Source organism: Mucilaginibacter sediminis (genome assembly GCF_051903035.1).
Lineage (GTDB): Bacteria > Bacteroidota > Bacteroidia > Sphingobacteriales > Sphingobacteriaceae > Mucilaginibacter.
Window position 1 is genome coordinate 3,630,383 of the sequence record NZ_CP170602.1, and the last position, 57,671, is coordinate 3,688,053.

The window sequence follows — 57,671 nt, forward strand, 5'->3', positions numbered from 1 at the left end:
GTTTGCGGCGCCGCCTTTAACCTGCAGCTTTACCATTGCACCGATCTCTTTTGCCATTTTAATTTACTTTAATTATAACTCAATGTTAGTAAGTGGAAGCTAAGTAACATTTAAGGACGTTTTGATTTCGGATTTGGGATTTTCCATTTCGGATTTATTCCCTTACTCTTCTATCTTATATTTTAAAATTCAAAAATTCCGAAATCGAAAATCCGACACCCGAAATTTTTGAAAACTATTCTTTCTCTACCTGCATGTAATTCAATTCAAGCGGCGTACGGCGCCCAAATATCTTTACCATAACTTTTAATTTCTTTTTCTCTTCGTTAACTTCTTCGATAACACCGCTGAAGCCATTGAAAGGTCCGTCCATTACTTTTACGTTTTCGCCTATGTAGTAAGGTACGTTCATTGTTTCGCCTTGGGCACTCATTTCATCAACCTTACCTAAAATACGGTTAACTTCGGCTTGGCGCAGTGGGATAGCATTACCGGCTTTATCGCCTAAAAATCCTATAACACTGTTTATATTTTTGATGATGTGTTCGGTTTCGCCATCTAATACAGCTTCCATCAATACATAGCCCGGAAAGTAGTTACGCTCTTTAGCAATCTTTTTTCCATCGCGCATTTGGTAATACTTTTCTGTCGGTATTAATACCTGTGGTACCAAATGGGTAATGCCCAAACGACTAATTTCGGCATCTATATATTGTTTAACCTTTTTTTCTTTACCACTTATGGCCCTAACTACATACCACTTCAATTGATCACTCATCGCTATCTCCTAAATATTATGTAAGTGAACTATAAAATGCTTTAAGCAAATAAGCTATGATCTGGTCCATACCTAAAATAACCAAGGCAATGATAATTGCAGCAACCAATACCAATATGGCACTGCTTTGCAACTCACGCCAGGTTGGCCAGGTTACCTTCTCAGTTAACTCGATGTATGATTCTTTAATATATTCAGTTACGTTAGCCATTTTTAAACTTTGCTTATGCACGGGAACAAGGATTCGAACCCTGATCAAAGGTTTTGGAGACCTCTATTCTACCGTTGAACTATTCCCGTGTATATTTTATAATAAGAAAACATAAGTTTACTTTTTACAGTAAACTTATGTTTCCAATTAACCTTTTTGAAATTCTTATTTCAAAATTTCAGTTACCTGGCCAGCACCTACTGTTCTGCCACCTTCACGGATAGCGAAACGTAAGCCTTTTTCCATAGCGATAGCGTTGATCAATTTTACAGTGATGGTAACGTTATCACCTGGCATAACCATTTCTACACCTTCGGCCAATGAAATTTCACCGGTTACGTCAGTTGTACGGAAATAGAATTGCGGGCGGTATTTGTTGAAGAATGGAGTGTGACGGCCACCTTCTGCTTTTGATAATACGTATACTTCTGCTTTAAAGTCGGTGTGTGGAGTTACTGAACCTGGTTTGCAAATAACCATACCACGACGGATATCAGTTTTTTCAATACCACGTAACAATAAACCTACGTTGTCACCAGCTTCGCCGCGATCAAGGATCTTACGGAACATCTCAACACCAGTTACAGTTGATTTCAAGTTTTCGGCACCCATACCAAGGATGTCAACTTGCTCACCTGAGTTGATTACACCACGCTCAATACGACCGGTAGCAACAGTACCACGACCAGTGATTGAGAATACGTCTTCAACAGGCATTAAGAAAGGAAGATCTGTCAAACGTGGAGGGATAGGGATAAAGTTATCAACAGCATCCATCAACTCCATGATTTTACCAACCCAGGTAGGATCGCCGTTAAGACCACCTAATGCAGAACCCTGGATTACTGGGATATCATCACCTGGATATTCGTAGAATGATAATAATTCACGAATTTCCATTTCTACTAATTCTAATAATTCCGGATCATCAACCATGTCAACCTTGTTCATGAAAACAACAAGTGCAGGTACACCTACCTGACGTGCCAACAGGATGTGTTCGCGGGTTTGTGGCATCGGACCATCAGTTGCAGCAACTACAATGATTGCACCGTCCATCTGAGCAGCACCTGTAACCATGTTTTTCACGTAATCCGCGTGACCTGGACAGTCAACGTGAGCGTAGTGACGGTTAGCAGTTGAGTACTCAACGTGCGCGGTGTTAATTGTAATACCACGTTCTTTTTCTTCAGGAGCTGAGTCAATTGAATCAAATGAACGAGCTTCTGATAAACCTGCATCAGCTAAAACTTTAGTGATAGCTGCAGTAAGGGTTGTTTTGCCGTGGTCAACGTGACCGATTGTACCGATGTTTAAATGCGGTTTACTGCGGTCAAACTTTTCTTTTGCCATGATTTATAATTATTTGTAGGTTAATTTATACTTAAAAATGTACTCTTTATTATGTTTTATTCTGTTGAGCCAACAATGGGATTTGAACCCATGACCTCTTCCTTACCAAGGAAGTGCTCTACCCCTGAGCTACGTCGGCTTATTTTTTTAGTTTGCAGTTATCAGTTGTTAGTTTGCAGTTGCTAGTTAATAATAACTGTAAACTGCCCACGGCCAACTGCCTACTGTAACCGAGCGGAAGACGAGGTTCGAACTCGCGACCTATAGCTTGGAAGGCTATCGCTCTACCAACTGAGCTACTTCCGCTTGTTTTTAATTAGTGAATGAGCGATTTAGTGAATTGGTGATTTTAGCATTCACTAAATCACTAACTCAATAAATCACTCATTCAAAAAAAAGTGGGGAGAGAAGGATTCGAACCTTCGTAGCCGAAGCAGCGGATTTACAGTCCGCCCCATTTGACCGCTCTGGTATCTCCCCAGTTGTTGTTTTCGGATTTGTGCTGTCCAAGATTGAAGCTAAACATCACACCTCCGAAAAAAACAGAGCCTCCTATCGGGATCGAACCAATGACCTACTGATTACAAGTCAGTCGCTCTACCAGCTGAGCTAAGGAGGCTTATCTTTTATTTTACTCTTTCAATTACCGTAACCCAGGGGTTCCGTTTATCGAGCGGCAAAACTAATAAGTTTTTTATATTTTAAAGAACATTCTTTACAAAAATTTACAAGGTATTTTACTACGCTGGCACCTCTCTGAAAGGGATTGCAAATCTACAAAAAAATACCCCGCTGCAAAATTTTTTATCAAAAAAAATCGACGGGCTATAAACCCGTCGATTTTAACCATAAAATGGCCTTTTTTATATTAAAATCCTTCTTCTACCTCGGTTAGTATTACCTTTTTGGCAGCAGCATCGGCTATTGCTTTCTTCTGTTTATGCTTCTCAATCTGCTTGCGCAGGCTCTCAACCGCCAAATCCGTTGCTTCTTCAAAACTTTTGCACTTCTCTTTGGCAAAAATCTGGTTACCCGGCAATAATAATTTAATCTCGGCAATTTTATTTGCCTCATCTTCCACATTCTCAAGCTTTAAGTAAACCTCGCCACTTATAATATGGTCATAAAACGTATCCAGCTTATCAGCTTTCTTCTGAATAAAATCTAATAATTTCCTGTCTGCGGTAAAATGAATTGATTGCACTGTAATTTTCATGTTTCCTCCTTTAATTACGCCTTTGGATGGGCTTGTTTGTAAATAGACTTTAATCGTTCAACTGAATTGTGTGTATAAATCTGGGTAGCGCTAAGGTTAGCGTGCCCCAAAAGTTCTTTAATGGAGTTCAGGTCGGCCCCATTGTTGAGTAAGCTTGTAGCAAATGTGTGCCGCAGCACGTGCGGGCTTCTTTTTGTTTGGGTTGATATGTTAGAGAGGTATTTTTGCACTATCAAATAAATTAGTTGCCGATAAGCGTCGGTACCTTTACTTGTAACGATTAACATTACCGAAATGTTATGAAAATTTTGATTTTTCTTTAACTCCAGGTACCGCCCAAGTAATATCCGCAGTTCGGTATTGATAGGTATAATGCGTTCTTTATTACGTTTGCCCAATACTTTTAAAGTGCCTTCATAATCGTTAATGTCGCTATCTTTCAGGCCCAACAACTCGGCAAGGCGTATACCGGTGCCAAACAATAATTCAACTACAAGTTTGTTGCGCATGCCTTCAAAGTCATCGTCGGCAACAATATCGTTATCCAGCATTTGAGTAAGGCTTGTGCCCTCAACTACTACCGGCAAGTGCTTAGGTATTTTTTGCGAACGAATTTTTGATGCGGGGTTTTGCGTAATAACGCCCTCCTGCAATAAAAATTTAAAATACTTGCGCAGGGTGGCCATCTTGCGGTTAACCGACCGGCCGGTTAATTTATGGTCAATCATGCTCACCATCCAGTTGCGGATGTCATGATACGTAATTTGGTTGGGATGGGTAATTATGGGTTCGGGAACAACGATGGCATCACCAGGGTTGTTGAGGAAGAGCATAAACTGATCCAGGTCTGATTGATAGGCCGATACGGTATGTGAAGAGTACCGTTTTTCGAACTTAATATATTGGATAAAACGCTCTAAAAACATAAAAACTATTTGAACATCCAGAGATTGAATGTACAAATAGTTTTAATATAGTGTTAAGAAAACTGAAAAATTCTTTTGACAGAATTAAACAGTGGTTTCTAAGTTCATATTTTGCTTGTAGATGGCATGTTTAACAACATGACGACGGGTTACAGATTTTTTTTCAAAAGCCTGACGACTGCGAAGCTCTCTTAAAACACCTGTTTTTTCAAATTTCTTTTTGAAGCGTTTCAATGCTTTGTCTAATGATTCGCCGTCTTTTACGTTAATAATGATCATAATTTCCTAAATACCTCCTTTCAAGGGAGGGCAAAGTTAACTATTTGGTTTTGAATATCAAATAGGGAAGGTAAAATAGTTGATTGGGTTGATTAAGTGAGTGGTTAAGATTGTCGCCGGCTTTATTTTGACAGTGCTTTTTAATGTTAAATGTAAATTTGTCTGAATCAGAATTTTCAGAATTGCCTACCTTGTTGCGCCAATTTCTCACAACTCACAACTCACAACTCACAACTCACAACTCACAACTCACAACAACACAACTCACAACTCACAACTCACAACTACCTCAACACCTCCCTGCTTATTACAATCTTTTGGATCTCGCTCGTCCCCTCGCCTATGGTGCATAGTTTTGCATCACGGTAATATTTTTCAACAGGGAAATCTTTGGTATAACCATAGCCGCCGAAAATCTGTACCGCCTCGGTGGCTGCGCGTACGGCTGTTTCTGATGCAAAGTATTTGGCCATGGCCGATTGTTTGGTAACCGGCTGGTGACGGTTCTTCAGGTCGGCGGCTTGCATAATCAACAGTTCAGATGCTTCAATTTCGGTAGCCATATCGGCCAGTTTAAAGGCAATTCCCTGGAAATTGCTTATCGGCTGCCCAAACTGCCTGCGTTCTTTAGAGTAAGCTACGGCTGCCTCGAAGGCGCCTTTGGCTATGCCTAATGATAAAGCTGCTATAGAAATTCGGCCACCATCCAAAACCTTCATGGCTTGTTTAAAGCCTTCGCCTTCGGCGCCCAGCAGGTTTTCTTTAGGTACGCGGCAATTGTCAAATATCAGTTCGGTAGTTTCAGATGCGCGCATGCCCAGTTTGTTTTCTTTTTTGCCGTGGGTAAAACCGGGCGTACCTTTTTCAATAACCAGCGCCGAAATGCCATGCGAATCGCCTTTTGCCCCGGTGCGCACCATTACCACAGCCACATTGCTGCTTTTGCCATGGGTAATCCAGTTTTTTGATCCGTTTACTATGTAGTGGTCGCCATCTAAAACGGCGGTAGTATTCATTCCCAAGGCATCGCTGCCGGTGTTGGCTTCTGTTAAACCCCAGGCACCTAACCACTCGCAGGTGGCCAGTTTGGGCAGCCATTTCATTTTTTGCTCTTCGCTACCAAAGGCCAGGATATGACCGGTGCAAAGCGAATTGTGCGCGGCCACTGATAACCCGATAGAACCGCAAACTTTGGCAATTTCAGCAATAACGGTTACATATTCAAAATAGCCAAAGCCAGAACCGCCGTATTGTTCAGGAACCAACACACCCATCATGCCCAATTCGCCTAATTGCTTAAACAATTCAATGGGGAAATGTTGCGCTTCGTCCCATTCCATTACATGGGGTTTAATGTGGCGCTCGGCAAAATCTTTGGCCATCTGGCCCACCATACGTTGATTTTCACTGGTAGAGAAGTCGAATCCATGCATTGCCGGATCGTCTGTAAATAAGGTTTCCATACTAATTTATATAACTGGTTATACAAATAAACGATTAAAGTATGGGTAAAGTTTCATCCAAAACACCGGGTAATCATAGTACAAAATGGTATACGGTATGAATAATAGGTTTAGTTTGAATAGGATAGTTTTTAGGTAAGAAAAGGCGGCGAAAATATTTTTCAGAAAAATTCAATTCCGTCCTTGCGGGGGTTCCTATACTATTAAATTAAGAGAAGCAGAAGTGTAAAATAATATCGAACACTGAATTTCGAATATCCAACACTGAAGTTTTTCCTTCATTATCCGAAATTGGATATTCGGTGTTCGATATTAAATCGGCCTTAATTTAATAGCATTAGAGAGACCCTCAGTGGGGACAGCAACCACAAGTCAACCGGGATTGTCATTTTTTATTACTTTCTTACAATTATTTGTAGCTTTCTTTAGGTAAAAAAGTCTTGATACTCGATACTAACTACCTGATACTTAATAAGGGCGTTGCCTGTGGCCGGGCTCTTTGCTCATACTGCACAGGCCTTAATCACGCTGGCCGGTATCCGCGCCGATCCCTAACGCAAGAATTTGTCTGAACCAAAATTCACCGAATTAAAGAATTTTCAGAATTTTAAAATTCGGCTAATTCAATTAATTCTAAAAATTCAGTTCAGGCAAAATCATCTGCACATCTGGAATCTGCACATCAAAAAATCTTGATACTTGATACTAACTACCTGATACTTTAAAGTTAATACCCCGCCAATACCACCAACGTATCGCTTATCGGCGCTATCCGCTCGCGGCCTTTCAGAAAGCCCAGTTCAACTACAAACGAGAAGCCGGCTACTATGCCCCCCATCTCTTCAATAAGCTCGCTGGCTGCAGTTACAGTACCGCCGGTAGCCAGCAGGTCGTCATGAATCAGGATGTGCTGGCCGGGTTCAAAAGCATCGGTATGGCACTCAATTACCGCTTCGCCATACTCCAGTTTATAGGCCTTGCGCTTTATGGTATACGGCAGCTTGCCTGCCTTACGTATTGGCACAAACGGAACGCCCAATTTAGAAGCCAGCGTAAGCCCGAATAAAAACCCGCGACTTTCTATCCCGGCAATCACATCTATTTTGGCACCCTTCAATTGCTCCACAAAAGCATTAATAATACTATCGCACAGGGCGGGGTCTTTTAAAATGGGGGTTATGTCCTTAAATATTATCCCCGGCTTCGGGAAATCAGGAATATCGCGGATGGCTTTCTTTATTTGCTCGGTAATCATTTAAAAACTAAATAAGGCCCAATTTTACGCAAAATTCCGTCATCAAGTATGGCAATATTTTTCATATCAGCTATCGATTCATAATCGCCGTGCTGGTTGTGGTACTCTATTATCGCATTTATCTGCTTAAAGCTCAAGTATGGGAAGCGCCGCAGTTGGTCGAAGGTGGCTTTATTGATATCAAGCATGGTAATATGGCTGTTGTTTACAGCAATGCCGTTTTTAATTTCGGCATACTTGCTATCATCTATACCAAATACTTCTTTCAGCTGTTCTTTGCTGTAAAAACCGCCAAGCCTGTCCCGGTACCTGATAATACGCCTGGCGAATGAAGGCCCAATGCCCCTGATCATCGTCAGCTTAGCCGAGTCGGCACTGTTTATTTCTATAATTTCACCGGGCGCTGCTTTCTTAGTGTAATTATCGGTGGCCGGCAGGTTAATGTAGGGTTCCAGCCGTTGGTAATCAGCATCGGTTATAGCGTATATCTTTTTTACATCGGTTTTGGCATAAAACCGGCCGCCTTTGGCCTCATAGTTTTTTATTACTTTAACCTGATCTGCGCTCAGCCCCAGTTTCTCCCATTCTGCCTCGGGTAAATTGTTGGGATTAAATGCAAATAGCGCAGCTTTCGGGGGCTTCCTGCTGCTTGCCGGGCCACTTGCTGCGGTGCCTGTACTATCTGCTTTGCTTAGCATTGCAGCGGCTTTATCAAACTCTTTAAAATTTATTGTATTATCTTTGCGGATGGTTTGATACGCGTATGGCGCAGCTAAAATCAATGCTATTAAAATAATCAACACTACCATTCCGTTCCATTCTTTTTTGGTTACCGAAAGATAGTTTTTTACAGGTGTTTTCATTTACAGCATTATCAACCGTAAATTAATAAAATTTCAGGATACCTTTTTGACAATTAATTCATCTATCTAAAAAATGAAAGTAATAACCACCGAAGAGTTTGCCAAAGCCACTAAACTTGATAAGCTGAAAATGCCTGGCCTGGCCGCTTTATTGATGGAAATAATGAAAATTAACCAGGTTAATGAACTGTTTGCCCAGGCACAGCCCAAACAAGGCATCGAGTTTATTGACGCTATATTAGCAGGATGCGGCATCGATATTGAATTTGACGAGCGCGACCTGAGGCACATTCCCAAAACCGGCAGCTTTATTGCCATAGCCAATCACCCCTACGGTGGCATTGAGGGCCTGGTGTTGTTAAAAATGTTATTAACGGTAAGGCCGGATGCTAAACTGATGGCCAACTTCCTGCTTAAAAAAATCCCCAACCTGAGCGATTTTTTTATTGCTGTAAATCCGTTTGAAAATGTTGAGCACTCCTCAAGCATCAGCGGCCTGAAAAACACGCTCGAGCTGTTAAACAATGGTACGCCGATAGGCATATTCCCGGCCGGCGAGGTATCTACCTTTAAAGTAGAGCAACAACAGGTAACCGACCGTTTATGGCATCCCGTAGTAGGTAAAATTATCGCGAAGGCAAAAGTGCCTGTTATCCCAATCTACTTCCATGGCAACAACGGCTTATTGTTTAATCTGCTCAGTATGATACACCCAGCCCTGCGCACGGCCAAACTACCGTCGGAGTTATTTAACAAGCAAGGCCATACCATTAAACTACGCATAGGCAAACCCATTAATGTATTGGATGTGCCCGATTATAATAATAGCGCCAAACTGCTGAATTTTTTACGCGCCCGTACCTATGCTTTGGGCACCGGATTGGAGGAAGAAAAGAAGATTTTTAGCCCGCGTAACCTCTTCAAAATAAAACGGCAGCCAAAGGATATAGTGCCCGAAATAAGCGTGGATATACTTGAAAAAGAGGTTGCCCCGCTGCGCGATAACTATAGAATATGGATAGAAAAGAACTATGAAGTATTTATAGTACCAACCTCGGTGATCCCGAATGTAATCCGCGAGATTGGCCGCCTGCGTGAAATAACCTTCCGCGAAATTGGCGAAGGCAGCAACAAAGCTATCGACCTTGACGAATACGACATTTATTACAACCACCTGTTTATATGGGATTTTGAGGCCAAACTTATAGTTGGCGCTTACCGTATTGGTTTGGGCGATGAGATATTTTACAGCGTAGGCAAAACAGGCTTTTACCTTAACGAATTGTTTAAGTTAAAAGCTCAGTTTACCCCGGTGCTGCGTAAAAGTTTGGAGCTTGGGCGTTCATGGATCCGCAAGGAATACCAAACTAAGCCACTGCCCTTGTTTTTACTTTGGAAAGGCATCCTCAAATTCCTGATTGATAACCCCAGGTACCGCTATTTGATAGGGCCGGTAAGCATCAGTAATTCATTTTCTAAATTCTCCAAATCGCTCATCGTAGATTATATCAACCGCAACCATTTTGATCATGAACTGGCGCAATATGTAAAACCGCGCAAAAAATTTAAAGTTGATTTTTCGAGCATCGATACCGACTTGCTGATGGCCGGCGAAGATAGTTTTAAGGGGCTTGATAACCTGATATCGGAAGTAGAAACGCGCAATATGAAAGTGCCGGTATTGCTACGCCAGTACATCGCGCTTAATGCCAAAATCATCAGCTTTAACATCGACCCTAAATTTGCCGATTGCCTTGATGGCTTCCTGGTGCTCGACCTGGAACAGGTACCACAGGATATATTGGAAAAACTGGGTAAAAACCTGTAAGTTAGCATTCATAATACTATCCATCTCAAACACTCCATTGGCCTCCACTGGAGTGTTTTTGTTTTAGTACCTGGTTACCTGCCACAAACTTATGCCCCAAATAACCTGGATGAACCGCTTTGAACTGCCCGAAAGATCATGTAGGAAACAGGCCCCATACTAAAGATGCCTGCCTTCATACAAAAGGTACTTAAATGAAAAACGTCCCTGCCGGATAAACCGGCAGGGACGTTTTAATATTAACTATGTTGTTTGGTTATTAAAATCCGTAACGGATACCAAACTGCATTTGCCAGCGTGAAGCAAACAAATCAACCGAGTAAGGCAATCCAGGATCCTGGAAAGTATATTTAGGATAAGTTGTTGCCGCATTAGCAAACGATGGTGTAGTTTTTGGCGCTAAACCAATGCTTGAAGTTGAGTTAAATGTATTGGCCGAGAAGTAGTACTGACCCCATTTTTTGTTCAGCAAGTTGGTAAGGTTAACAATATCGTAGGTAAAAGTAATAACCTGTTTGTGCTTGCCACCAAATTTAAAGTCTTGCGAAAAACGGAAATCTAACTGATTATTCCATGGCGTAAAGGCTGCATTACGTTGTGTAAAGTTACCACGACGTGACGACAGGTAGCTATTTTTATCGATGAAAGCATCAAAAGCAGCTGCTTGCTGAGCGGCAGTTTGCCCGCCAACTATATCACTAAAGAAATTAACAGTTTCGCCTTGTTTAGGGATGTAAGCTAAGCTAACTTGTTGTCCTGTTCCGTCGATAGCGCTTGGGTAAAAACCGTAAGTGTAAGGGTTACCAGATTGTGCACTAAAGAAGAAGGTAAAGTTTGCAGTATAGTTTTTAGCAGCATCCCAATCGTGCCTTAAGTTAAGGTTTGATACGATACGGTGACGGATATCAAAGTTTGAATTGGCTAAACCCGGGTTGTTAGGGTTTAAAGCCTGGTTTAACTGCCAGTTTGACTCCATTGAGTTACGGATACCATTGGTAACATCTTTTGAATGACCATAAGTATAAGCAACATTACCACTTAAGCCAAACGGAAAGGTTTTACCAACCTGCGCTGTAATGCTGTAACGGTAGCCAAGGCTTGTGTTTGATAACTCATAAGCATTGGTATATGATGAGTTAACTTTTTGATTAACAAATATTGGTTGTTGTTTTTGAGTATCGTAAGTATAATAAGTTACGCTATCCTTGGTATTTACTTGTTGGAATTTCAGGTCATGGATGGTTTTGGTATAAATACCCTCCAAAGTAAATTTCCACTGATCGTCGGTTGTATAATCAAAAGCTAAGCTGCTTCTCCAAACCTGTGGCATTTTAAATTTATTATCAATTAAATCCACCTGGGTTGCACCGGTAGGTGATGTATTAAAGCCCTGTGCATTAACATAATCTAAACGGCCGTTAGCAGACGGAGAAACCGGGTTGGTACCTGCTTTTTGAGCAGCTTTGCTGTCATAAGCGCCATATGTATTACCGTTGTTGTAAAATGCGTAACCAAACCATGCAAATGGTACACGACCTGTAAAGAAGCCGCTACCACCGCGTACGATGAAGCTTTGGTCGCCGTTTACATCATAGTTAAATGATACACGAGGATTAAACTCGACATTATTTAAATAATTTTGTTTAATATCCCGCGGTTTGGTATATGTGAAAGTATTACCATAGTTAGGGTCAACTTTAGCACCTGTTGTTTTATCGCTTAATGGTTGCTTATTAGGCACACCTGCATAATCCAAACGTAAAGCGGCGGTTAATTTAAAATTATCAGTTACCTGAATTTCATCCTGGCCATATAAGCTTAACAGGTTAACGTTAAATTTTGCAGATGGATTAGCAAATATATAATCGCGATTGTTGTTGGTGTAGTTAAAGTTAGCACGTACCCGTGACGGAACATTGTTAATAAAGTTCTCGATGCTGCTGTAAGCAACGCGGCCGTTCCATGAGTTAACAAAGTTATAAGTGATGTTATAAAACTCGTTGTGTGTACCAAATGTAAATGTGTTCCTGCCTTTGGTTAAGGTAAAGTTATCGGTAAACTCGGCAGTTTTTTGGTGCATATCAAATATGGCTGCCTCGCGGTCGGTACCCATAAAAATGGTGGTACCTGGGGTGCGGCCGGTAATTTCTATTTGTGGCAACGATGGATCTGAAGTAGGATCGCGGTAATCATGCACGTTTGAGTAACCAATAACCAGGCTATTGCTCGCGCTGTTTGAAAACCTTGATTTTAACTCGGCAACGGTTGAAGTTGAGTTGTTATGAGATACATAATCAATACCGCCAAAACGGAAGTTTTGCTGATCGCGCTCTAAGTTTGTAGCTGTTGAACTAATGGTATTGTTACGGATTGTTAACTGGTTGTTTTCGTTGATATTCCAATCCAAACGGTTAAAAAATTTATTTGATTTCGAGTAGATAGAGGTATTTTGATAAGTACCGGGGCTTAAGCCTCCTGTAAAGCTTTTGAAAGCAGTAGTAAGGTTCTGAGCGTCTTGCAAGCTCAGAATCTGGCTTGAACCGCTTGCATCGGCACCGCGGATAACCGGATCCTGACGGCGGGCAATTTCTTCGTTGGTAAAGAAGAATAATTTATTTTTGATAATAGGGAAGCCTAAACGGATACCTGTTTGGTAATCATGGAAACTTGTTGGCAGTTTTGAACCATCGCCACCGGCAGCGGCCGATGCATTGTTGGGCCCTACTAAAAAGGAACCGCGGCCGTAACCATAAATTGCGCCGGTAAAATCGTTTGTACCGCTACGGGTTACCGCATTTATACTACCACCCAATACGTTACCAATTTTGATATCATAAGGAGCAACTAATACCTGAACGTCCTGGATAGCATCTAACGATACCGGGCTTGTACGGGTACTGCTACCAACCTGGCCCGAAGCATTGTTTTGGCCTCCTAATGATGGGCTAAAACCAATTGCATCATTATTGATGGCACCATCAAGCGTTACGTTGTTGTAACGATAGTTAGTTCCCTGGAATGAGTTGTTGTTGCTTTGTGGTGTTAACCTGGTTAAATCCTGCAGGCTACGGTTAATTGAAGGCAGGTTTTTAATCTGGTTTTGATTAATGCGGGTACTTGCACCTGTTTTGGTGCCACCTGCCGTGCCCTTAATTTTCACTTCTGATAAGGTTGTTGTTTCATCAGCAAGGGCAAAGTTTAAGGTTGTTGTACCTAAACTTAAGGTAATATCTGTTCTTTCATCTTTTTTAAACCCGATAAAAGAAGCAGTGATGGTGTAGGGGCCACCCGGATTAACGTTGGCAATTGTGTAACGCCCATCAGTGTTAGTTTGTGAGCCGTAACGTGTACCGGTACTTGTGTTAAGCACGGTAATGGTTACACCAGGCAAGGTAACGCCTTTTTGGTCGGTAACTTTTCCGCTTACTAACGAGGTGGTAATTTGCGCATTGGCAACATTAGCAACTCCAATAATGAGCAGTGATAAAAGGATAAAGTATAACTTTTTCATTTGTGTTTATTTTGAACACAAAGGTGCACGCGCAATGTTACCCGAATGTTAACACTGTATTATTATATTAACACCTGTTTAATGTGAGTTTAAGCTTTCCTTCCGTTTATATTAAATTTGGATGAATACAGCCTTATCACACAGTTTTCTACAGATAATTTAATCTTTATTTTATATTCCCATTATTCTTTTGACTGCATCAGTAACTTTTGCCCATTACAAAATATTCCATATATGCGATTAAAAAAAAACGAATTGAGTAATAAATAACTTTCGAGGAAATATATTGACCGCCTACTGACATTCATCAAGCTGCTATCCTCATGATATAATCGTTAAAAATAATCAACCCAATAACTATCCCAACACTATCTTCATCAAGAATTAATACAATATTAACATCAGTCATATACCTTTACTTTTTAACAGTTATTTCCGGTACAATCATGATTAGGGTCAAAATGATCACGAAGGTTTTATCTTTATTAACCGCCGGGTTGTACTTTATTTTTTCGTGCATGTACGTTACCCGCTGCCCTAATGTTAACCATACTTCCGGTTATAACAATAATGCTGGTTTTGGCGCCGGACTGCCTAAACAAAACAGTACAACTCTATCACAGCATAAAAACACAAAATCGATACCGGCTGCATTTTTATCACGCCCAAGGGTTATTTTCAGCAAGAATATAGCTGTATCGCTAAAGGCCCCTTCGATAAGCCTATTTGTCGGCGATGTGGCTAACCTGACCTATAAAGCCAGGTTAAAAAGCAAATACCTTGAAAACGGGGTGGTGTACCCAAATAAAACGCTTTCCGTTTTACGATCTTGGAGAATTTGACTGTAACATTTGTTTAACAACTAAGTGCAAAAGATCAGTAACCTGATTTTTCGCATTCAGCTCCCTCCTGTTTTAACCAAAAATGTGTTGAACAGCGTGTCAAGCCATAGTCAAAAAAAACATGTAAAAATTCAATTTCATCCATTGATCTGATATGCCATTTACCGATTCAAAATTTTCAAATACAGATAACGAACTGGCCAATTTTGCCAAAGCACTTGCCTTACCTGTTCGTATAGCTATCATACGTACCATAATTAAAAACGGTAACGCCATCACAAAAGAAAACTTTTACGAGATCCCGTTTCATCATGAAACCATCAATAAACATATTGCCGAATTAAGAACATTAGGCATAATAAATGCCTCCGGATATAAAGGCAACATAAAGTATGGTATTGACGAGCATTTATTTGAGCAAATGGCTTACAGGTTTGCCAGCTTGTTTCAAGGTGTACACAGTTTTACTATTACATAGCAGGCAAAAGCCGTGCCCGGCAACTTAACTGTTGATACGAAGCTTCTTTAAAAGACGATATACCAGTACCACAGGGGCTACGGGTAACGATTTTATGTTAAGCCCGTATTGTGCAAAAGTTTTTTCGCGGGTGTTGCCAATCAATAACAGGGAGGCCGAAGGGATGAAAATAATAAGGCACACCAGCCACATTGCCGGGCCGCCTGTTGTTTGCCAGCTTAACAACGTCATGATAACATAGCTAAACCCTAACAATACAAACAGCATGGTGTACGAAATAAGCGGCGATATACGCAGGTAATAATAAACCGCTATCGCGATGGCAAATGAGGCCCAGTTAAAATACCCGTTATATGTTCCTAAAAATTTAAAGTAGGGAAAAGGAATAGCCCAAAGCAACCCAAATACGCTAAACATTAACAAGGGCACACATATATAATGTATCACCTGGTTAGCTGGATCCTGGTGACTTAGTGCATACCTGTTAATGTATTGCCGGGCAATACTTTCGTTAGCTTTGGCATCGGCTTGCGCCCCGCCTTTATCGTTTGCTGTTTTTTTGCTGGCCACGGTACAAATATAAAACCCTTCCGGGTATAAGCCGAAAGGGTTTGCATTGATTTTTTTTATTAAAACTATTTAGCAAACGCCACCGAACGGGTTTCCCTGATCACGGTAACTTTTATCTGGCCCGGATAGGTCATTTCGGTTTGGATACGGTTTGAAATATCTGCAGCTAAAACTTCTGATTGTGCATCACTGATCTTTTCGCTTTCCACAACTACACGCAGCTCGCGGCCGGCCTGTATAGCAAATGTTTTTTCGACACCAGGGTATGATAACGCCAGTTCTTCCAGTTCTTTCAGGCGTTTGATGTAGCTTTCAACCACCTCGCGGCGTGCGCCAGGGCGGGCGCCTGAAATAGCATCACAGGCCTGGATAATCGGCGACAGCATCGAGGTCATCTCGATCTCATCGTGGTGAGCTCCAATGGCGTTACAAACTTCCGGATGCTCCTTGTATTTTTCTGCCAATTGCATACCCAAAATAGCGTGCGGCAGCTCGGGGTTATCGTCAGGCACTTTACCAATATCATGTAATAAGCCGGCACGTTTAGCCATCTTCACGTTCAAACCTAATTCGGCGGCCATAGTTGCGCAGAAGTTAGCAACCTCGCGCGAGTGTTGTAACAGGTTTTGCCCGTATGATGAACGATAACGCATCCTACCAACCATACGGATAAGCTCAGGATGTAAACCATGAATACCTAAGTCTATCACGGTGCGCTCGCCTATTTCAACAATTTCTTCTTCAATTTGCTTTTTGGTTTTGGCAACCACCTCCTCGATACGTGCCGGGTGGATACGGCCATCGGTTACCAAACGGTGCATAGCCAACCTTGCAATCTCGCGCCTTACCGGGTCAAAGCCAGATAAGATGATGGCTTCCGGGGTATCGTCAACAATAATTTCGATACCTGTAGCGGCTTCCAAAGCACGGATGTTACGGCCTTCGCGACCGATGATACGGCCCTTGATCTCGTCATTTTCGATATTAAATATCGATACCGTGTTTTCAATAGCACTCTCGGTAGCGGTACGCTGGATGGTTTGGATAACTATCTTTTTGGCTTCTTTAGTAGCAGTAAGCTTAGCTTCGTCCACAATATCCTTAATCTGGATCATGGCCTTGCTGCGGGCCTCCTCGCGCAGGTTATCAACCAACTGGTTTTTAGCCTCCTCGGCCGATAGGCCGGCGATGGTTTCCAACTGTTGCAGGTGGGAGTTTTTCAGGATATCAACCTCTTCTTGTTTTTTTACAACAATTTCGGTTTGTTTCTCCAGGTTTTTGCGGGTATTATCCAGCTCACTTTCCTTGCGGTTCATATTTTCCAGGCGCTGGTTTAATGATTGTTCTTTTTGTTTTACACCATTCTCGCGCTGGTTAATGTTGTTATTTTTATTGGTTACTTCCTGCTCATGTTCTGCTTTCATTTGCAAAAACTTTTCTTTGGCTTCCAGTAACTTGTTTTTCTTCAGGATCTCGGCATTGTTTTCGGCATCTTTTAATATTTTCTTCACCTTATTTTGTGCCGATGTTTCCTGGTCTTTAAAAAGCTTCCGTAACAGGAAGCGCCCGATGACTATCCCGAGGCCGATGCCTACGAGTAGTCCGATAATAACGTATAGTAATATGTCCATTTTAGGTTTATTGGGTATGTATGTATATAAAAAAACCGCAACTAATTTTTAAGTATCATGTATTGAAAAACCTCATTTCGACGTTGGGATCGGGACTACGCTGGTACGTATAGCAACGCATGCCCCACATGATCCGCTCATATTGAAGCGTTAAGTTTTTAATAGTGAAACCTAAAATTTAACTGCGGTTAAATCTTAAATGTGCTCTGTATGTTATGTAAAGAACGTTTATTACTTCGAAAAAAATTCGTTCAGCATGTGGTCTAACTGGTATACCTTTTCGGCAACATCGGTATCTTCGTTGTTCACCTTCTTCTCTGCCTTTAACGATGATGTGGCATAATGCAACACACACATCGAAAGCAAGTCCTGCTTATCCCTCACCGCATAATTTTCCTGATATTCCTTTATCCGATCGTTAATTAGTTTAGCCGCCCTGCGTATTATTTCTTCTTCTTCCATGTTTACCTTTAAGGGGTAAACTCTGTCAGCAATATTTATTTTTATTGAGATTTCTCCCATTTGAGCTTTTCACTTTTTGTACTATTTTTTTAATAATACAATACACTTATCTATTTCTTGCACAAAGTCGTTAATTTTTTGCTTAATGTCAACACTTTTTTCATTTGTTTCTGAAAATGATTTTGCAAGTTTCAATACACGAAGCTTTTCTTCCAGGTCTTTCGTCTTATTTTTACTTGCATCAAGTGCAACAGTAAGCGCCTCACTCTCCAGCTTCAACAGGTCATTCTCCTCCTGTAAAGCAGCACAAAGCTCAATTAACCTTTCGGTTTTATCAACTATTATGTTTAACTGTTCTGCTAATGAAGGCATGTTTTAATTAGTGAATTAGTGAGTTAGCGAAGTTTTAATTGGTGAGTTAGTGAATTAGCGATTTAGTGAATAGCAAAACAAATTTTAAAATCACTAACTCACCCATTCACTAATTACTTCCTTATCTCCGCTCCTGCTTCTTTTCCTAAATTATAAATTAATTTCTGCATTACCGAGTCGATGGCTTTATCGGTAAGGGTTTTTTCAATATCCTGGATAATGAAGCTTAGCGCGTATGATTTTTTACCGGCGGGCAGCTTATCGCCCTGGTAAACGTCAAATACACTTACTTCCTTCAAAAGCTTACGCTCGGTACGCTGGGCAATTTGCTTTAACTGACCAAACGAAACCGACTTATCTATCAGCATTGAAAGGTCGCGCCTTACGGCAGGGAATTTAGAAACCTCCTGGTAAACAATCACATTTTTACGCACTGCACTCAATACCAGGTCGAAGTTAAAGTCGGCATAAAAAACCTCTTTATCTACATCGGTTTTTTTTCGGGCAGCGGCGCCAACAGGGCCAAACTTAACCAGTTGTTTACCATTCAGCATGTATTGTAAGCCGAAGGCCAGTTTGCTGCAGGTAGCATCTTCAACCACAAAATCGGTAATGTTTAAGCGCTGCAAAATACCATCAACAATTGCTTTTAAGTTATAAAACGAAACCGGCTGTTGCTTTTGGTTCCACTGCTCGGCTGCATCGGCGCCGGTGATGAATACCGAGAAGCGTTGTACCTCGCTATATTTATCATCCTTAACGCTGTATACTTTGCCAAATTCATAAAACTTCAAATCGGCTGCACGGCGGTTTTGGTTGTAGGCGATAGCTTCTAATCCTGAAAACAGCAGGCTTTGGCGCATTACATCCAGGTCGCTGCTTAGCGGGTTCAGGATTTTTACAGCCACATCCAGGTTATCTGAGTAGGCCGATTTTGTTAACGAGTTTGAAAGTATTTCATTGAAACCATTAGCTGTCAGCAAATCCGAGATCTGGTTTTGAACCGTATCCTTCTCCTTTTTTTGCGAGTTGTTAAGCGATGCCCTGATCTGGGTTGGGATATGAATATTGTTATATCCGTAAATCCGCAGGATCTCTTCTACAATATCAACCTCGCGGGTTACATCAACACGATATGGAGGAACTTCCAATGATAGCGAGTCCGCAGTTTCACCCACTATCTTAATGTCAAGCGCCTCGATGATCGCCTTGATCTCGCCATGCGTAATTTGCTGGCCGATGAGCCTGTCGATATTTTTATAAGTAACCTCGAACGCAAAAGGCGCGACCGGGGCCGGGTAATGATCAGAGATTTGCGACGATACTTTACCACCCGCAACCTGTTGAATAAGCAAAGCCGCACGTTTTAAAGCAAACACAGGCATATCCGGGTCGGTACCACGCTCAAACCTGAACGATGCATCCGTTTTTAAACCATGACGCTTGGCCGTTTTACGTACCGATACCGAATTGAAATAAGCGCTCTCTAAAAAGATATTTTTGGTAGATTCCTTAACACCAGATTTTGCGCCACCAAAAACACCGGCAATACACATAGGCTCGTCGGCGTTGCCTATCATCAAATCATTTTCTGATAGCTTACGGTCAACATCATCCAGGGTTCTAAAAACTGTTCCTTCGGGATAGTTTTTAACCAGCACTTTGCCGCCGGTTATTTCATCAGCATCAAACGCGTGCAGCGGCTGGCCCAATTCGTGCAACACATAGTTGGTAACATCCACAATATTATTGATAGAGCGGATGCCTATTACAGCCAACCGTTCTTTTAACCATTTTGGCGATTCTTTAATCTCAACCCCGCTAATGGTTAAGCCGGCATAACGCGGGCTTGCCTGCTCATTCTCAACCACAACCTCAATGGTGCGGCTGGTATCGTCAACCTTAAATGCGCTTACATCAGGTTTCCTGATCCCTATTTTCAAAAACGCGGCAATATCGCGGGCTGTACCCAGATGCGATACGGCATCGGCACGGTTAGGCGTAAGGCCTATCTCGTACATATAGTCGTCGTGCAGTTTAAAATAGTTTTTAGCTAACGATCCTACTACGGCGTCATCATCCAGTACCATGATGCCGGCATGGTCGGTACCTAAACCAATCTCGTCTTCGGCACAAATCATCCCTTCGGATACCTCGCCACGGATTTTTGATTTTTTAATAGCGAATGGTTCGCCTACGGTTGGGTATATGGTAGTACCTACAGTGGCTACAACCACTTTTTGTCCTGCGGCCACATTGTGGGCTCCACAAACAATTTGCAGGTCTTCGGGGCCGCCTACATCAACTTTAGTAACATGCAGGTGATCTGAATTGGTATGGGCAATGCTCTCCTTTACAAAACCAATCACAAGGCCTTCCAGGCCACCGGGAATGGGTTGTACTTTCTCCAGGCTCTCCACCTCCAAACCGGTACCGGTAAGGATGATCGAAATTTCCTGCGGAGTTTTATCGGTATCAATAAATTCTTTAAGCCAGTTATACGATATCTTCATTATTCAGAAATGATAATCGGCAAAGATACAATTTAGGGTGAATAGTGATGTGCAGATATGCAGATTTCAGATGTGCAGATTTCAATTGTGCAGATGATGTTAGATGGAAATGTGCCGATAACACAAATATGTAATATAAAAACAAATACATTTGTGTAAAACACATTTGTTTTAATTTATGTCGACTGAAACAGAAGAACGTCCAAGAGTATATTTAGATAGTGTTCACCTTAAGGGGTTTAAATCCATTGAGGATTTGACTATTGACTTTAAGAAAGGGTTAAATATCTTGATTGGGAAAAATGGTGCGGGAAAATCTAATTTTTCAGAATTCATCTATTTGACTATCAACCATAAAATTTATTTCAACGGTCAATATAAATATGCCAAACTTAATTTTGAATCTAATGATGGGCATTTATTTTCACTCGAATTAGAAAGAGAGTTACCTGTATCCTCTAGAAAAGAGGGGCTTAATAAAATTGCTCTTTCTGAAAAATTCAGCATTGATGACATTCTTGTGTACGATGATTCGGAAAACAGAGAAACAATTAAAAGATTTGAATTTAATAATAGAAAAATTAGATATACATCAATAGCAACAGGCCTATTCCACTCATTAGGTTATCAACACATATCTTCGTCCTATCTTAGATATAATTTACCATCAGATTTAGGTAGTATAGAATCACAAGGAACAATAAGCGCTCATATTGATGACGGATATATTTTTTGGACTTTCCCCGAAAGTCTAAGTTTTCTTAATGGAATATTTTGGTCTTTGGATCGACATTACAATGACGGCGATATAGTTTTAACCAACTTGACTGAAATTTCTTCGGAAGATATTCTTACTCATTTAAAGTTACAAGAAGATATTCTTGACAATTTAAGACGTTTCAGCACCATAGAAGACGTAAGATTTAATAACAACATAAATTTATATCATGAAGAAAAATTACTAACGATAGAGAACGTTAAAATTGATTTTCAAATTAATGGTAACTGGTTACCTTGGTCCCAATTATCAGATGGAACCCGACGTTTATTTTACATAATCTCCGAATTAACTTATGCAGATGGATTGGCATTAGTAGAAGAACCCGAATTAGGCATCCACCCCCACCAGTTCACTTTACTAATGGATTTTCTGAAAGAACAATCAGAAGACAAACAAATTATCATTTCAACCCACTCGCCCAAAGCATTAGATCATTTAAGCCCGGATGAATTAGATCATATCCTTATTGCTTACTATGATTTAGACAAAGGCACTCAAATAAGACACCTATCCGACAAAGAAATTAAGAAAGCACAGAAGTATATGAAAGAGGTTGGCTTTTTTAGTGATTACTGGATGCTATCAGATTTGGAATAATGATAAGAGTTGGCTTGGTAGGCGAAGATCCAAACGATACTTCATCAATAAAAAATCTTTTAGAAAAACGATACAAAGACAAAGTTCAATTTCGTCAGTTAGCAAAAAGAGTTCAAGGATATCAATTAGACAATCCGAAGATTAAAAGAAGCTTGCCTATCGAATTCGAAGATCAGGAGTGCCGGTTCATTATCTATGTCCGGGATTTAGATGCCTTTAAATCGCAAAAAGACAAACTGCAAGCTAAAACGCAATGGTTTAAAGACTTAGATGCGTTGGTTAATAACGAGGGAATATTGCTCTTGAATATTTGGGAACTGGAGGCATTGATATTTGGTGATATAACCGCTTTCAATAAGCTTTATACCACAAAGCATAAAGTTACCCATGACCCCATGCTAATAAAAGAGCCAAAAGAGGTGCTTAAAAAACTCACTTTTAAATCAAATAAACAATTTAAAGAATCCCATTGTCCGGAGATTTTCAAACATTTGAATATAAATGAAGTTGAAAAGAACTGTAGTTGCTTTAAAGAGTTTATAGCTGAATTTGAAGCAAAACTAAATTGATCTTCGCCCACATCTGCACATTTGAAATCTGAAATCTGCACATCTAACCATCTGCACATCCGCAGCTACATCATCTCCGAATCTGCCAGACTGACAAACCCGTTATCGGTAATAATGAGATGATCAAATATCTTGATATCCAGCATTAAGCCAGCTGCCGACAATTTTTTGGTAAGCATAATATCTTCATGACTGGGCTTAAGGTTACCCGATGGGTGGTTGTGTACCAATATAATACCACTGGCCTGGTATTGCAGGGCCGCGTGGAAAATTATTTTAGGATCGCACACTGTAGAGGCTAACCCACCTTTACTAATCAGTTCCTTACCCAACACCTTCTGCGAACGGCCTAATAAAATTATCCAGAATTCTTCGTGGTTTAAATCCATCAAATGGCGGCGCATAATATTGTAGCCATCTCTGCTGGAGTTGATATAATCGGGCGCCTGGCTTTCGGTATCGTTGCGGCGGCGGCCAATTTCAAGGGCGGCGATGATGGAAATAGCCTTGGCCTCGCCTATCCCTTTAAACTTAGAAAGTTCTGATATAGAAGCTTTTCCAAGCTTATTCAAATCATTTTCGTAATGGTGCAGGATGCGTTTACTAAGTTCGACAGCCGTTTCGTTGCGGCTGCCCGAGCCAATAAGGATGGCAATCAGTTCGGCATCGGTAAGCGCCCGCCTGCCCTGGCCGCTCAGTTTTTCGCGCGGACGGTCGGCCTCGGCCCATGACTTTATGCCGATTTTGTTTTCGTAGTTTTCCACGGCATTAAAGTATGAAAAAGCATGGAAACTAAAAAAGGATCATACCGCTGGTATGATCCTTTTTTTATATCGTTAAAAGCTAAGATTTAGCTTAAGCCGTTTACAAATTTAGTAAGCTTCGATTTATTGTTTGAAGCTTTGTTTTTGTGAATAACATTCTTTTTAGCTAAACGATCAAGCATAGAAATCACTTTACCTAACAATGCAGCTGCATCAGCTTTAGTAGTAGTGTTTCTTAATTTTTTAATAGCGTTCCTGGTTGTTTTTGCCTGGTACCTGTTGCGCAGACGCTTCGCAGCGTTTGACCTGATTCTTTTTAAAGATGATTTATGATTTGCCATCGTATAGCTTGTTATTCTTTTTTCTACTTATTTTAAGGACTGCAAATATAGGGCGATAATTTGATTATTGCAAATGCTATTTTAAAAAAGTTTATTGGTTGATTAGGTTAGATTTGGTTGATTAAGTTGGGGTTAGATGGCAAGTTAGTTGATTGGTTGATTGGGTTAGATTAGGTTGATTAAGTTGGGGTTATGGCAAATTAGTTGATTGGTTGATTGGGTTAGATTAGGTTAGGGTTAGATGGCAAATTAGTTGATTAGTTGATTGGGTTAGATTAGGTTGATTAAGTTGGGGTTAGATGGCAAATTAGTTGATTGGTTGATTGGGTTAGATTAGGTTGATTAAGTTGGGGTTAGATGGCAAAGTTTTTAAAACATTTCGTACCAATGGCATATTGTTTAGTGTATACAAATCATGGTAATAACTCAAACGAATCAACTTAATCCAACTCAATCAAATTAATCCAACTTAATCCAACCCAATCCAACTTAATCAACTTAATCAACCCATGACCGAAAACAACAGCACAACCAGGTTCAGCAACCGGGTAAACGATTATGTAAAGTACCGGCCTCACTATCCCAAAACAATTGTGGAATTTTTGGAAGACGATTACCAACTATCCACCGGCAAACTCATCGCCGATATTGGCGCTGGTACCGGCATATCCACCGCCCTGTTCCTGGATGCCGGATACAAAGTGATCGCCATTGAACCTAACCAGGAGATGCGCGAAAAATCGGTTGAACTGCTGGGCAACTACCCAGGCTTTAAGGCCATGAATGGCACCGCCGAAAATACGGGACTGGAAACCGGCAGCATCGACTTTATGATAGCCGGCCAGGCCTTCCATTGGTTCGACCGGGAAAAATCAAGGGCAGAGTTTAAACGCGTACTAAAGCTTGGCGGAATTGTGGCACTGATATGGAACGAACGAAAAACAAGTTCGGACTTTGAGATTGAATATGACCAACTCATCGTTGCCCACGGTAACGATTATGTGAAAGTTGATCACCGGAATATCAATAATGAACAGATTGGAGCCTTTTTTGCGCCCGAAACTTTCCGGCTCAAAGTATTTGCAAACAAACAGGTTTTTGATTTGGAAGGATTAACGGGACGCCTGCTGTCGTCATCATATATGCCTACCCGCGAAGAGGCCGGGTATGAGGCTATGATAAATGACCTGGAAATACTTTTCGCCCGGTATCAGCAGGATGGTTTTATTACCATTAATTATGACACTAAGGTTTATGTGGGGAAGTTGTAATTATTTATCGAAATTATAGCTGATCGTTTTCCCGGATTTCAATTGTTCGATAGATTCCCCCAGGCGTTCCCTGTTTGCTGATGTTGATAGTAGGTGATCTGTTTCGCTTAAAGCGTTACTTTTTCTAAAAATCGAGATAATCAATTTTATTTTTTTCAGCAGATAGCTTGATAACAACTTCATGTTTATTTCTATAAAAGGCAATTTAGCTAAAAAACTAAAATCCACCCAAAAAAACCAAAACTTAAACCCATATTTACCCTCATGAAGCGGGCCATCGTTTTAAGCTTATCGGGTATCGGGTTAATATTACTGTGCTCCTCCTGGGGTTTCTTCGCGCATTACCGCATCAACAAACTGGCCGTTTATACGCTACCTAAGGGCATGATTGGGTTTTACAAGGCCAATATCGATTACCTTGTAGAACACGCTGTAAGCGCCGATAAACGCCGCTACGTAGACTCCACCGAAGCCCCCCGCCATTTTTTTGATGCCGACTATTATGGTAAAAAACCATGGGCCGCCATGCCGCAAAAATGGAAAGATGCCGCCGCAAAATATACCGCCGATACGTTAAATAAGTACGGCACCGTTCCCTGGACCATTCAATACCAGTACTATAAACTGGTAAGGGCATTTAAGGCTCACGACACATTGGCCATCCTGAATACTTCGGCCAACCTTGGGCATTACATTGCCGATGCCCATGTACCCTTGCACCTTACCATCAATTACAACGGGCAGTTTACCAACCAAACCGGCATCCACGCGTTATGGGAAAGCCGCATCCCCGAGCTTTTTGCCGATAAGTACAATTTAAAAGCCGGCAAGGCCCGCTATATAGAAAACCCGTTAGCCGAGGCCTTTCGGATTTGCAGGGCATCATTTAAAAGCGCAGATACAGTTTTGCGTTTCGAAAGGATGTTAAACAAAAGCTATCCTCCCGGTAGAAAATACAGCATGGTATTGCATGGCAAAAAAGAGATTAAAGACTACTCGGAAGCCTACAGCCTTGCCTATCAAAAAGCGTTGAAAGGCATGATCGAGCGGCAAATGCGGGCATCCATATTATCGGTAGGCAGCTTTTGGTATTCGGCCTGGGTGGATGCGGGGCAGCCGTAGCCCCCGGCCCCCTGAAGGGGGAGTTAAAATACATATGGGCTCATATCCACAATATCGCAATGGTTTTGTAGTTTTAATGTTCAACAAATCAATTCCATGAAAAAAATAATTCCTGCTATAATTTTTATTACATCTTTCGTTTGCCAGGTATCGGCACAAAACTGCAGTCCATTCATTAGCAATGTAAATGGCAAAAAATTCACATACGTTAACCAGGGCGGCGATAGCAAACCCATGGGATCGATGGTGTGCAATACCAATAAAAAGGATGCCGCCACCGTAAACGCCCGGATAGAACTTTTTGATAAAACCGGCAAATCAATGGGTTCCGGAAATTCTGAAATTATATGTACCGGCCAGGCTATAAAAATTGACATGAAAACATTTATCCCGGCGGCTTCATTAAGGCAATTAGGCAACATGGAAATGACCGGCGATACTAAATACCTGAGCTACCCCATAAACCTAAAAGCCGGGCAAAAGCTTGACGACGGAGCCCTTAACATTAACGTTGGCAGCAACGGCACGCAAATGGGGCAGGTACAATTGAATATAAACAACCGCAAGGTTGAAAAGCAGGAGAAGGTAACCACCAAAGCCGGCAGTTTTGATTGTTTTAAAATAACCAATGATATCATTTTCAGGATTAGCATGATGGGGGCATCCATCCCTTTTCAAATCAAAGTTATCGAATGGTTTGCGCCAAAGCTGGGCCGTTTTGCCAAATCAGAAACCTATGGCAAAGATGGTAAACTGGTGGCAACAACCTTGCTCGATTCGGTGAATTAAATTCGGGTTATTAATCATCCCCGTGGGTGGTAAGATCCACGGATTCTGAAGGGAAACGGCAACGATTTAACCCCCAATGTCATGCTTGTTTCGGCACCCACATGCTAAGTATGTTTCATGCGGGTCACCTGTCCTGTGGGATGCCTTAAAAGTATCGTATTACCCGGCTGTATTCTTAGTCGTTTTAGCCTTTATAGCTGCATAAATGGGAGGCACAATAGATACTAGGATAATTACCATTACCACAATGGTAAAATTTTCTTTAATCACCGGGATATTACCAAAAAAGAAGCCTATCATTAAAAAACTAAGCACCCAGGCAGCCCCGCCTACAATATTATATAGGCTATAACGCAAAAATGGCATATGGCCAACGCCTGCTACAAACGGCGCCACTGTGCGGATAATGGGCAAAAAGCGACTGAATATTACCGCTTTACCGCCATGTTTATCAAAAAAAGCTTTGGTTTTAAGATAATAATCAAGCTTCAGAATCTTATTTTGTTCTTTAAACACCTTGGGGCCAAGGTAACTGCCCAACAGGTAGTTTACCGTATTGCCGGCAAACGCCGCAATTACCAGTATAATGGCCAGCAAGTAAATATCAAGGCCCGATTTGCCGCCGGCTATAAGGGCGCCTGCCGCAAACAGCAGCGAATCGCCGGGCAAAAATGGGGTAACAACAAAACCGGTTTCAGCAAAAATAATGGCAAACAGGATCAGGTATGTCCAACCCTGGTAGGCGCTGGTTATTTGTACCAGGTGCTTATCTATATGCAATATAAAATCGATGATGCTTTTTATTACTTCCACTTTTTTAAATTTTGCCCAAAAATAGGAATATAAACATAAAAGCCCCATTGCAATTGCTTTTAAACTTTTGCTGGTGACGCAAATGGTTGTTATAGGGTAACAGGGTAAATTTATTTCGCGCAAAGAGAATTAGCAGAATGGTATTGAATAAATACGTTGGCCGACTCCTTCGGCTTCACAGCAAAGCTGAAAATGAAACCATGTTGCTGCACAAATTAAACACTCGCGGCAGCGATTGGCAGATGAAGGTACTTTAACAAAAAACTCCTCAACTGTATCAGCAGCATCTGTTTGTGCGTAATTATCAATATGAAAACAAAACTTACCCTTATCAAAATTTTCAGCCTTTTAACTGCTATTTTAGCATTTACTTTTTCTGCCTGTGAAAAGGATGCAAGTGGGACTATTAATATTACCGGAAAATGGGCTATCCTGCAATTCCAGGGAATTCAACAATATGAATTTAAAAATGGCAACCAGTTTCAATACGATATTATAGCCACAGATTCGGTTACCAAAAAAATAATAGGATACCGCTTTAGAAGCACAGGGAAATATAGCATCAAAAATGATTCGTTAATCATGTTCGACCAGGTAAATTATTCAAACTCCAAAAACAGTTACGGCCCGGTAACCGAACTTACCCCCGTTGATGGCCCCAAAACCGCTGCTTACGGCCTGTCGCTCAACGGGCCTAAAAATAAACTTTCACTTTACTTTACCTGCCCGTTTAATGCCAGTTGCGTTGCTTCACCCATGGTTTTTGATAAGCAGTAGAAAAATTGAACGCCGTAGGGCTTTAACGTTCAGATGAAATCGAACTCCCGAACTCCCGCGAGGTTAGCGTAGCGTAACTCGTGGGAGTTCGGGTTGAAGCCTTTGGCTTCACAGTTCAGTTGAAAGCTGAAACCAGTTTAGCCACAGATTAAAACCCGCGGCAATTGGAACGGTGCGTTTTTAAGTTGATCTTTTTTGTCTGAACCTTAATTTTTAGGATTAAAGGATAGCCACGATTTTATTTATTTTGAAGCCGTCTTGATTCTTGCCTCTATTTTTCCAAAGTCTTGCTACTTGATACTTACTACTTGCTACTAAAAAGGGCGTTGCCTTCGGCCCACGCTTTCCGCTTATACTGCACGGGCCTTAGGCGCTTGGCCGGTATCCGCTGCAATCGTTAACGCGGGGGGGGGGGAGCATAAACTGACTAAAAGACACATATAATGAGCTCACTATTAAAATGTAAGATCGATTAGAATATAAATTATATTTACTTTTCAATTAGCTAAGTTTAGATGGAAGAGAGTCCCCAAGTATGGTTTATGGTCAAAGATGCCGTTGAAAATCTAAATGGCGAGTTGACGTATGATATCATCAAGCAACACATCAACGAAAAATGGGAGAATGTAAATCAAAAAACTATTACGGCGCAAATAATTGTAGCTACGGTTAACCATAAATCCCGAACTCATTATAATGAAAACAAGGTTGAGCGGTTTACGAATTCTGGATCTCACTTTGATTTGTTATATTATTTAGGTCGAGGCAAAGTCATTAAATACAACCCCTTAGAACATGGTGTGTGGCAAATCTATAGGAACTCCGTTGGCAAATTCGAGTCCAAATTTAAAGGAATTAATTATTATCTTTTTGCTTGGAACCCAGATAATTGGAGTTTTGATGAATTAGATGAAAAGATTAAAGAACTCAAAGCAACAGGAAAATCAACTGTACTTTGGAGTATACAAAGTTTTAAGAAAGTAAAAGTCGGTGATAGAGCGTTCATAGTCCAAATAGGGACAAAAGTCAAAGGTATTTTTGCATCTGGATTTGTAGTATCTGAACCTGCTTTATTAGCCCATTGGCGTGAAGATGGTACTTTAGTTAATAGAGTCAGAATAGAATTGGATACCTTAATAAATCCCAAAATTGACAGCATTCTTGATATAGCAGATTTTGAGGACAGCATTTTAGGAAATCAACATTGGACCCCTCAATCATCCGGTATTCAAATAAAAAATGAGGTCACAGTTGAACTTGAAAAAAGGTGGTTTAATTTTTTAAATAATAACGACCTGTTTATAAAGACTCCGAAGGCTGAACAGTTAATAATTGAGGGTTCTCCTTATTATGTTATTCAAACAGTTTACGAAAGGAACAACTATGCAAGGGCTTTATGCTTGCAGCACCATGGGTACACGTGCTTTGTTTGCGGATTTAATTTTGAAAAAACTTACGGATCTATAGGGCGAGGGTTTATTCATGTACACCATTTAAATCAACTATCGGAAATTGGTATTGAACACAAAATAAATCCTATCGTTGATCTATGCCCTGTTTGCCCAAACTGCCATGCCATGTTGCATAAAAGAAACCCTGCATATAAAATAGAGGAATTAAAAAAACTAATGGGGCAAAATTAGCCTTTGAGTTAGCAACGAATTGACATAATATCTTCAAAGATACGCAAGTCACCTGCCCAAGACGATTGCAATTGAAGGCGGGCGAATATCGGAAACTATAAATATTGGGAGACAATTTCTTAACGAAATTTGAATATCTTTAAAATATCATAAATAGATAAGAATGGAATACAACGACATTGATAATGAGATTGTTGAGTCAAACAAGGAGATCGTCGATAATATAACTTTAATTCTCTCGGAGAATATCAAAACGTTCTCAAGAGACTGGACTGTAGAAACCATTTATAATCAAATTAAACAGGGTAATATTGAGCTAAATCCTAAGTTCCAAAGAAGAAACGCTTGGAATGATGAAAAAAGGAGTAGATTAATAGAATCACTCATTCTCAAATTACCCGTCCCGGAAATTGTATTGGCTGAAAGCCATACAGAAAAAAATAAGTTTATAGTCTTAGATGGAAAACAACGACTATTGACCATTGCTGGTTTTATAGAGCATGAGACATATAAGTATTGGGTAAAACCAATCTTAAAAGACTTAAAATTAAAGCCTAAACTTAATAACATGAGTATTGAGCTATTATCTCAAGATATAAATCAAGAATCATACAGGGCATTCCAAAATTCTGATATTAGATGTACAGTTGTTTTTAATCAAACATCTGATGATATTCTTTACGAGATATTTTACAGATTGAACTCGGGAGCTGTTCCATTATCCATGCAAGAGTTGAGACAATCACTAAGAAAGGGTAAATTTTCTGATTTCTTAATGGAATCTACCGAAGAAATAGGCCCACTGCATAAAGTTCTGGGGATTGATCAGCCTGACAAAAGATTACTAGATGCAGAAATACTACTAAAGTTTGTGTCAAATCGGATACGGCTGAATGACTATAACGGCAACTTAAAAAAGTTCCTTGATGATACATTGTTAACTTTAAATAACGATTGGGATAAATACAATAAGATTGTGATAAATCTATATTTAGACCTGAATAAGGGAATTACACTACTTGAATCTATAGTTGGTATCAATTCGGTTGGCGCATATTATTCTGAAAAAAGATTTAATCGAAATCTTTTTGACGTTCAGCTTTACTACTTTTCCCAACTTGAAGAAAAGGATTTAAACAAAGATAATATTTCTAAATATTTAAGTGGTTTTGAAAAGCTATCCGATAGGGATTCTCCTTTCAGAAAGTCTATGGTTTCATCTACTAATACCAAAAAGAGCCTCGCAATAAGATTTAACTTGTTTAGAGTATTAATAAATGAGTCTTTCAATAAACATTTTGAAAATATGTTGCCAGTCGAAAATGAATGATTACTCCAATTTAAAAAATTATTGCCATCGACTTTATGTTGGATTTTTAAAACAGCACATTAAGGCGACGACTTTACTACCATCTAAAGAAGAAGAGGATTGTGTAAAAGCGTTTTGCGTTTTAACTCACGCAGCGATTGAGGAGTATTTTGAAAAAGTAGCGATTAAGACTATAAGCAGCTCTTATAAAAAGTATAAGACCCAGAAATTTATTAATACTATACCTGCGAATCAAAATGAATTGGATAAAATAAACCAATCGTTATCTCAGTTAATTAAAACACTTATCTTAAGTAGTGCTTATAGTATCTATTCCAATAATAATTCTGACACCTTAAAAAACCACAAATCCAAACTTGAACTAGCATCGGATTTACACAAAGCAGGAAAACCTCTAACGTTACAAAATATTTCAGAACTGACAAAGAAAACAGATACTTACACAAAAGAAATTTTAAAAGAAACAAACAAATTCTTTGAACATTATGTGACAAATAATCATGGAGCGTCATTAAAATATCTTTTGAAGTTACTTATACCAGTAGGGATTGATATACCAGATAACCTTTCATTGTTAAATTCCTTGCAAAAACTCGCTGAATACCGTGGAATATATGCTCATACGAAAGGAGACTTAACAGTAATAATAAGTGCGTCTGATATCGCAGTTTATATTATTGATGCTTTGCAACTTTGCAAAGTTATCGAAGATGGAATTTCTAAGTTTTATGATTTTACGTCTAATTAAAAAGTCCATCGCCCCCCTTAGCGTACGTCTTGTCCAAAGGGCAGAGCCAGGAGGACTTGTGATCGTTTCTTTACGAAATATCTTCCCCCTTCCCGTCAGCAGAACAGCTTCGGGCGAAAACGGGCAAAACAATGCGGGGCCGTACGGCTGCAAGGCATAGGGAGTTTTTGCAGGTGCGTGGGGCAAAAGCGGGCCGGGGCAAAATAATTCCAGCCCAGGTTTTGCCCGTTTTGCAGGGCAAAGGCCCCGAGCGCAAAAAGCATTTCTGCTGACTTGATTTTTGGTTACTTTGTATCAAGACAAAGTAACAGCCCTCCCGCGGCGAATGAGCGGGCCGATGCTGTCGGTTTCTACGAAATAATATCGATTCCTAAATAGTTCGCCCTGCATAGTTACGAGATTGCCACGCTGCGCTCGCAATGACAAAGTTTCATGTGGAACCAAATAGTTGCGCAAAGGACATGCGAGGATAATTTATGGTTCTCGTTTCCCAAAACATTACTTATCCCAGTCAGCAGAACGGTTTCAGTCTTTGTCTGAACCAGAATTACTTGCAGAATTAAGGAATTAGCAGAATTTTAGCAGCGTATCTTTCATTGCAATAAGCCCACGTTTTCCCGGGCTGTCAGCAGAACAGCTTCGGGCGAAAACGGGCAAAACAATGCCGGGCTGTGCGGCGGCGGGGCATAGGAAGTTTTTGCAGGTGTGTGGGGCAAAGCGGCATTGCAGCAGCCCTAAGTTTCATATCGGGGCAATACGAAAAACGATAAAATCATGGTTAACACATGTTAACCATGATTTTATCATAATACATTGATTATAAATTATTTAAGTAAAATAAATCGTAATTGTGTTAACCTTTGTTAACCATGTTTGCTTACAAGTTCAGCTGAAAGCTGAAACCATGTTTTACCACGAGTTTAAACTCGCGGCAGCGGCGGCGCGGCGGCGGCGGCGGCGGCAAGTTTCATTTTCTGTCATCCTGAGCGATAGCGAAGGATCTATTGTACGCCATGCATAACCACCAGCAAAGTTCGCGAATAGATGCTTCGTACCTCAGCATGACAGTGGGCAGACGATAGTTTTCCTCCCCTTATTCCAACCCATACTCCTTCAACTTCCTATACAACGTAGCCACCCCAATATTCAACAAATTGGCAGCCTCGGCCCGATTGCCATGGGTGTGGTTGAGTACCCGCTGAATATGGAGTTTCTCAACGGATGAAAGATCAAATGCCGAGATAGGTGCCCCTGCTTTTACCTGTTGCTGCTGAATTTCGTAAGGCAGCAGGCTCTCGTCCAAAATATTGTTATCGGTGAGTATTACGGCGCGTTCAATTACGTTTTTAAACTCGCGGATGTTGCCAGGCCAGTTATAGGCTTCCAGTTTGCTTACAAACTCGTCGCTAAGTTGGTTTACCTGCTTTTTAACTTTCAGGGCAAAGTATTGCATAAAATATTCGCCCAGCAATTTGATATCTTTCTTACGCTCGCGCAATGGCGGAAGCGTGATCTGGAAAACGGATAAACGGTAAAACAAATCCGACCGGAAATGGCCGTCGTTAATTTCGGTTTGCAGGTTGCGGTTGGTGGCCGCCAGTATGCGCACATTAACCTGGGTAGGTTTGGTATCGCCAATTTTTAAAAACTGTTGTGATTCCAGCACCCGGAGCAATTTGGCTTGCAGGTCGTGGTCAAGCTCGCCAATTTCATCTAAAAATATGGTGCCGCCCGATGCTTCCTCAAACAATCCTTTTTTATCCTTAACAGCCCCGGTAAATGAGCCGGCTTTATGGCCAAACAGTTCGCTCTCCAGTAACTCTTTGGTAAAGGCGCTGCAGTTTACCGCCACAAACGATTTGGTATTACGGTTACTGGCCTGGTGAATGGCCTCGGCAAAAATCTCTTTCCCGGTACCGGTTTCGCCCAATAGTAAAACAGTGGTATCGGTTAAGGCTACTTTTTGAGCCAGCTTAATAACATCGCTAATGGCTGTTGATCTGCCTATCAGCCTGTCGAACCCAAATTTATCGTTCAGCTTACTTTGCAGTTCCAGTACCTTTTGCTGCAGCAGGGCCTTATCCATGGCCTTACTCACCAGCGGGATTATCTTTTCGTTATCATCGCCCTTGGTAATATAATCAAAAGCGCCCGCCTTAATGGCCTTTACGCCATCGTTGATGGTACCATAGGCGGTAAGTACAATAACCTCGGTAGATGGGTATGCTTTTTTAATGGTATCGGTAAGCGTAATACCATCGGTATCGGGCAGCTTAACATCGCTCAAAACAACCTGGATATTCTCCTGCTGTAATTTACGCAGCCCTTCTTTGCCTGTACCTGCGGTAATTACCTCATGGCCTTCCAGTTGCAAAATGCGGGCCATCAGGTTACGCAGGCGTTCCTCATCGTCAATAATTAATAGCTTACCTTTTTGCATCGGGGCAAATATGGGAATTTTTGGTGAATGGTTGATTAGGTTGGATTAAGTTGATTGAGTTGGATTGGGCTTAAACCTTGCGTGTGCGGTGGGGCTTTTTTTCCAAACCGGCTGTAAAACACAAAAGCCGACCTTACGGCCAGCCTTTGCACCCGATAAAGCTATCTCAATCAGGGATATACCCTTATCTCGCAAATCTTATCGTCCTGTTTTTCGTTTACAAACACCGCTATCGTCCAGCGTTCTTTGCAGGCGCGGGATACCAGTTCGCCAACAGATTTTTCGGTGCATTTAAATAAATGCGGTTTGGTACAGCATTTATCCAGTGCAAAACCCTCCAGGTCGCCAAAGCAATTGTAAACAACTTCGCTTACCTTGCCGCGGTACTCCACCAGTTTTTCGTGGACAGCTATTTTGGTTGGCACACCATCCAGCGATGGTTTAACAGATACCGAATTGCCGCCAAAACCATCAACGCGCATGGCAACATCCCTAACGTATCTTTCCAGCACGGGGTACCAGCGGTTTTGTTGCGGCATGTTTTCCAGCCTCCATTTTAAAATGGCCAGCGTATTTTCTTCGGGGCCAAGCAGGGCTTTATCGGTACCTACCGGTATTTTAACCTGGAAGGTGCCGGTAATATATCGCCAGTTGCGCATGGGCTTGCCCCTGCCGCCAACGTTAATGGCCCCGTGGCTCTCTTTGAGTACGGTAACAACATTGATTTGCTCGGGCTTGCGCGAAGTTACACGGCGCACCTTGATGTTAAATTCCTGGCCAACTGTTATCCCTTGCGGCAAATCGAGCGTAAACAGCCCGGCAAAGTTTTTGCCCGTACCAACCGGGATTGGGATGTAGGTAACACCCTTGGTAACCTGGCATTTAATGGTGTTGGCATCGGCGGCGGCTAATAAATGAGTGCTGTACAGCGTTGATGCCAGCTGCAGCACATCGGCACTGTTAATTTGCGGCCAGTAAAGGCTGGCTACGCTGCCATGCGGCGTATTGCCCCAGTCAATCATCAGTTCGTCGGGGTAATCAAGCAGTAAGCCGGGTGTGGTAGCAACGGCCTCGCTTGCGCGCATGTCAAAAGCCTGCGGGATACGATGTGTTTCGGGATAGCTTGGGTTGCCCGATGAAGTGATCTGCAAATTGCGCTGTGCCAGTTTATCTGAATTTTCGGGGCTCATGGTTACCCCGCCTGAGTTGATGATAGGCGCATCGTCATAAGCAATCTCGGCTACAATACAGTGGTGTGTTCCGGGGAACTTGGCCTGGTTGCCGGCATCGTATACATCCAGGTAGCAGCCAAAATAGGCCCAGGTTTTGTTGTGCCCGGCCGGGATAACTATATTGCGGATATTAGCGTTGGCTACCGACGAATCGTAATCATGTGTACCGGCGGCATCCGTAGCAAAAAAGGGAATAGTTTTAACGGCCTGGCCCGATGGGTCTGTTATACCATCGCCCGACGCTAACGGGAATATGGGCTTGCCGTTGTCGGCCCCGCTGCTTCCTAATGTACTTTTGTAGGTGGTTGCAGGCTGAAAATCGGTATCAAATGAGGGGGCTACAAAAAGCCGGAAAAACACCCTTACGTTATCGGCAGAGGCTAATGCGGCATCCTGTAAGCGTACCCGGGCAATGGCAAAATTGTAATTTTTTTGCGACGCCCCATCCAAAGGTGTAACCGACGAATCGCCGGTTTCGTAACCCGACTGGCCCGGCAGGGCATTCAAAGGATCAGCCGCACCCGGATTGGTAAAGGATGTGTTTGAATTTAAAAATCCCAAAAAGTTTTGAATGGAGGTGTACGGATCACTGGTAAATGCCGGCGCGCCCGAAACCGGGCTATGGCCCGCGCTTACCGAAAACACCCGCAGGTCCTGGCTCAGGTAAAACACATCGTGGGTATTTGAAGGATCGAGGTTAGTGAAATATGGATCGGCGCCCGATACCAGCTCAAATAAAGTGATGGCGCTTAACGTATTCCCCTCAATAGTTATAGTGGCATTCAACTGCTCAAATATGGGGGCCGAGCCTACAGCAGGGAACATACTTGTTGATGTGAATGTTACATCAAAAGGGTACCTGATGCGCTGTGGGGTATACAAATCCGCAGGGTCCTCATACTCCACATTAGCCGGGTTTGGCGTAATAGTAACACCGGCAAGGCTATTAAATGCTCCCGACAGGGCCGGATGAAGGGCCGATGGCTGATCTTTGGTAACCTGGTCTTTGGTAAAACCTTCCAGCACCAGCCAAAATGCATCGGTAAATTTACCGCCGGCTGTCGAAATTACGTCGGCTACTTCGTCTTTACCATAGGTGCTTTTATCGGTTACAAAATACATGCCTTGCGTTACACCCCGGTAATACAAATAAACTTCGCCCGCGGGGCTATCGTTGCTTACAATTACGCATTGCTGGCCGTTATCCGTTACGCTGTTATCGGCCAGCCAATTGATGTTAGCTTCCACATCGGTTACCGGCGAATTGGATGTTCTTAGCTTTATTTCGATATCGTAAAAGGCTGTCAAATCGGTATCCGGATAATCAGAAAATGCCGAAAATCCGTAACATTCAAGGGTTTCATTGGCCCATTTCAGCTCGTCGATACCGGTAACTGTTAAGTCGGCAGTCGGATTGCCAATAAATGACGACTGGTAATCACATGTACCGCCCGATTGCCCTGTTAAAGTCATCACTCCCTGCAATTCATCGCCGGGGTTAACATTCACCAATGAGCCATGTAAAGCAAGGCCGCCCTGCCCATCAACATACCAATTGGTAATTGCCCAGTTGCTGCCGCCGCCGGCCGGCGAATTGCCCCATTGTAAAACGGGCTGTAAGATAAACGGCCCCGAATTGGTTTGCTGGATGCCGTTAAAAAGATAAACAAGCTGCCCGTTATCTGTAGCAGGCGCCGGCGGAACAACCCATTTTGAGCTGAAGTAGCTTATCGGGTTGCCGGTAGTATTAGTCCATTCGGAATTTATTATCCAGCCATCGGTTATAGGGCCTGGCGTGGCGCCACCACCTAACTTATTTAAAGGCTTTGCCCTAACTACCCGGCTTTCTGATTGTTTATTATGTTTAGGTATTTCGCCAAAATCTTTAACCACTTTGGCAGTGGCCGTGTGGATCATTTTTAACCGGCCGCCTTCGCTGCTAACATGATGCCCCGGTTCAATATAATGAACCATTGATTTTGGACGTGGCCCGCCCGGCGTAATAACCATTTCTTCATCGCCGGCATTTTGTTGTACACCTGTTTTGCCGGCGTTTGTGTGGATCTTTCCCATAAGATAGATAATTTGGTGCCTACTCTAATTCCCTTTTCGGCTCACGGGTGCTACTCTGTTTAATGATGTATTACAGGTACAATTAACATCAAGGGATTTTTGCTTACTCCTGGATTATTTACGGGGTAAAATTAGGAGGCAATACAAAGCGCGAAAAGAGGGGCACTACCTAAGTACACAGGTAGTAATACTAATTATTAGTTAAGTATAATTACGTAAAGGAATTTTTATTATCAAAAAGAAAATAAAAAGGAATAGCCAGCAAAGCAGGAAACTATCCCGATAAAGCACAACAAGCCAGGGCAGCCTGTTTAAAACATATTAAAAACCACTCAGCTCATCAACCATTCACATGAAACCCAATTACCAATATCGTGCCCTGCGTGTGGCGCGCATTAACTGGCGGTGCCTGCGCGCATCATAATAATCGCTGGTGACCAGTATGGAGTGAATTACGCCGGGGATCCAGAAAAACAGGGTTAAAAATATATTGAGTATAAATGCGCCAATGCGGCCGGTTGTTAAAATGGCCAGCGGCGGAAATAAAAAACACAGAAAGTATCTCATGGCCGGTTAATTTTTAAGTTGATATCCTTTTGACTCAGCCGGGCCGCAATTGTTACTAAAATTAATCTTTCAAATTCAGGGGCAATTGCTCGCCAAAAAACAAGGCTTTCAGTTCGGTTGCGTCGTTGGCCTGCATTTTGCCACCCAGTATTAACCGCAGCTGGCGGCGGCGAAGTGCGCCTTCGTACAAAGCTATTTCTTCGTCAGTTTCGGGCAATGATGCCGGCACCTGGGTTTTTTGTCCGTCGTTATCTAAGGCTACAAAAGTATAATAGGCCTCGTTGCTTTTAACTTTGGTCCCCGATGGAATATTTTGAGCCCAAACATCCATTCTCACCTCAACTGATGTGGTAAAAGCGCGGGTTACCCTGGCTTCAATACTAATTACATCGCCCAGTTTAACCGGCGCCTGGAACGAAACATTATCAACCGAGGCCGTAACCACAATACGGTTACAATGTTTTTGTGCCGATATGGCCGCCGCAATATCCATCCAGTGCAGCAGGCGCCCACCCATCAGGTTGTTTAATGTATTGGTATCATTGGGCAATACCAGTTCATTCATGATGGTATATGATTCTTTGGGCGATTTTCCTGTCATGGTGCAAATATAGGGAGAAGAGCCAAGAGTTAAGAATCAAGAGTTAAAGTGCGGTTGAAATTGAGCGCAAAGGCAGGGATGGGTTTCGCCGCACAACAGATTACAAGGCGACCTGACCGCCTGATTTAACCCCTACCTCCCCTTTGCAAGTGAGGAATCGTGCTATTCCCTTGCTCTTTTTAATATTTTAAAATCCAACAATTGCAGGTGTACCAGGGTGTTTCACCCCGTACCAGGGTGTTTCAGGGCGTACCAGGGTGTTTCAGGGTGTACCAGGGCGTCTCAGGGCGTACCAGGGTGTTTCATTCCGTACCGGTACACACAGTTTCCCGGTTAAAAATTAAACCCTTACCTTTAACCCAATGATCTTCGATTTTCGGTTAAAGGTATTTTATACGGTTGCGCAGCGGCTTAGCTTTACCAAAGCGGCTAACGAGCTGTTTATTACCCAGCCTGCCGTTACCAAGCATATTAAGGAGCTGGAGCAGCAGCTTAATGTGCAGCTGTTTAAGCGCAACGGAAACAACATTGTGCTTACTACGGCCGGCAAAGTATTGGTGCACTACGCAGATAAGATTTTTCAAACTTATAGTGCTCTTGAAACCGAACTGGCGCAGCTCAACAACATCGAGGCGGGAACCCTGCACATCGGGGCCAGCACTACGGTAGCCCAAACCATTTTGCCCAAAATATTGGCGCTGTTCAAGAAAACTTACCCCGAGATCACCTTCAACTTCATACAGGCCAATACCGACCAGGTTTCGCAAATGATTATGGACGAGAAGCTGGACATTGCCATCATCGAAGGCTCGTCCCACTCACCCCAGCTGGCCTATTCGCCATTTGCCAAGGATGAGATAGTGTTGGTAACCAGGGCAAACAATAAGTTATCAAAAAAGGCCGAAATAAGCCCGAAGCAGTTATTGGATATTCCCCTTGTTTTGCGCGAGGCCGGATCGGGTACCCTGGATGTAATCTACGACGCACTGGCAAGTGTACAAATCAGCCCCAAAGATCTGAACATTGAGATTCAGCTGGAGAGCAGCATCGCCATAAAACAATACCTTTTATACTCAGATACAGCTACTTTCCTGTCCATCCAATCGGTAGTAAGCGAGTTGAAGTATAATGAGCTAAGCATTATCGATATTAAGGGGCTCGATATTTTCCGCACCTTCCAGTTCATCCAGCTGCATGGAAAAAACAGTAAACTGATTGAACTTTTTAAACGTTTCTGCCTGGCCAATTATAACTTAAAGTAATCGGATATTACTTTATATCATTTGTTTGCCACCCGCTTTACAGCCACATTTGAGTGCTGAATTAAAGAGCAGGTTATGGAACATATTGATACTGATATTTGCATTATTGGCGCAGGGCCGGTTGGTTTATTTGCGGTTTTTGAGGCTGGCCTGTTAAAAATGCGCTGCCACCTGATTGATGTACTACCCCAGGTTGGCGGCCAGCTTTCCGAAATTTATCCGCACAAACCTATATACGATATCCCCGGCTACCCCGAAGTTACCGCGCAGGAATTGGTAGACAGGTTGATGGAGCAGATAGCGCCCTTCCATCCCACCTTTAGCCTGGGCGAACGGGTTGAAACTGTTAACCGGAACCACGACGGCTCATACACTATCCAAACCAACGATAACACCACCGTACACTGCCAGGTAGTAGTAATAGCCGGCGGCCTGGGCTGCTTTGAACCCCGCAAACCGGAGATTGATCGCCTGCTTGATTTTGAAGGCAAAGGCGTGGCCTACATGGTAAAAAATCCGGAGCTGTTCCGCAATAAAAAAATCGTTTTAGCAGGCGGTGGCGATTCTGCGCTGGATTGGGCGATATTCCTTTCTAACGTGGCCGAGCGTGTCACCCTGGTGCATAGAGGTGATACCTTCCGCGGTGTGCCCGACTCTGCCGAAAAGGTTTTTGAACTGGCCCGCGAAGGCAAAATTGATCTCATCCTGAAATCAAACGTAGTAGCCTTAACCGGCGAAGGCCATTTGGAGGAAGTAACCCTGCTCGACAGGAACAACGAGGTAAGCCATATAGCTGCCGATCACCTGATCCCGCTGTTTGGCTTGAGCCCCAAACTGGGCCCGATTGCCAACTGGGGCTTAAACATTAGCTTCTCGGCCATTGAGGTGAACACCAGGGATTACAGCACCAACGTGGAGCGAATTTATGCCATCGGCGACATCAATACCTATCCCGGTAAACTAAAACTGATCCTTTGCGGTTTCCACGAAGCCGCGCTGATGGCCCAAAGCGCCTTCAAGTACGTTTACCCCGAGCAAAAACTGAGTTTTAAATACACCACCGTTTACGGCGTAACCGAATTTTAACCATGATCAACTTAATTATTGAAGACCGCCAGGGCGACCGCCAGCCTGTTGAAATCCCCGAAGGCATCAACCTGAGCCTGATGGAGGTTTTAAAAGCATCCGAATACGATGTGCTGGCCACCTGCGGCGGCATGGCCCTTTGCGCCACCTGCCACGTACAGGTACTTGAAGGTCCCGAACAATATTTTCATGCCACAGATATTGAACTTGATATGCTGGATACCCTGCCCAACGCCGACGAACACAGCCGCCTGGCCTGCCAGATGCGGATTACCGAAGAGATGGATGGACTGGTGGTGAGATTAAAGTAGCAAGTAGTTAGTATCAAGTAGCAAGACCGGAAAAACTCGCATTATTAATACATTCTAATACAAACCTTATCTATGGATATAATTAAGGTGATTCAGGAAACCGCAACGTGGATAGAAAAAGTCAATAATAACTTTAATACCAACCTGTTTCGTTCAGAGGAATTATCGCTACATTACTATTATTATGAAATTCCGGAGTCTGGAAAGCTTTCGGCTATTGACCGGATTATTTCAACACGGTCGGCCTTGTTATCTGAATCGGGGATAAACTTAATTCCCGTTTCTGAATTGCACCATTATGGCCGGATTATGATATTTGATCCGGATTCAACAGTCGTAGATGGCGCACCTGAAGCCGAAAGCGCATGTTATGTTGATATAGGAGACACCCCGCCATGGGATACCTGACTGGCACTTGGAGAACAATTGAACCAGATAAATTTTTATAAACCCGGTCATGATATTAACGCTGCCTTTTTAATAGCCTGGGTGCCTAAATCACATTACTTTTATGCCAATGGTGCGCTGGAAGTTGCTTGTATGGATAACTTCGCATGGCCTTCAAACGAGTTTATACGTAGCAGATATGATTCAATAAAGGAATTATTTAGCAAGCCCGTGATTAAAGAGCCGGATTCGGAGCCTTTTTATTCTGATAAAACAAGCAGAATACTTAATGTTGTGCAGGAAGAATTAGAGCACAACTCCAAATTGTATTATAGTGCCGTTAACGACCTATATGAGGGTAAAAAATCATTTTGGAGTAAGTTGGCTATATGGAAAGCGAGGAAATGAACTTGTACTTTTGTCTCCTGGCGGAGCCCCACCCAAACCCTCCCCGGAAGGGAGGGCCCCAGAAAATCAAAAAGTCTCCCCTACCGGGGGAGGTTTAGAGGGGCGCTGAAGGGGTTTCTTTTATAAAAGAGCCAAACCGCCATCCCCAGCCCTATCATCACCATAACCATACTAAACGGAAAAATATACATCAACCCGAACTGGCTGGCCACAAAGCCCACCAACGGGCCGGTTAAGCCTAACGACATATCGATAAACAGGCTGTAGCCGCTAAGTGCCGCACCTTTATTAGATGCAGGAACCAGTTTAACCGCCTCGACACCAAGGGCCGGGAATACCAGCGAAAAACCAAGCCCCGTAATACCAGCACCTATTACAGCCAGGTATGGCACAGGGGCCAACCACAGCACCAGTAAACCAATCACTTCTACCGAAAGGCAAACAAGGCTGGTTTTCATACCGCCATATTTGTTGATGGCTTTTGAAAAAACCAAACGCCCCAAAATAAACATACCGCTAAAGGCCGACAGGCACAATACCGCGCCCTGCCATTTAAGGGCCATGTAATATAGTGTTATAAAGGTTGATATGGTACCAAACCCCAGGCCGCCAAGCCCCATAGCGATACCATATGGCGATACTTTTTTTAATACCTGTAAAAACCCCTGGCGGGGCGCTTTGCTGCTGCCTTGCAGCGCCGTTTTGTTTTTGGCATATAAAAAGCCGCCAAAGGCAAGCATTGCAATCAGCAAACTTATAGCACCTAAACCAAAGCTATTACTAATGATTACTCCAAGTGGCGCACCAACAGCAATACCTCCATAACTGGCTATGCCGTTAAATGATATAGCTTTAGCCGTATGTTCGTCGCTGGTGGCAAATATGGCCCAGTTTATGGGGCTCGATCCTACAAAGCCTTCGCCAATGCCGGTTACCAGGCGGGTAATTATCAGCATACCCAGGCTTATCAGCGGCATATCGCGCAGCAGCCAGGCAAAAAGCAGCATTATGCCGCTTGCGGTAAAAGCAGCCATGCCCATGGTAACCGCAGGCTTCGGCCCCCGCTTATCTACCATATTACCGGCAAACATGCGGCACAAAAAAGTAGTGATATATTGCAGGCTGATTACTATGCCCGCCACCACAGCGCTAAACCCTAATTTTTGATGAATAAAGACCGGAAGCACGGCCAGCGATAACCCGATGGAAACGTAGGCAATAAAAGTGAATGCTACAAAGCCTATAATAGTTAAGCTAACCTTTGATGATGTAGTATCCGCGCTAATTTCTGCCTCCATGCGTATTTGATATTGTTAACGGCGCAAATTTAAGGATATGAGGGCCATCAGGCTAATTTAGTTGGTGTGTTTTTTACACTTTACATTGATATAACATTTTCAGGTCAAGTTCTAAGTCATAAGCACTTAGTCGTAAGTCCTAAGTTTGAATTGTCATTTTTGACTTAAAACTCAAGACTTTCGACTAAATACTTGTCCCTGCATCCTTTAAAACTTAATACTCAGGCTTAACGTTCCGCGTGTTGGGTTTTGCGGCGCCAACCGGAACGACCAGTATTTTTCGTTGGTAAGGTTATCCAGCTTAAATCCTACGCGGTATTTAGGCTTATCGTAAAATACGGTGGCATCAATGGTAGTATATGATGGGATAACAAATTTAAATGTTTGTGTATTGGTTTGGTACGATTGGCTACCGTAGTTGCCGCCCACCCCGGCGCCCAGGCCTTGCAGCCCGCCGCTTCCAATACGATAACTCATCCACAGGTTTGCCAAACGTGCAGGGCCGGCATTGGCCGGGCGTAAACCCTGCAAGCCTGTGCCCGCAGCGGCGTTTGTTATTTTGCTATCATTATAGGCAAAACCTGCAACAATATTAAAGCCCTTAAACGGATTGGCAATCAACTCCGCTTCGATACCTTTGCTTAGCTGTGTGCCTGCCTGGGTCGAAAAGCCGGCGTGCGCGGGGTCGTCCATGGTTGTATTGGTTACCGAAATATCGTAATAACTCACCGTCGAGCTAATTTTATGATCCCAGGCGTCAACCTTTACGCCGCCTTCCCATTGGTTGGCATATTGCGGCTTAAATGGGGTATTATCAAAACTGGTGGCACTTACGTTGTTAAACCCGTTCATATAGTTACCAAATAACGATACCTGCCCTTTAACCAGTTCGTAAACCATACCCAATTTTGGCGACCAGGCCGTTTGCTTAAAATTCCCTGTTCTTTTGCCATCAGCCGGGGTATAAGCGCCTTTGTTATCAAACCTGTCAATACGGATGCTGGCCATGGCGTTTAGCCTATCGGTAATATTAAATACATCCGATACATAGGCCGCGTATGAGCTTTGGTTATTCTGAACGTAATCGCTGGCTTTAGGCGTAGCTGCCGCAACCAGTGCCGAAAGTTTATCGGCAGTAAAATTATTGTACGCCGCTCCGGGGTCAAGGTAGCTTATAGCAGGCATGGTTACGGTAACATTGGCATTATTGCTTTTTTGGTTATAATACTCTACCCCGGCCACAATACGGTTACGGAACTGACCGATTTTGAAATCGCCTATAAAATTTTGTTGAACATTGGTAATGTAGTACGGGTAATCTTCTTTGGTAGCCTGCTGTTTAATCTTTTTTACGCTATCAACCAGGGTTAACAGGGTAACAAACCCCTTGGTGCTCGAGTAGGTTTTGTTAAACATCGTTTGCGATTTCCAGTTATCCGATATCTTGTATTTTATCAGCCCGTAAACGTCAATTTGCCTGCTCAGGTAGTCGACATTGTTATTGGCGAAGGATCGTTTGTAATCAATCCCCAGGTCTTTAACATTATATATTTTCCCCTTGGTATCAGGTGCCAGGCGATAGGCCGATGTAGCATTTGAATTGCCTATTTCTAAATTTAAATCAACCGATAAACGATCGTTTACGATATAGGTAACGCTGGGGGCCACAAAAAAGCTGCGGTTAAAACCGGCATCCTGAAAGCTATGCTCGTTATGCAAAGCGGTGTTAATCCTAAACAATACGGTTTTATCTGTATTTAAGGGCAGGTTAACATCGGCGGTAAGCCTGTTAAGGTCAAAGCTACCGGTTTGGTAGGTAATTTCGGTGCGGGCGGTTTCAAAGGGTTGTTTGGTAACCCGGTTAAACAAACCGCCAAACGATGCCAGGCTACTGTTAAACAAGGTACCGGTGGGGCCTTTAATGGCCTCTATCTTTTCAATATCTGCCGGATCGATACTGTTAAAGTTATAACCGGCAACACTATTACGGATAAAATTGCCGGTTACAAAACCGCGCGACAGCAAGGTTGTACGCCCGTTGTTATATACCAGCGGAACGCCGGTACCCGGGATATTTTTGAATCCATCTACATAGCTGGTTACCACCTGCTCTTTCATCAGTTCGCTGGTAACTACGCTGTAAACCTGCGGGTTCTCAAGATTTTTGAGAGGCAGGCGGGCAACATCTTCGGTTTCTTTTTTCAAAAACTTGTTATGCTTGGCGCTTTGTATGTAAACTTCCTGCAATTGCTTGCCGCCTTCGCTTAATACAAAGTTTATAGTAGTGGTCTCGCCAGCGGTTACGGCTACCTGCCGTGTTTGGGTTTGCAGACCAATAAAACTGGCTACCAATGTGTAGTTGCCTGGTTTAATGCTTTTAATCAGATAATGACCACTTTGCGTGGTAACCGCCCCCTGGCTGGTTTCGGTAATGGTAATATTTACATATTCGGCGGCTTTACCGTCGGCTGTTTTTACTGTTCCTTTTATAGCTCCGTTTGATGCAACCTGGGCAGATGCCTGGCAAGAGACAATAAGGAGCACAAATAAAGAGGCGAGTTTTATACCATTGAATACTTTTAATAAAACGGGGCGGTATTTAACGAATGTTGAGGGGCAAGTAGCGGTAAAATGCATAGTTTTACTTAAATAATAAATTTTAACAGGTTTGTTATTTGCCCGGTATGAAGTTTGGCGACCAAGTGCCGGGCTATTTTTTTGCAAAGTTATTTTTATTTAGATTAATTACAAATAAAGAAGAGGAACTATTTGGCATATTCAATGTATGGTGATTATTTTAGTAAATTCCAATATGAAAATTTTGCCCGCGTTAAGGGAATTTAAGTACCTGTTACTTTGTATATTTTTAGCTGTCGGCAGCCATTTAAAGGCCCAGGAAACCTACACTATAAAAGGCACTGTGCGCGATGATAGTGGCCCTTTGCCGGGGGCAACTGTTTTCCTTACGGGTACCAAAACCATTACAGCCTGCGATAATTATGGCACATTTCACCTTGATCATGTTTCGCCGGGGCAGTATGTTTTGGTGGCCAAAATGATAGGGTTCGAGCCGCTTTCGATGCCCGTTGTTGTTAAGAATCACGCGGTACAGCTGGGCCTGGTTTTAAAAACCAATACCAATAAACTGAAAGAGGTTACCATTACTGCCGATAATAATTGGGAAGAGCATTACAGGGAGTTTAAAAAATGGTTCCTGGGTACCACCCCTAATGCCGGCGATTGTGATATTTTGAATCCCAAAGTATTATTTTTTCACTACGATAAGCAGAGCCTTACCCTTACGGCAAGCGCCGATGAGTTCCTGATCATTCAAAATAAGGCATTAGGTTATCGCGTAAAATACCTGTTAACCAATTTTGAGCACGATAACACCAATAATATTTTACGCTACCAGGGTTATCCATCTTTTGAAGAAATGCCTGCCAAGACCGATAAGGAAGCAGCCCGATGGAAAAAGAACAGGGAAACGGCTTACAACGGATCTATCATTAATTTGATGACAGCTATTTATAATAATAAGGTTTATGAAACCGGCTTCGAGATTTATAAACTGCTGCATAAGCCCCCCATCGGCACAAAATACAGCAATGAAAACCGCATGATCTTTGATGATCACCAGGTAATGGTCGACTCGCTGCTGACGTCTGCCACTGATAACCTTAAAAATTTTACTTTTAAAGATGCCCTGTTTGTGGTTTACACCAAAGAGCGTAACCCCGCGGGTTTTGAAAACAGCGGGTTTAAAATTGAGAGACCTGCCCGGGCAAAATTTCCTAACGGGCAAATGTCGATGGTGAACCTGTTGGAAAAAAACATAACTATTGACAGCCAGGGCAATTATAGCCCAACCAATGGCCTTTTATTTGAAGGCTTTATGGGATGGGAACAGATTGCCGATTTAACCCCGCTGGAATTTGGGAAGGACGAAAAATAAGGCCATATTTAGGTCTATATATAAACCAAAATGTTAAAAAAAGGCGAACACATTGAAGGCACCCCTCCCGAGTTACAGGTACTGCTTGACCAGGAACCCGAGGCTATGGAATTTTTTGAAAGCTTGTCCAAATCATACAAGCAGGGCTATTGCGATTGGGTAGGCTCGGCAAAGCAGGAAGACACCCGTAAAGTGCGGGCCGATAAGGCAATGATCATGCTGCGGAATAAGCAAAAAACACTGAAGACTTAATAAGCTAATTCCTCCTTAACGCGGGTTATTTAAACTTTAAGACCAATCCTTGAAAACTGAGAAATGTGGCAATTAAGATTTCGACCGCAGTACTATGTTTTAGTTATAGTATTCTTTTGTACTTTAACATTTAGTTGCGGTCAAAAAATACTTACGGCAAATTCCGTTTTTAAAATCGAAGCAGATTTAAGTAGTTTCGGCGTGGAATCAGATGATTACCCATCAATCCATTGCCTTATAAACCTGGCTGATAATTCAAGTAATTGTAAAAAATGGTACTATAGCCCTAAACATAAAGATTCTGCTTATTCGTTAAGTAATAACGAAATGAAGCAAATTTATAAGATACTTCAGCGCGCTGATTTAAAAAATCTCAAAAGAAAATATACTGTTAACATGTCAGATCAGCCCAAATCAACCATAACATTTTATACCAATACCGGCAAAATTGTAATTGAAGATTATGGATTACAGGGAGAATATCCTTTGCAGGACTTATATAAAATAATTTACAAGCTCTGACCAATATGCCACTTATACCCTATATCTGCACCACTTGCGGCGTACAATACCCTCCATCTGCCACGCCACCATTAGCCTGCAAAATTTGCGAAGACGATCGCCAGTATGTAAACCCCAAAGGCCAAAGCTGGATTACGCTTGCCGGTTTAAATCAGCAATATAAAAACAAAATTGAGCAGGTTGCCCCAAATTTGTATGCCATTTATACCAAGCCTGCTTTTGGCATAGGCCAGCGTGCCCACCTGCTGATAACTCCAGGCGGTAATGTTTTATGGGATTGCATCAGCAATATTGACCAGGAAACTATTGCCGAAGTGAATAAACTTGGTGGCATCAAAGCCATCGCCCTATCGCACCCGCACTATTTTACCACAATAGTGGAGTGGAGCAAAGCCTTTGGCAATGCACCTGTTTACATTAATGCACTGGATGAAGAGTGGCTTTGCCGGAGGGATGCACCATTACATTTATGGCCCGAGCAGGAAATTACTTTGTGGGACGATATTAAATTGATACGCAGCGGCGGTCACTTCCCCGGAGGCAACGTTTTGTACAGCCCGCAAAATGATGGCTTATTATTAGTTGGCGATGTGATACAGGTAAGCCCCGACCTTAAATCGGTATCATTTATGTATAGCTATCCTAACCTTATCCCACTGTCCAAAAAGGATATTTTGCAAATACAGCAATCTGTCAGTCACCTTAAATATCAAGCTATGTATGGTGCCTTTGGTCGTTATATTTTAAAAGGCGCTATGGCGGTGATGGATTTTTCGGTAAGCAGATACCTGCGCATTTTTGAAGCGTAATGTTTTAAACCAGCCTTATTTCTCAAACCGATATTGCAGGTGCTCATACATATCCCCCACAAAAAACCGCTCGTCCACCACCTTAAAACCCTTGCTGGTATACATAGATTTCGCCCCGGGATTACTTTTGCTAACCAACAGCCCGGTTGTAAAATATCCTTTATCAGCCGCGTGTTCAATAAGTGCCCCAATCAGTTTTTTGCCTATCCCTTTACCCTGGTGACCGGGCAACACGCTTAAGCAATCAATATAATATTCGCCGGGCTGGGTTTCGTCTTCCACAGATTGCTCAAATCCATAAGTCGCTTTAATGTATTTTAAAAACGGCTTTCTTAAAGTAGCCAGCTTAGCGCCATCATACCCAGTGATCATGCCGCAAATGCCGCTTTCATCTTCGTAAACTAAAGCATTCTCATAACTGTATTGATTGCCTGTTTTACCGGCGAACAACTCAAAAAGGGAACAGGCCTCGCTTTCATCTCTGCCGTTTACAAATTTTGGGGCAAGGTTGCCCATAGCCAGGATAATGAGCTTACTAAGCAAGATCGCGTCAATTGGTAATGCCTGGCGTATCATAAGCGGTTTGGTAAAATGTTAAATAGGCCGACTGGAGTTCTATTTCTTTAAGGACAATAAACCATCTATCAACTCTGTGTTAAACTCCCCTATGGTGGTAGTATTTAACAACACGAATATCCGGGTCCTGATATCTTTAAATTCATTGTGCAGGGGGCAGGGCTTAATTTCCGAACATTGCTTAAGCCCTAAACCGCAGCCATGAAACAAACTGTCGCCATCAACAGCCTCTACAATATCACTCAAGGGCCTTTTTAATGCGGCCGGTTCAATAAAAAAACCGCCATGCGGGCCTTTAGCCGAGCAAATAAGACCTTTTCTACTCAAATCCTGCAATATTTTGCCTAAATACAACTCGGGCGAATCAATTCCGGCAGCAATATCCTTGATGCCTACCCTACTGCCGTCGGCCACTGTTTTATGAGCTATATAAAACACGGCCCTTATTGCATACTCACATGTTTTTGAAAAAATTGCCATTGTTAAAAACAAAGATAATAAATTAATAAAGGATATTTTTGTCTTTTATTAATTATAAACTTAGCTTTGCCCCGTTGAACTATTTATCAGTCTTAAACAATTCAATTTAGGATAAAAAGATATTAATATATTATTATGACAAACGATCAAAAAGCGCTCATCCTTGCCACAGTTCCGATCTTGAAAGAACATGGCGTACTACTAACTACTCATTTTTATACCAGGATGTTTAAACACAATCCCGAGTTAAAAAACATGTTTAACATGGGAAACCAGCAAACAGGTAAACAACAAACCGCCCTGGCCATGGCCGTACTTGCTTATGCAGAAAATATTGCCAATCCATCTGTACTGTTACCCGTGGTTGACAGGATTGGCCAAAAGCATATCAGTTTAGATATCCGGCCAGAGCATTATGCCATAGTGGGCAACCACCTGCTGGCATCTATCAGCGAGGTTTTAGGCGATGCTGCTACCCCCGAAATTTCAGAAGCCTGGAAAGTAGCTTATAACCAGTTAGCTGCATTAATGGGCGGCCATGAGGCAAATTTATACCAGGACCAGGTTTTAAAACCGAACGGTTGGACAGGCTGGCGCTTATTTAAAGTGGGCCGTAGAGAAATGGAATCAGCGGAAATATGTTCTTTTTACCTATACCCTGCCGATGGCGGAAAAGTTCCGCACCACAAACCGGGGCAGTACATCAGTATCAAGTTGTTTCTTCCGCAGCTAAATATAAGCCAGATACGCCAATACAGTATTTCAAGTGCGCCAAATGATGATTATTACCGCATTTCGGTAAAACGGGAAGCAGGTGCAAACGTTGATGTTAATGGCATGATAAGCAATTTATTGCATGACGAAATTACCGAAGGCAAACAGGTAGAACTTACTTCGCCGGCAGGTAATTTTACCCTGCCCGATAATTTAGATACGCCGGTAATGTTTATTAGTGGTGGAGTTGGCTTAACTCCTTTAATGAGCATGGTGCAACACTTAACCCAAAAGGGAACAAAACAGCCCATCACCTGGCTTCATGGCTGCCGCAATGAATCGGTACATGCTTTTAAAGACAATATCAATGAGTTGGCAATTAATAATTCAAATTTTAACCAGCATATTTTTTATGATGCACCATCGCCCGAAAACATAGCCGAAGATATTCATGACGGGTATTTGGATATAAACAGGATTGAAGATCTGCAGCACCATCCACAAACCCGTTATTATTTGTGCGGGCCATCGTTTTTTATCCAGAAACAGTTTAATGACCTGAGAGAATCAGGAATAAATGCCGACAAGATATTTTTTGAAGAATTTGGCCCGCAGCTATTACAGTTAAATTAAATCTATTAGAAGCTGTCTAAACTTAAAAAACAGGCCATCACTGCATGGCACCTACCTATACCTAAATGTAACTTACATAAACGTTAGTTTGAATGTACGCTAAAACTCATCCAGTTGAGACGAAGCCCATCCCTCTCTTCACCTGCGGGTGCAGGGAGGGATTTCTAAATCAGGCTTTTACATTCGATTAGTAGCGACCCCACAGTCCACAAACCCTATCCCCCGCTTTCCCAGGGAAGGAATAACACATCCTCCGCTTTTTATAATCTTCCGAACAGCTATACCTCCTACACCTGGTTGATTGATTTGAAACAGTGCAGATTGTTGCGTAGGCAGGTTATAATCACTGGCACCATGACTCTTACTTATACCCCTTCGCTCAGCAGTTCCTTCTTCATTTTTAATATCAGCATCACTATAACCGATAGCATGATCAGTATAAAATAGCTGTAGCCCAGGTTATGCTCATCTTTAGCGGGCAGCAGAAAAACAATGCCATAGCTAAAAAACGATACGATAACATAATTTATCCCGCCCGAAAGTCCGCTGGCTATACCGGCGTTTTTTGGGAAGCGGCTTAAGCAATAAGTAAAAAAGTTATTAAAAGTAAACCCTGCCGCTATATGAATTATAAAAGCGAAAAATACAATGGTATATAAATTGGCTATATACCTCATGCTTATCAGCATAACTATTACAAATATTACCTGCAGGGTAAGGTTAACCACCATGCGGTTAAAAAATGGTTTGTTGATGGTGGCTTTACCAATAAGCCCCCCTATAAGCCAGGCTATGCCAAGCACCAGGGAGCTGTAACCCGCTACAACAGGCGATAGATGCAAAGTATGCTCTATAATAAAAGGACCTGTCATGTTATAGATCATCACCATACAGTATGCAAGCCCCAACATAATAAGACCGAGGGTAAAACTGGTGGTTTTTATCATGTCCGCATAAATGCCACCGATCTTTTTGATATGGAATGCCGAAAAGTTTTTCAAAGTTTCACCGCTGAAGATCAACTCCAAAACCACAAATACTGCCGCAAATATGGCCAGGAGGTAAAAGTTTGATTTCCACCCGAAACCGGTTTGCAGGTATCCGCCAATAAAAGGCGCTACAATTGGCCCGGTAGACCAGATGATGGAAAACATACTAAGATAATGCTTCAGCTTTTCGCCCGAAAACAGATCGATAAAATAAGCGCGCTTGGAAACAATTACACCAGCTACGGTAATACCGTGTACTATCCGCATGAGGTATATTACATAAATATTGGTAGAGGTGGCTATAACAATACTGGCAACAGCAAAAAGCACCAGGCATGCCAGGCTTATATTGTACCGGCCAAAGCTATCAAGCACGCTGCCAATAAATAGTTGGGTAACGCCGTAGCTTATTAAAAACAAGGTTAAAGTAAGCTGCACCTGGATACTGCTCACATGCAATTCGGCAGCCATGGTAGGTAACGACGGGATGTATATATCAGTTGCAAAGCCCGAAAGCGGTATTAATGCAAAAGCCAGTAAATTGGCAATACCCTGGTGCCGTTGTTTAATTGTTTTTGGCACAGAAAGCGTTGAGTACATATTAATTAAATTTACTGAACGGGTGGAAAGGGCTATCCAAAGCTCTTTTTTCCGGTCAATTATTAAATAAGTCGCAAAGATACCCCGTTTGTGTAAGCGGTTATATATTTACCGTTTTTTATGATCTTTTGACGACAGTTGAAACCGGGGTAGTATTAGGTCAACAGTACTGAGTCGTAAGTCTAAAGTTATTTTTTTTGACTTAGAACTTAGGGCTTTAGGCTAAAAACGATCGGTCAATTTGTCGTTGACACGACACTGATATTTCATCCCAATTGCCTTATCAAATCTCCTAAAACTTTAAAGCTATTTTCCACTGCGCCATCAAAGGTTAAACCAAAACTAATGCGGATAAAATTGGTGAAGCGGGCATCGGTGCTGAAAATTTGACCGGGCGCAATGCTGATGTTTTGGGCAATGGCAAGCTGGTAAAGCTCAAAAGCATCAATATTTTTATCCAGCTCAATCCACAGGGCATAGCCGCCCTGGGGCTGGCTTATTTTGGTGCCTGGCGGAAAATGAGTAGCAATGGCCTGGGTATAACGCAGGCTTTGGGTGTACAATGTTTTACGCAGGTTGCGCATATGCAGATCATACCGGCCTGTTTCAAAAAAATGAGCAACAGCTGCCTGGGTTGGCGTGGCCGAGCTGATAGTATGCATCATTTTGATATTGATAACCTGGTCTTTAAACCTGCCCGGTATGCACCAGCCTACCCGGTAGCCCGGCGCAATTGATTTGGAGACAGATGAGCATAACAGCACCCAGCCTTCGGTATCATAGCTTTTACAGGTACGCGGGCGGCTTTTGCCAAAATAAATTTCGCCGTAAATATCATCCTCAATCAAAGGGATCTGCCTTTTTGTTATTAGTTTAACCAATCGCTGTTTACTATCATCGGGCATGCAACTGCCTACCGGGTTACTAAAGTTGGTTACAAACAGGCATGCTTTAATATCCACTTTATCCATAGCCTCGGCCAGGTAATCAATATCAATACCTGTATCAGGATTAACCGGAATTTCCAGCACCTTCAAGTCAAGGCTGAGCATTATATTAAAGATCCCGAAAAAGGTTGGGCTCTCAATGGCAACCGTATCGCCCGGTTTGGTAAGCGCCCGCAGGCAAAATATCAGGGCTTCAAGGCATCCCTGCGTGGTTACCACATCGTCCCCGGTAATGTTGCCGCCCCAATTAAAAGCGTTTTTGGCCACATGCTTGCGTAACGAAATATTACCCTGCAAATTTTCATAATTGATATTACCCGTGGGGCTTTTACGGATAGATTCCATCATGGATTTACTGAGCTTAGCCATAGGGATAAGGCTTAGCGGCGGCGATGAGCGCGACAAACGTATAACACTTTCCTCGCTCATGTTTTGGTAAACCATGGCTATCATCTGGGTAACAGTGGCCTGCTCAATCTTTTTCAGCGGGGGTTTGGTTTCGGGCGCTTTGGTTAATCTTGACGGCGAAAACTTAACGTAATAGCCAGATTTAGGCCTGGCCTCTATCATGCCCATGTTTTCCAGTTCTACATAAGCTTTGTATGATGTGCTGATGCTGATACCCTGCTCAAGGCTTAATGCCCTTACAGATGGCAGCTTATCACCGGATTTTAACAGATTCTGTTTTATCTGTGTTTCAATACGGGCAGCTATCTGCGCATATAAAAAATCATCGTTAACCCCGGCAATCAATTTCTCCATTTTAAAATCTGTTATGATCAAAATTAACAAATCTGAATCTGTTTTGCTATACGCAGATGCTTTTACTTTGTAATGATCAAAATTTTATTAAAAATGGAACTTCAATTAATTGATTATCAGCTAAAGTATCAGTCGTACTTTGAAAAATTCAACAAAGCATGGCTCGAAGAATTTTTTGTGGTTGAGCCGCTGGACAAATGGGTTTTGGAAAACCCCGACGAAGCCATGCTAAAACAAGGTGGTAAAATTTATTTTGCAGCCGCAGGCGATACTATTATTGGTACAGTAGGACTGCGCTTTATTGAGGATGGTGTTTATGAGCTTACCAAAATGGCTGTTGATAAGGCTTATCATGGTGGTGGTGCCGGTCAGTTTTTATGCCAGGCTGGTATTGATAAAGCCAGGGAAATGGGTGTTAAAAAACTCATCCTTTTTTCGAGCCGCATACTAAAAAACGCTGTTCACATTTATCACAAATTAGGCTTTACAGAAATCCCGGTTACGCCAGGCACTTATGGCCGCGCCGATATTATGATGGAGATAAATTTTCAATAACTATTAGTCCCCTCAGGGTCTCTCGAAGCGGGCCCTGAAATAGCACGCAGGACTTAGCAGGCGCCCTCAGGGTCCCTTTTCAAGGAGACCCTGAGGGTACAGCGATAACATACTTTACACACCAAACTAAAACACGATGCAAGTTAGCCCTATAAGCGAACAGGAAATACAGCAACTACGTGCCGAAACCAACGGCACAACTCAAAAAATACATTTCAATAATGCCGGGGCTTCTTTTAACCCCGATGTGGTGGTTGATACTGTAATTAACTACCTACGTGAAGAAGCCACCCTTGGCGGCTATGAAATTGAAGATAAATACCGGGAGCAATTAAATAATACCTATAGCCTGGTTGCCAAACTCATTAACGCCGATGCTGACGAAATTGCCATTGTTGAAAATGCAAGCACCGCCTGGGGCATCGCCTTTAACGGTATTGATTTTAAACCCGGCGACGAGATTATTACCTGCGAAATGGAATATGTAACCAATATCATCGGCTTTTTGAACGCTCAAAAAAAGCTGGGTGTAAGCCTTAAAATAATATCGAACAATGCGCAGGGCAATTTCCCGCTGGATGTTTTTGAACAAGCAATATCACCAAAAACTAAATTGATAGCCATGACGCATATCCCTTCAACTGCAGGCGGGATGATCCCGATTGTGGAGATTGGGAAAATAGCCCGCCGACACAACATTTTATATTTGGTTGATGCCTGCCAAAGTGCCGGACAAATCCCGCTGGATGTAAAGGAGATTGGTTGCGATATGCTATCGGTAACCGGCCGTAAATATCTGCGGGCACCAAGAGGTACAGGCTTTCTGTTTGTGCGTAAGGAAATCCAGGACTCGTTGAAGCTCTTGTTTATGGATGGCTACAGTGCGCCAACCGTAAGCCTGCATGATTTTAAACCACGAAGCGATGCCCGCCGATTTGAGCTGTACGAGAAAAATCGCGCCCTTACCCTCGGGATTGGTAAAGCGGTGGACTATGCCTTAAACATCGGCGTAGACAGGATTTGGGAGCGCATACAGTATTTAGCCACGCTGTTGCGCCGTGAACTGGCCGCGATTGATGGTATTACCGTTCATGATTTTGGCGCGCAGCAATGCGGTATAGTAACTTTTTCGGTAAAAGGATTGGAGAGCGCGCTTGTAAAAAATAAGCTGGCCGGTAAAAACATCAATGTATCGGTTGGCAAAGCCATATCCACGCTAATTTATATGGATAAAAACCACTTGCTAAACAACGTGAGGGCATCGGTGCATTATTATAACACAGAGGCCGAGATTCAGGTGCTTTGTACCGAGCTGAAAAGTATGCTTGTCAGCTAAAGTCCATATTATGTTTACCTTACATTAAAGGCTTCTTAACATCAGGTTTAAATAGTTATTTTTGAAACCGATGTTAAGGAGCCTCTTCAGTTTTTGCCGATTTTTTATTTTCTGGATCATACTGGCCCTCATTACCCGTGTGATATTCGAAGTCTATTTTCGCAACAAACTCAGTGGCGCCAGCTTTTCGGAGATAGCTCAAACCTTTCAGTACGGCTTCCTGATGGATGCCTCGGTAGCGGCATACATCAGTTCGGTGCCCTTGCTTGTATTCTGTGTTAACTGGTTTACCAAAGAGCACATCGGCAGTAAATGGCTCAGGTTTTACGTTTACCTGGCTGTGGTTATCATCGCTATTGTAACGGTTGTTAACCTCAACATTTTCCGCGAATGGGGCACCAAGGTAAATTTCAGGGCGTTTGATGTTTTCTTTAACGCGCCATCCGAGGCTTTTGCAGCATCAAGTTCGTCGCCGCTATTTTTAACTTTTGCGCTGTTTGTGGCGTTAATAGCCTGCGGTGTTTTTCTGTCGAAATACATTATCGATTTTGATTTTAAAAAGCCCAACGCACCACTGATTCTCAAGCCCGTTATCGTGGTTTTATTGCTGGGTGTAACCCTGCTCATTATCCGTGGTGGCCTGCAGGTAGCGCCTATAGCCCAAAGCAATGCCTATTTCTCGCCAAAGCCTATCCTTAACCAATCGGCATTAAACACCGAATGGAACCTGATCCAGAACGTGGTAGAAAACCTGGAATCGCCGGGCAATCCTTACGTGTT

At 42.4% G+C, this 57,671-nt stretch carries 55 protein-coding genes and 5 tRNA genes (2 of these 60 running past the window's edge); 25 read left to right on the forward strand and 35 right to left on the reverse strand.

All coding sequences use genetic code 11. From position 1 onward, the window contains the following. The 15 genes from rplK to ACFGVS_RS14835 form a co-directional block, all read right to left on the reverse strand. Nucleotides 1-57, reverse strand: the 5' end (the start) of a protein-coding gene (gene rplK / locus ACFGVS_RS14765; protein WP_090642959.1) for a 50S ribosomal protein L11. Its footprint begins 384 nt before the window's first position; the window shows 57 of its 441 coding nt (coding positions 1-57); its start codon is at nt 55-57; its stop codon lies beyond the left edge, outside the window. Between the two features lie 178 nt (nt 58-235). After that, on the reverse strand, nt 236-778 hold the full coding sequence (gene nusG / locus ACFGVS_RS14770; protein WP_076374894.1) for a transcription termination/antitermination protein NusG: 543 nt from the start codon (nt 776-778) through the stop codon (nt 236-238). Nucleotides 779-794: 16 nt separating this feature from the next. Next, on the reverse strand, nt 795-989 hold the full coding sequence (gene secE / locus ACFGVS_RS14775) for a preprotein translocase subunit SecE (RefSeq protein ID WP_090642955.1): 195 nt from the start codon (nt 987-989) through the stop codon (nt 795-797). Nucleotides 990-1,007: 18 nt separating this feature from the next. Next, nucleotides 1,008-1,078: transfer RNA gene (locus ACFGVS_RS14780), tRNA-Trp, on the reverse strand. A 76-nt stretch (nt 1,079-1,154) separates the two neighbouring features. Further along, a complete protein-coding gene (gene tuf / locus ACFGVS_RS14785; protein ID WP_090642950.1) occupies nt 1,155-2,342 on the reverse strand; it encodes an elongation factor Tu in 1,188 nt (395 codons plus the stop codon). Nucleotides 2,343-2,409: 67 nt separating this feature from the next. Then, a tRNA-Thr gene (locus tag ACFGVS_RS14790) sits at nt 2,410-2,481 on the reverse strand. A gap of 94 nt (nt 2,482-2,575) precedes the next feature. Beyond that, nucleotides 2,576-2,648, reverse strand: a tRNA-Gly gene (locus tag ACFGVS_RS14795). 93 nt (nt 2,649-2,741) lie between these two features. Next, nucleotides 2,742-2,822 (reverse strand) — tRNA-Tyr (locus tag ACFGVS_RS14800). A 66-nt stretch (nt 2,823-2,888) separates the two neighbouring features. Then, nucleotides 2,889-2,961: transfer RNA gene (locus ACFGVS_RS14805), tRNA-Thr, on the reverse strand. Nucleotides 2,962-3,210: 249 nt separating this feature from the next. Further along, on the reverse strand, nt 3,211-3,558 hold the full coding sequence (gene hpf / locus ACFGVS_RS14810; protein ID WP_090642946.1) for a ribosome hibernation-promoting factor, HPF/YfiA family: 348 nt from the start codon (nt 3,556-3,558) through the stop codon (nt 3,211-3,213). Between the two features lie 14 nt (nt 3,559-3,572). Further along, nucleotides 3,573-4,520: a tyrosine-type recombinase/integrase gene (locus tag ACFGVS_RS14815; RefSeq protein WP_337993754.1), complete on the reverse strand. Its 948-nt coding sequence runs from the start codon at nt 4,518-4,520 to the stop codon at nt 3,573-3,575. Between the two features lie 48 nt (nt 4,521-4,568). Further along, nucleotides 4,569-4,763, reverse strand: coding sequence for a 30S ribosomal protein S21 (gene rpsU / locus ACFGVS_RS14820; RefSeq protein WP_090642938.1), 195 nt, complete (start codon nt 4,761-4,763; stop codon nt 4,569-4,571). Between the two features lie 284 nt (nt 4,764-5,047). Beyond that, entirely contained in the window at nt 5,048-6,226 is a 1,179-nt protein-coding gene (locus ACFGVS_RS14825; RefSeq protein ID WP_439699182.1) for an acyl-CoA dehydrogenase, read from the reverse strand. A gap of 727 nt (nt 6,227-6,953) precedes the next feature. After that, nucleotides 6,954-7,481: an adenine phosphoribosyltransferase gene (locus tag ACFGVS_RS14830; RefSeq protein ID WP_274211793.1), complete on the reverse strand. Its 528-nt coding sequence runs from the start codon at nt 7,479-7,481 to the stop codon at nt 6,954-6,956. Further along, a complete protein-coding gene (locus ACFGVS_RS14835) occupies nt 7,478-8,344 on the reverse strand; it encodes a helix-hairpin-helix domain-containing protein (protein WP_439699183.1) in 867 nt (288 codons plus the stop codon). Before ACFGVS_RS14835 ends, ACFGVS_RS14830 begins: the two co-directional genes overlap by 4 nt. Before the next feature lie 73 nt (nt 8,345-8,417). Here ACFGVS_RS14835 and ACFGVS_RS14840 point away from each other — a divergent pair, with 73 nt between their 5' ends. Next, a complete protein-coding gene (locus ACFGVS_RS14840; RefSeq protein WP_274211791.1) occupies nt 8,418-10,172 on the forward strand; it encodes a lysophospholipid acyltransferase family protein in 1,755 nt (584 codons plus the stop codon). Between the two features lie 259 nt (nt 10,173-10,431). On the opposite strand, the gene ACFGVS_RS14845 is transcribed toward ACFGVS_RS14840, so the two are convergent. Next, the gene (locus tag ACFGVS_RS14845) at nt 10,432-13,683 is read right to left on the reverse strand and encodes a carboxypeptidase regulatory-like domain-containing protein (RefSeq protein WP_439699184.1); all 3,252 of its coding nucleotides are present in this window, start codon (nt 13,681-13,683) and stop codon (nt 10,432-10,434) included. 461 nt (nt 13,684-14,144) lie between these two features. Here ACFGVS_RS14845 and ACFGVS_RS14850 point away from each other — a divergent pair, with 461 nt between their 5' ends. Then, nucleotides 14,145-14,525 (forward strand): hypothetical protein, encoded by a 381-nt coding sequence (locus ACFGVS_RS14850; RefSeq protein WP_439699185.1) that lies wholly within the window; start codon nt 14,145-14,147, stop codon nt 14,523-14,525. A 154-nt stretch (nt 14,526-14,679) separates the two neighbouring features. Continuing rightward, nucleotides 14,680-15,003 (forward strand): hypothetical protein, encoded by a 324-nt coding sequence (locus ACFGVS_RS14855; RefSeq protein ID WP_439699186.1) that lies wholly within the window; start codon nt 14,680-14,682, stop codon nt 15,001-15,003. Between the two features lie 24 nt (nt 15,004-15,027). On the opposite strand, the gene ACFGVS_RS14860 is transcribed toward ACFGVS_RS14855, so the two are convergent. From ACFGVS_RS14860 to pheT, 5 genes are all read right to left on the reverse strand, one after another. Then, a complete protein-coding gene (locus ACFGVS_RS14860; RefSeq protein ID WP_439699187.1) occupies nt 15,028-15,573 on the reverse strand; it encodes an Mpo1-like protein in 546 nt (181 codons plus the stop codon). 65 nt (nt 15,574-15,638) lie between these two features. Further along, on the reverse strand, nt 15,639-17,204 hold the full coding sequence (gene rny / locus ACFGVS_RS14865; protein ID WP_090642886.1) for a ribonuclease Y: 1,566 nt from the start codon (nt 17,202-17,204) through the stop codon (nt 15,639-15,641). A gap of 231 nt (nt 17,205-17,435) precedes the next feature. After that, a complete protein-coding gene (locus ACFGVS_RS14870) occupies nt 17,436-17,726 on the reverse strand; it encodes a cell division protein ZapA (RefSeq protein ID WP_090642882.1) in 291 nt (96 codons plus the stop codon). Between the two features lie 21 nt (nt 17,727-17,747). Beyond that, nucleotides 17,748-18,038, reverse strand: coding sequence for a hypothetical protein (locus tag ACFGVS_RS14875; protein ID WP_090642877.1), 291 nt, complete (start codon nt 18,036-18,038; stop codon nt 17,748-17,750). 113 nt (nt 18,039-18,151) lie between these two features. Beyond that, nucleotides 18,152-20,551: a phenylalanine--tRNA ligase subunit beta gene (gene pheT / locus ACFGVS_RS14880; protein ID WP_439699188.1), complete on the reverse strand. Its 2,400-nt coding sequence runs from the start codon at nt 20,549-20,551 to the stop codon at nt 18,152-18,154. Between the two features lie 178 nt (nt 20,552-20,729). Between pheT and ACFGVS_RS14885 the strand changes: the two genes are divergently transcribed. Together ACFGVS_RS14885 and ACFGVS_RS14890 are read left to right on the forward strand one after the other, a co-directional pair. Beyond that, a complete protein-coding gene (locus ACFGVS_RS14885) occupies nt 20,730-21,929 on the forward strand; it encodes an AAA family ATPase (protein WP_439699189.1) in 1,200 nt (399 codons plus the stop codon). Further along, nucleotides 21,929-22,498: a DUF4276 family protein gene (locus tag ACFGVS_RS14890; protein ID WP_439699190.1), complete on the forward strand. Its 570-nt coding sequence runs from the start codon at nt 21,929-21,931 to the stop codon at nt 22,496-22,498. Before ACFGVS_RS14885 ends, ACFGVS_RS14890 begins: the two co-directional genes overlap by 1 nt. Before the next feature lie 65 nt (nt 22,499-22,563). Here ACFGVS_RS14890 and radC read toward each other — a convergent pair whose 3' ends face one another. Continuing rightward, nucleotides 22,564-23,262 carry a RadC family protein gene (radC, locus tag ACFGVS_RS14895; protein ID WP_439699191.1) on the reverse strand — a complete coding sequence of 233 codons (699 nt, stop codon included), beginning with the start codon at nt 23,260-23,262 and terminating at the stop codon, nt 22,564-22,566. An 86-nt stretch (nt 23,263-23,348) separates the two neighbouring features. Further along, nucleotides 23,349-23,603 carry a 30S ribosomal protein S20 gene (gene rpsT / locus ACFGVS_RS14900; protein ID WP_090642860.1) on the reverse strand — a complete coding sequence of 85 codons (255 nt, stop codon included), beginning with the start codon at nt 23,601-23,603 and terminating at the stop codon, nt 23,349-23,351. A 509-nt stretch (nt 23,604-24,112) separates the two neighbouring features. Here rpsT and ACFGVS_RS14905 point away from each other — a divergent pair. The 3 genes from ACFGVS_RS14905 (at nt 24,113) to ACFGVS_RS14915 (ending at nt 26,785) form a co-directional block, all read left to right on the forward strand. Next, complete coding sequence (locus tag ACFGVS_RS14905) at nt 24,113-24,874, forward strand: class I SAM-dependent methyltransferase (RefSeq protein ID WP_439699192.1); 762 nt, start codon at nt 24,113-24,115, stop codon at nt 24,872-24,874. A 264-nt stretch (nt 24,875-25,138) separates the two neighbouring features. Then, nucleotides 25,139-25,996, forward strand: coding sequence for a zinc dependent phospholipase C family protein (locus ACFGVS_RS14910; protein ID WP_439699193.1), 858 nt, complete (start codon nt 25,139-25,141; stop codon nt 25,994-25,996). A 96-nt stretch (nt 25,997-26,092) separates the two neighbouring features. Then, nucleotides 26,093-26,785, forward strand: a complete 693-nt coding sequence (locus ACFGVS_RS14915; protein WP_439699194.1) for a TapB family protein — start codon at nt 26,093-26,095, stop codon at nt 26,783-26,785. 159 nt (nt 26,786-26,944) lie between these two features. Here the strand turns inward: ACFGVS_RS14915 and ACFGVS_RS14920 are convergent, their stop codons facing one another. Next, on the reverse strand, nt 26,945-27,598 hold the full coding sequence (locus ACFGVS_RS14920; RefSeq protein ID WP_439699195.1) for a DedA family protein: 654 nt from the start codon (nt 27,596-27,598) through the stop codon (nt 26,945-26,947). A gap of 309 nt (nt 27,599-27,907) precedes the next feature. On the opposite strand from ACFGVS_RS14920, the gene ACFGVS_RS14925 reads away from it, so the two are divergent. The 4 genes from ACFGVS_RS14925 (at nt 27,908) to ACFGVS_RS14940 (ending at nt 32,096) form a co-directional block, all read left to right on the forward strand. After that, entirely contained in the window at nt 27,908-28,375 is a 468-nt protein-coding gene (locus ACFGVS_RS14925; RefSeq protein ID WP_439699196.1) for a hypothetical protein, read from the forward strand. Nucleotides 28,376-28,890: 515 nt separating this feature from the next. Next, nucleotides 28,891-30,018 carry an HNH endonuclease gene (locus tag ACFGVS_RS14930; protein WP_439699197.1) on the forward strand — a complete coding sequence of 376 codons (1,128 nt, stop codon included), beginning with the start codon at nt 28,891-28,893 and terminating at the stop codon, nt 30,016-30,018. 163 nt (nt 30,019-30,181) lie between these two features. After that, entirely contained in the window at nt 30,182-31,348 is a 1,167-nt protein-coding gene (locus tag ACFGVS_RS14935; protein WP_439699198.1) for a DUF262 domain-containing protein, read from the forward strand. Next, nucleotides 31,341-32,096 carry a HEPN domain-containing protein gene (locus ACFGVS_RS14940; RefSeq protein WP_439699199.1) on the forward strand — a complete coding sequence of 252 codons (756 nt, stop codon included), beginning with the start codon at nt 31,341-31,343 and terminating at the stop codon, nt 32,094-32,096. The genes ACFGVS_RS14935 and ACFGVS_RS14940 overlap by 8 nt, the downstream gene beginning before the upstream one ends. 95 nt (nt 32,097-32,191) lie before the next feature. Here the strand turns inward: ACFGVS_RS14940 and ACFGVS_RS14945 are convergent, their stop codons facing one another. From ACFGVS_RS14945 to ACFGVS_RS14965, 5 genes are all read right to left on the reverse strand, one after another. Further along, nucleotides 32,192-32,359, reverse strand: coding sequence for a hypothetical protein (locus ACFGVS_RS14945; RefSeq protein ID WP_439699200.1), 168 nt, complete (start codon nt 32,357-32,359; stop codon nt 32,192-32,194). 830 nt (nt 32,360-33,189) lie between these two features. After that, nucleotides 33,190-34,536, reverse strand: coding sequence for a sigma-54-dependent transcriptional regulator (locus ACFGVS_RS14950; protein WP_090642824.1), 1,347 nt, complete (start codon nt 34,534-34,536; stop codon nt 33,190-33,192). Nucleotides 34,537-34,706: 170 nt separating this feature from the next. Then, complete coding sequence (locus ACFGVS_RS14955) at nt 34,707-37,841, reverse strand: hypothetical protein (protein WP_439699201.1); 3,135 nt, start codon at nt 37,839-37,841, stop codon at nt 34,707-34,709. Nucleotides 37,842-38,204: 363 nt separating this feature from the next. Continuing rightward, the gene (locus ACFGVS_RS14960; protein WP_090642816.1) at nt 38,205-38,408 is read right to left on the reverse strand and encodes a YqaE/Pmp3 family membrane protein; all 204 of its coding nucleotides are present in this window, start codon (nt 38,406-38,408) and stop codon (nt 38,205-38,207) included. A gap of 61 nt (nt 38,409-38,469) precedes the next feature. Continuing rightward, nucleotides 38,470-39,009 carry an acyl-CoA thioesterase gene (locus tag ACFGVS_RS14965; protein WP_090642811.1) on the reverse strand — a complete coding sequence of 180 codons (540 nt, stop codon included), beginning with the start codon at nt 39,007-39,009 and terminating at the stop codon, nt 38,470-38,472. Nucleotides 39,010-39,371: 362 nt separating this feature from the next. On the opposite strand from ACFGVS_RS14965, the gene ACFGVS_RS14970 reads away from it, so the two are divergent. From ACFGVS_RS14970 to ACFGVS_RS14990, 5 genes are all read left to right on the forward strand, one after another. Further along, entirely contained in the window at nt 39,372-40,271 is a 900-nt protein-coding gene (locus ACFGVS_RS14970) for a LysR substrate-binding domain-containing protein (RefSeq protein ID WP_439699202.1), read from the forward strand. A gap of 75 nt (nt 40,272-40,346) precedes the next feature. Continuing rightward, on the forward strand, nt 40,347-41,357 hold the full coding sequence (locus tag ACFGVS_RS14975) for an NAD(P)/FAD-dependent oxidoreductase (RefSeq protein ID WP_439699203.1): 1,011 nt from the start codon (nt 40,347-40,349) through the stop codon (nt 41,355-41,357). Between the two features lie 2 nt (nt 41,358-41,359). After that, nucleotides 41,360-41,668, forward strand: a complete 309-nt coding sequence (locus ACFGVS_RS14980; RefSeq protein WP_439699204.1) for a 2Fe-2S iron-sulfur cluster-binding protein — start codon at nt 41,360-41,362, stop codon at nt 41,666-41,668. Between the two features lie 72 nt (nt 41,669-41,740). Then, a complete protein-coding gene (locus ACFGVS_RS14985; RefSeq protein WP_439699205.1) occupies nt 41,741-42,076 on the forward strand; it encodes a hypothetical protein in 336 nt (111 codons plus the stop codon). A gap of 18 nt (nt 42,077-42,094) precedes the next feature. Beyond that, nucleotides 42,095-42,463: a hypothetical protein gene (locus tag ACFGVS_RS14990; RefSeq protein ID WP_439699206.1), complete on the forward strand. Its 369-nt coding sequence runs from the start codon at nt 42,095-42,097 to the stop codon at nt 42,461-42,463. 80 nt (nt 42,464-42,543) lie between these two features. Here the strand turns inward: ACFGVS_RS14990 and ACFGVS_RS14995 are convergent, their stop codons facing one another. Then, nucleotides 42,544-43,761, reverse strand: a complete 1,218-nt coding sequence (locus tag ACFGVS_RS14995; RefSeq protein WP_439699207.1) for an MFS transporter — start codon at nt 43,759-43,761, stop codon at nt 42,544-42,546. Nucleotides 43,762-43,968: 207 nt separating this feature from the next. Then, nucleotides 43,969-46,485, reverse strand: coding sequence for a TonB-dependent receptor domain-containing protein (locus ACFGVS_RS15000; RefSeq protein ID WP_439699208.1), 2,517 nt, complete (start codon nt 46,483-46,485; stop codon nt 43,969-43,971). An 88-nt stretch (nt 46,486-46,573) separates the two neighbouring features. Between ACFGVS_RS15000 and ACFGVS_RS15005 the strand changes: the two genes are divergently transcribed. The 4 genes from ACFGVS_RS15005 to ACFGVS_RS15020 all read left to right on the forward strand — a co-directional run bounded on the left by ACFGVS_RS15005 (nt 46,574) and on the right by ACFGVS_RS15020 (nt 49,299). After that, nucleotides 46,574-47,716, forward strand: a complete 1,143-nt coding sequence (locus ACFGVS_RS15005; protein ID WP_439699209.1) for a carboxypeptidase-like regulatory domain-containing protein — start codon at nt 46,574-46,576, stop codon at nt 47,714-47,716. A 30-nt stretch (nt 47,717-47,746) separates the two neighbouring features. Then, the gene (locus ACFGVS_RS15010; RefSeq protein WP_439699210.1) at nt 47,747-47,968 is read left to right on the forward strand and encodes a YdeI/OmpD-associated family protein; all 222 of its coding nucleotides are present in this window, start codon (nt 47,747-47,749) and stop codon (nt 47,966-47,968) included. Nucleotides 47,969-48,169: 201 nt separating this feature from the next. Further along, entirely contained in the window at nt 48,170-48,490 is a 321-nt protein-coding gene (locus ACFGVS_RS15015; RefSeq protein WP_439699211.1) for a hypothetical protein, read from the forward strand. Between the two features lie 5 nt (nt 48,491-48,495). Next, nucleotides 48,496-49,299: a hypothetical protein gene (locus tag ACFGVS_RS15020; RefSeq protein WP_439699212.1), complete on the forward strand. Its 804-nt coding sequence runs from the start codon at nt 48,496-48,498 to the stop codon at nt 49,297-49,299. A 15-nt stretch (nt 49,300-49,314) separates the two neighbouring features. Here the strand turns inward: ACFGVS_RS15020 and ACFGVS_RS15025 are convergent, their stop codons facing one another. After that, complete coding sequence (locus tag ACFGVS_RS15025) at nt 49,315-49,875, reverse strand: GNAT family N-acetyltransferase (RefSeq protein ID WP_090642767.1); 561 nt, start codon at nt 49,873-49,875, stop codon at nt 49,315-49,317. A 39-nt stretch (nt 49,876-49,914) separates the two neighbouring features. Next, on the reverse strand, nt 49,915-50,355 hold the full coding sequence (locus tag ACFGVS_RS15030) for an RrF2 family transcriptional regulator (RefSeq protein ID WP_439699213.1): 441 nt from the start codon (nt 50,353-50,355) through the stop codon (nt 49,915-49,917). Between the two features lie 135 nt (nt 50,356-50,490). Between ACFGVS_RS15030 and hmpA the strand changes: the two genes are divergently transcribed. Further along, on the forward strand, nt 50,491-51,702 hold the full coding sequence (gene hmpA, locus ACFGVS_RS15035; RefSeq protein WP_439699214.1) for an NO-inducible flavohemoprotein: 1,212 nt from the start codon (nt 50,491-50,493) through the stop codon (nt 51,700-51,702). A 365-nt stretch (nt 51,703-52,067) separates the two neighbouring features. Here hmpA and ACFGVS_RS15040 read toward each other — a convergent pair whose 3' ends face one another. Next, on the reverse strand, nt 52,068-53,291 hold the full coding sequence (locus ACFGVS_RS15040) for an MFS transporter (RefSeq protein ID WP_439699215.1): 1,224 nt from the start codon (nt 53,289-53,291) through the stop codon (nt 52,068-52,070). Nucleotides 53,292-53,557: 266 nt separating this feature from the next. Next, nucleotides 53,558-55,000 (reverse strand): PLP-dependent aminotransferase family protein, encoded by a 1,443-nt coding sequence (locus ACFGVS_RS15045; protein WP_439699216.1) that lies wholly within the window; start codon nt 54,998-55,000, stop codon nt 53,558-53,560. 93 nt (nt 55,001-55,093) lie between these two features. On the opposite strand from ACFGVS_RS15045, the gene ACFGVS_RS15050 reads away from it, so the two are divergent. The 3 genes from ACFGVS_RS15050 to ACFGVS_RS15060 all read left to right on the forward strand — a co-directional run. Further along, entirely contained in the window at nt 55,094-55,555 is a 462-nt protein-coding gene (locus ACFGVS_RS15050) for a GNAT family N-acetyltransferase (protein WP_439699217.1), read from the forward strand. 136 nt (nt 55,556-55,691) lie between these two features. Further along, nucleotides 55,692-56,891: an aminotransferase class V-fold PLP-dependent enzyme gene (locus tag ACFGVS_RS15055; protein ID WP_439699218.1), complete on the forward strand. Its 1,200-nt coding sequence runs from the start codon at nt 55,692-55,694 to the stop codon at nt 56,889-56,891. Nucleotides 56,892-57,030: 139 nt separating this feature from the next. Then, a protein-coding gene (locus ACFGVS_RS15060) for an LTA synthase family protein (protein ID WP_439699219.1) crosses the window boundary here: on the forward strand, nt 57,031-57,671 show its 5' end (the start). The gene runs 1,153 nt beyond the window's last position; only the first 641 of its 1,794 coding nucleotides appear in the window; it begins with the start codon at nt 57,031-57,033; the stop codon falls past the right edge of the window.

Coding starts and splice junctions, on each gene's coding strand:
- nusG (WP_076374894.1), bottom strand. CDS start 778: ATGAGTGATCAATTGAAGTGGTATGTAGTTAGGGCCATAAGTGGTAAA.
- secE (WP_090642955.1), bottom strand. CDS start 989: ATGGCTAACGTAACTGAATATATTAAAGAATCATACATCGAGTTAACT.
- tuf (WP_090642950.1), bottom strand. CDS start 2,342: ATGGCAAAAGAAAAGTTTGACCGCAGTAAACCGCATTTAAACATCGGT.
- hpf (WP_090642946.1), bottom strand. CDS start 3,558: ATGAAAATTACAGTGCAATCAATTCATTTTACCGCAGACAGGAAATTA.
- rpsU (WP_090642938.1), bottom strand. CDS start 4,763: ATGATCATTATTAACGTAAAAGACGGCGAATCATTAGACAAAGCATTG.
- ACFGVS_RS14825 (WP_439699182.1), bottom strand. CDS start 6,226: ATGGAAACCTTATTTACAGACGATCCGGCAATGCATGGATTCGACTTC.
- ACFGVS_RS14830 (WP_274211793.1), bottom strand. CDS start 7,481: ATGATTACCGAGCAAATAAAGAAAGCCATCCGCGATATTCCTGATTTC.
- ACFGVS_RS14835 (WP_439699183.1), bottom strand. CDS start 8,344: ATGAAAACACCTGTAAAAAACTATCTTTCGGTAACCAAAAAAGAATGG.
- ACFGVS_RS14840 (WP_274211791.1), top strand. CDS start 8,418: ATGAAAGTAATAACCACCGAAGAGTTTGCCAAAGCCACTAAACTTGAT.
- ACFGVS_RS14845 (WP_439699184.1), bottom strand. CDS start 13,683: ATGAAAAAGTTATACTTTATCCTTTTATCACTGCTCATTATTGGAGTT.
- ACFGVS_RS14850 (WP_439699185.1), top strand. CDS start 14,145: ATGATCACGAAGGTTTTATCTTTATTAACCGCCGGGTTGTACTTTATT.
- ACFGVS_RS14855 (WP_439699186.1), top strand. CDS start 14,680: ATGCCATTTACCGATTCAAAATTTTCAAATACAGATAACGAACTGGCC.
- rny (WP_090642886.1), bottom strand. CDS start 17,204: ATGGACATATTACTATACGTTATTATCGGACTACTCGTAGGCATCGGC.
- ACFGVS_RS14870 (WP_090642882.1), bottom strand. CDS start 17,726: ATGGGAGAAATCTCAATAAAAATAAATATTGCTGACAGAGTTTACCCC.
- ACFGVS_RS14875 (WP_090642877.1), bottom strand. CDS start 18,038: ATGCCTTCATTAGCAGAACAGTTAAACATAATAGTTGATAAAACCGAA.
- pheT (WP_439699188.1), bottom strand. CDS start 20,551: ATGAAGATATCGTATAACTGGCTTAAAGAATTTATTGATACCGATAAA.
- ACFGVS_RS14885 (WP_439699189.1), top strand. CDS start 20,730: ATGTCGACTGAAACAGAAGAACGTCCAAGAGTATATTTAGATAGTGTT.
- ACFGVS_RS14890 (WP_439699190.1), top strand. CDS start 21,929: ATGATAAGAGTTGGCTTGGTAGGCGAAGATCCAAACGATACTTCATCA.
- rpsT (WP_090642860.1), bottom strand. CDS start 23,603: ATGGCAAATCATAAATCATCTTTAAAAAGAATCAGGTCAAACGCTGCG.
- ACFGVS_RS14905 (WP_439699192.1), top strand. CDS start 24,113: ATGACCGAAAACAACAGCACAACCAGGTTCAGCAACCGGGTAAACGAT.
- ACFGVS_RS14910 (WP_439699193.1), top strand. CDS start 25,139: ATGAAGCGGGCCATCGTTTTAAGCTTATCGGGTATCGGGTTAATATTA.
- ACFGVS_RS14915 (WP_439699194.1), top strand. CDS start 26,093: ATGAAAAAAATAATTCCTGCTATAATTTTTATTACATCTTTCGTTTGC.
- ACFGVS_RS14925 (WP_439699196.1), top strand. CDS start 27,908: ATGAAAACAAAACTTACCCTTATCAAAATTTTCAGCCTTTTAACTGCT.
- ACFGVS_RS14930 (WP_439699197.1), top strand. CDS start 28,891: ATGGAAGAGAGTCCCCAAGTATGGTTTATGGTCAAAGATGCCGTTGAA.
- ACFGVS_RS14935 (WP_439699198.1), top strand. CDS start 30,182: ATGGAATACAACGACATTGATAATGAGATTGTTGAGTCAAACAAGGAG.
- ACFGVS_RS14940 (WP_439699199.1), top strand. CDS start 31,341: ATGAATGATTACTCCAATTTAAAAAATTATTGCCATCGACTTTATGTT.
- ACFGVS_RS14945 (WP_439699200.1), bottom strand. CDS start 32,359: ATGCTTTTTGCGCTCGGGGCCTTTGCCCTGCAAAACGGGCAAAACCTG.
- ACFGVS_RS14950 (WP_090642824.1), bottom strand. CDS start 34,536: ATGCAAAAAGGTAAGCTATTAATTATTGACGATGAGGAACGCCTGCGT.
- ACFGVS_RS14955 (WP_439699201.1), bottom strand. CDS start 37,841: ATGGGAAAGATCCACACAAACGCCGGCAAAACAGGTGTACAACAAAAT.
- ACFGVS_RS14960 (WP_090642816.1), bottom strand. CDS start 38,408: ATGAGATACTTTCTGTGTTTTTTATTTCCGCCGCTGGCCATTTTAACA.
- ACFGVS_RS14965 (WP_090642811.1), bottom strand. CDS start 39,009: ATGACAGGAAAATCGCCCAAAGAATCATATACCATCATGAATGAACTG.
- ACFGVS_RS14970 (WP_439699202.1), top strand. CDS start 39,372: ATGATCTTCGATTTTCGGTTAAAGGTATTTTATACGGTTGCGCAGCGG.
- ACFGVS_RS14975 (WP_439699203.1), top strand. CDS start 40,347: ATGGAACATATTGATACTGATATTTGCATTATTGGCGCAGGGCCGGTT.
- ACFGVS_RS14980 (WP_439699204.1), top strand. CDS start 41,360: ATGATCAACTTAATTATTGAAGACCGCCAGGGCGACCGCCAGCCTGTT.
- ACFGVS_RS14985 (WP_439699205.1), top strand. CDS start 41,741: ATGGATATAATTAAGGTGATTCAGGAAACCGCAACGTGGATAGAAAAA.
- ACFGVS_RS14995 (WP_439699207.1), bottom strand. CDS start 43,761: ATGGAGGCAGAAATTAGCGCGGATACTACATCATCAAAGGTTAGCTTA.
- ACFGVS_RS15005 (WP_439699209.1), top strand. CDS start 46,574: ATGAAAATTTTGCCCGCGTTAAGGGAATTTAAGTACCTGTTACTTTGT.
- ACFGVS_RS15010 (WP_439699210.1), top strand. CDS start 47,747: ATGTTAAAAAAAGGCGAACACATTGAAGGCACCCCTCCCGAGTTACAG.
- ACFGVS_RS15020 (WP_439699212.1), top strand. CDS start 48,496: ATGCCACTTATACCCTATATCTGCACCACTTGCGGCGTACAATACCCT.
- ACFGVS_RS15025 (WP_090642767.1), bottom strand. CDS start 49,875: ATGATACGCCAGGCATTACCAATTGACGCGATCTTGCTTAGTAAGCTC.
- ACFGVS_RS15030 (WP_439699213.1), bottom strand. CDS start 50,355: ATGGCAATTTTTTCAAAAACATGTGAGTATGCAATAAGGGCCGTGTTT.
- hmpA (WP_439699214.1), top strand. CDS start 50,491: ATGACAAACGATCAAAAAGCGCTCATCCTTGCCACAGTTCCGATCTTG.
- ACFGVS_RS15040 (WP_439699215.1), bottom strand. CDS start 53,291: ATGTACTCAACGCTTTCTGTGCCAAAAACAATTAAACAACGGCACCAG.
- ACFGVS_RS15045 (WP_439699216.1), bottom strand. CDS start 55,000: ATGGAGAAATTGATTGCCGGGGTTAACGATGATTTTTTATATGCGCAG.
- ACFGVS_RS15050 (WP_439699217.1), top strand. CDS start 55,094: ATGGAACTTCAATTAATTGATTATCAGCTAAAGTATCAGTCGTACTTT.
- ACFGVS_RS15055 (WP_439699218.1), top strand. CDS start 55,692: ATGCAAGTTAGCCCTATAAGCGAACAGGAAATACAGCAACTACGTGCC.